The 56,684-nt window shown below is 60.5% G+C and carries 51 protein-coding genes and 7 pseudogenes (2 of these 58 only partly in view); 27 read left to right on the forward strand and 31 right to left on the reverse strand.

Features of this window, described 5'->3' with window-relative positions:
* On the reverse strand, nucleotides 1-213 hold the 5' portion of the coding sequence (locus OMP38_RS31315; RefSeq protein ID WP_277568547.1) for a hypothetical protein. 30 nt of this gene lie to the left of the window's left edge; 213 of the gene's 243 nt are visible here — the first part of the coding sequence; its start codon is at nucleotides 211-213; its stop codon lies beyond the left edge, outside the window.
* A gap of 36 nt (nucleotides 214-249) precedes the next feature.
* On the opposite strand from OMP38_RS31315, the gene OMP38_RS31320 reads away from it, so the two are divergent.
* Nucleotides 250-966, forward strand: a complete 717-nt coding sequence (locus OMP38_RS31320; protein WP_277568548.1) for a DNA polymerase subunit beta — start codon at nucleotides 250-252, stop codon at nucleotides 964-966.
* 92 nt (nucleotides 967-1,058) lie between these two features.
* Here OMP38_RS31320 and OMP38_RS31325 read toward each other — a convergent pair whose 3' ends face one another.
* Entirely contained in the window at nucleotides 1,059-3,980 is a 2,922-nt protein-coding gene (locus tag OMP38_RS31325) for a glycoside hydrolase family 3 protein (RefSeq protein WP_277568549.1), read from the reverse strand.
* A 186-nt stretch (nucleotides 3,981-4,166) separates the two neighbouring features.
* Between OMP38_RS31325 and OMP38_RS36455 the strand changes: the two are divergent.
* The 3 genes and pseudogenes from OMP38_RS36455 to OMP38_RS31335 all read left to right on the forward strand — a co-directional run.
* Nucleotides 4,167-4,511, forward strand: a pseudogene (locus OMP38_RS36455) (cupin domain-containing protein); the annotation flags it as partial.
* Nucleotides 4,512-4,704: 193 nt separating this feature from the next.
* Entirely contained in the window at nucleotides 4,705-4,986 is a 282-nt protein-coding gene (locus tag OMP38_RS36460) for a helix-turn-helix transcriptional regulator (protein ID WP_420869802.1), read from the forward strand.
* Nucleotides 4,987-5,020: 34 nt separating this feature from the next.
* Nucleotides 5,021-5,803, forward strand: a complete 783-nt coding sequence (locus tag OMP38_RS31335) for a nucleotidyltransferase domain-containing protein (RefSeq protein ID WP_338130709.1) — start codon at nucleotides 5,021-5,023, stop codon at nucleotides 5,801-5,803.
* A gap of 152 nt (nucleotides 5,804-5,955) precedes the next feature.
* Here the strand turns inward: OMP38_RS31335 and OMP38_RS31340 are convergent, their stop codons facing one another.
* From OMP38_RS31340 to OMP38_RS31365, 6 genes are all read right to left on the reverse strand, one after another.
* Entirely contained in the window at nucleotides 5,956-6,405 is a 450-nt protein-coding gene (locus tag OMP38_RS31340; protein WP_277568551.1) for a YdeI/OmpD-associated family protein, read from the reverse strand.
* A 62-nt stretch (nucleotides 6,406-6,467) separates the two neighbouring features.
* The gene (locus OMP38_RS31345; RefSeq protein ID WP_277568552.1) at nucleotides 6,468-6,608 is read right to left on the reverse strand and encodes a DUF2812 domain-containing protein; all 141 of its coding nucleotides are present in this window, start codon (nucleotides 6,606-6,608) and stop codon (nucleotides 6,468-6,470) included.
* Nucleotides 6,605-7,057 (reverse strand): helix-turn-helix transcriptional regulator, encoded by a 453-nt coding sequence (locus OMP38_RS31350; protein WP_420869786.1) that lies wholly within the window; start codon nucleotides 7,055-7,057, stop codon nucleotides 6,605-6,607. Before OMP38_RS31350 ends, OMP38_RS31345 begins: the two co-directional genes overlap by 4 nt.
* Before the next feature lie 391 nt (nucleotides 7,058-7,448).
* Entirely contained in the window at nucleotides 7,449-7,895 is a 447-nt protein-coding gene (locus OMP38_RS31355) for an SRPBCC family protein (RefSeq protein ID WP_277569012.1), read from the reverse strand.
* Nucleotides 7,896-8,317: 422 nt separating this feature from the next.
* The gene (locus tag OMP38_RS31360; protein WP_277568554.1) at nucleotides 8,318-8,995 is read right to left on the reverse strand and encodes an aspartate/glutamate racemase family protein; all 678 of its coding nucleotides are present in this window, start codon (nucleotides 8,993-8,995) and stop codon (nucleotides 8,318-8,320) included.
* Nucleotides 8,996-9,094: 99 nt separating this feature from the next.
* Nucleotides 9,095-9,790 carry an ArsR/SmtB family transcription factor gene (locus OMP38_RS31365; protein WP_277568555.1) on the reverse strand — a complete coding sequence of 232 codons (696 nt, stop codon included), beginning with the start codon at nucleotides 9,788-9,790 and terminating at the stop codon, nucleotides 9,095-9,097.
* Nucleotides 9,791-9,874: 84 nt separating this feature from the next.
* Between OMP38_RS31365 and OMP38_RS31370 the strand changes: the two genes are divergently transcribed.
* Entirely contained in the window at nucleotides 9,875-10,348 is a 474-nt protein-coding gene (locus tag OMP38_RS31370) for a DinB family protein (RefSeq protein ID WP_277568556.1), read from the forward strand.
* A gap of 18 nt (nucleotides 10,349-10,366) precedes the next feature.
* Here the strand turns inward: OMP38_RS31370 and OMP38_RS31375 are convergent, their stop codons facing one another.
* Nucleotides 10,367-10,873: a GNAT family N-acetyltransferase gene (locus tag OMP38_RS31375; protein ID WP_277568557.1), complete on the reverse strand. Its 507-nt coding sequence runs from the start codon at nucleotides 10,871-10,873 to the stop codon at nucleotides 10,367-10,369.
* Between the two features lie 162 nt (nucleotides 10,874-11,035).
* Here OMP38_RS31375 and OMP38_RS31380 point away from each other — a divergent pair, with 162 nt between their 5' ends.
* Entirely contained in the window at nucleotides 11,036-11,833 is a 798-nt protein-coding gene (locus tag OMP38_RS31380) for an SDR family oxidoreductase (RefSeq protein WP_277568558.1), read from the forward strand.
* Nucleotides 11,834-12,012: 179 nt separating this feature from the next.
* Here the strand turns inward: OMP38_RS31380 and OMP38_RS31385 are convergent, their stop codons facing one another.
* A complete protein-coding gene (locus OMP38_RS31385) occupies nucleotides 12,013-12,594 on the reverse strand; it encodes a GNAT family N-acetyltransferase (protein WP_277568559.1) in 582 nt (193 codons plus the stop codon).
* 91 nt (nucleotides 12,595-12,685) lie between these two features.
* Here OMP38_RS31385 and OMP38_RS31390 point away from each other — a divergent pair, with 91 nt between their 5' ends.
* The 7 genes from OMP38_RS31390 to OMP38_RS31420 all read left to right on the forward strand — a co-directional run bounded on the left by OMP38_RS31390 (nucleotide 12,686) and on the right by OMP38_RS31420 (nucleotide 19,305).
* Complete coding sequence (locus OMP38_RS31390; protein WP_277568560.1) at nucleotides 12,686-13,417, forward strand: suppressor of fused domain protein; 732 nt, start codon at nucleotides 12,686-12,688, stop codon at nucleotides 13,415-13,417.
* Between the two features lie 100 nt (nucleotides 13,418-13,517).
* On the forward strand, nucleotides 13,518-14,168 hold the full coding sequence (locus tag OMP38_RS31395; RefSeq protein WP_277568561.1) for a GntR family transcriptional regulator: 651 nt from the start codon (nucleotides 13,518-13,520) through the stop codon (nucleotides 14,166-14,168).
* A 195-nt stretch (nucleotides 14,169-14,363) separates the two neighbouring features.
* Nucleotides 14,364-15,185, forward strand: a complete 822-nt coding sequence (locus OMP38_RS31400) for a metallophosphoesterase family protein (RefSeq protein ID WP_277568562.1) — start codon at nucleotides 14,364-14,366, stop codon at nucleotides 15,183-15,185.
* A gap of 102 nt (nucleotides 15,186-15,287) precedes the next feature.
* Nucleotides 15,288-16,076 (forward strand): tyrosine-protein phosphatase, encoded by a 789-nt coding sequence (locus OMP38_RS31405; RefSeq protein WP_277568563.1) that lies wholly within the window; start codon nucleotides 15,288-15,290, stop codon nucleotides 16,074-16,076.
* A 51-nt stretch (nucleotides 16,077-16,127) separates the two neighbouring features.
* The gene (locus tag OMP38_RS31410) at nucleotides 16,128-17,477 is read left to right on the forward strand and encodes an ABC transporter substrate-binding protein (RefSeq protein ID WP_277568564.1); all 1,350 of its coding nucleotides are present in this window, start codon (nucleotides 16,128-16,130) and stop codon (nucleotides 17,475-17,477) included.
* 116 nt (nucleotides 17,478-17,593) lie between these two features.
* Nucleotides 17,594-18,469, forward strand: a complete 876-nt coding sequence (locus tag OMP38_RS31415) for a carbohydrate ABC transporter permease (RefSeq protein WP_277568565.1) — start codon at nucleotides 17,594-17,596, stop codon at nucleotides 18,467-18,469.
* A gap of 17 nt (nucleotides 18,470-18,486) precedes the next feature.
* The gene (locus tag OMP38_RS31420) at nucleotides 18,487-19,305 is read left to right on the forward strand and encodes a carbohydrate ABC transporter permease (protein WP_277568566.1); all 819 of its coding nucleotides are present in this window, start codon (nucleotides 18,487-18,489) and stop codon (nucleotides 19,303-19,305) included.
* A gap of 270 nt (nucleotides 19,306-19,575) precedes the next feature.
* On the opposite strand, the gene OMP38_RS31425 is transcribed toward OMP38_RS31420, so the two are convergent.
* The 8 genes from OMP38_RS31425 to OMP38_RS31455 all read right to left on the reverse strand — a co-directional run bounded on the left by OMP38_RS31425 (nucleotide 19,576) and on the right by OMP38_RS31455 (nucleotide 28,435).
* The gene (locus OMP38_RS31425) at nucleotides 19,576-20,769 is read right to left on the reverse strand and encodes an IS256 family transposase (RefSeq protein ID WP_277566063.1); all 1,194 of its coding nucleotides are present in this window, start codon (nucleotides 20,767-20,769) and stop codon (nucleotides 19,576-19,578) included.
* Nucleotides 20,770-21,056: 287 nt separating this feature from the next.
* Entirely contained in the window at nucleotides 21,057-22,370 is a 1,314-nt protein-coding gene (locus OMP38_RS31430) for an extracellular solute-binding protein (protein ID WP_277568567.1), read from the reverse strand.
* Between the two features lie 71 nt (nucleotides 22,371-22,441).
* Nucleotides 22,442-23,296: a carbohydrate ABC transporter permease gene (locus OMP38_RS31435; RefSeq protein ID WP_277568568.1), complete on the reverse strand. Its 855-nt coding sequence runs from the start codon at nucleotides 23,294-23,296 to the stop codon at nucleotides 22,442-22,444.
* Entirely contained in the window at nucleotides 23,179-24,270 is a 1,092-nt protein-coding gene (locus OMP38_RS31440) for a carbohydrate ABC transporter permease (protein ID WP_277568569.1), read from the reverse strand. The genes OMP38_RS31435 and OMP38_RS31440 overlap by 118 nt, the downstream gene beginning before the upstream one ends.
* 72 nt (nucleotides 24,271-24,342) lie before the next feature.
* Entirely contained in the window at nucleotides 24,343-25,755 is a 1,413-nt protein-coding gene (locus tag OMP38_RS31445) for an ABC transporter substrate-binding protein (protein ID WP_277568570.1), read from the reverse strand.
* 106 nt (nucleotides 25,756-25,861) lie between these two features.
* On the reverse strand, nucleotides 25,862-26,650 hold the full coding sequence (locus tag OMP38_RS31450) for a response regulator transcription factor (RefSeq protein WP_277568571.1): 789 nt from the start codon (nucleotides 26,648-26,650) through the stop codon (nucleotides 25,862-25,864).
* Nucleotides 26,647-27,198 carry a sensor histidine kinase gene (locus OMP38_RS35290; protein WP_338130710.1) on the reverse strand — a complete coding sequence of 184 codons (552 nt, stop codon included), beginning with the start codon at nucleotides 27,196-27,198 and terminating at the stop codon, nucleotides 26,647-26,649. Before OMP38_RS35290 ends, OMP38_RS31450 begins: the two co-directional genes overlap by 4 nt.
* Before the next feature lie 25 nt (nucleotides 27,199-27,223).
* A complete protein-coding gene (locus tag OMP38_RS31455) occupies nucleotides 27,224-28,435 on the reverse strand; it encodes a cache domain-containing sensor histidine kinase (protein WP_338130711.1) in 1,212 nt (403 codons plus the stop codon).
* Between the two features lie 205 nt (nucleotides 28,436-28,640).
* On the opposite strand from OMP38_RS31455, the gene OMP38_RS31460 reads away from it, so the two are divergent.
* Nucleotides 28,641-29,630 (forward strand): glycoside hydrolase family 43 protein, encoded by a 990-nt coding sequence (locus OMP38_RS31460; protein WP_277568572.1) that lies wholly within the window; start codon nucleotides 28,641-28,643, stop codon nucleotides 29,628-29,630.
* Nucleotides 29,631-29,822: 192 nt separating this feature from the next.
* Nucleotides 29,823-30,036: pseudogene (locus OMP38_RS31465) on the forward strand (DUF378 domain-containing protein).
* A gap of 75 nt (nucleotides 30,037-30,111) precedes the next feature.
* On the opposite strand, the gene OMP38_RS31470 reads toward OMP38_RS31465, so the two are convergent.
* From OMP38_RS31470 to OMP38_RS31485, 4 genes and pseudogenes are all read right to left on the reverse strand, one after another.
* A complete protein-coding gene (locus OMP38_RS31470) occupies nucleotides 30,112-30,564 on the reverse strand; it encodes an SRPBCC family protein (RefSeq protein ID WP_277568573.1) in 453 nt (150 codons plus the stop codon).
* 5 nt (nucleotides 30,565-30,569) lie between these two features.
* Nucleotides 30,570-31,113, reverse strand: a pseudogene (locus OMP38_RS36725) (MerR family transcriptional regulator).
* Between the two features lie 487 nt (nucleotides 31,114-31,600).
* On the reverse strand, nucleotides 31,601-32,383 hold the full coding sequence (locus tag OMP38_RS31480) for a sporulation protein (RefSeq protein WP_277568574.1): 783 nt from the start codon (nucleotides 32,381-32,383) through the stop codon (nucleotides 31,601-31,603).
* A gap of 163 nt (nucleotides 32,384-32,546) precedes the next feature.
* Nucleotides 32,547-33,398: an NAD-dependent epimerase/dehydratase family protein gene (locus tag OMP38_RS31485; RefSeq protein WP_277568575.1), complete on the reverse strand. Its 852-nt coding sequence runs from the start codon at nucleotides 33,396-33,398 to the stop codon at nucleotides 32,547-32,549.
* A gap of 136 nt (nucleotides 33,399-33,534) precedes the next feature.
* Between OMP38_RS31485 and OMP38_RS31490 the strand changes: the two genes are divergently transcribed.
* Nucleotides 33,535-34,098: a hypothetical protein gene (locus tag OMP38_RS31490; protein ID WP_277568576.1), complete on the forward strand. Its 564-nt coding sequence runs from the start codon at nucleotides 33,535-33,537 to the stop codon at nucleotides 34,096-34,098.
* A gap of 434 nt (nucleotides 34,099-34,532) precedes the next feature.
* On the opposite strand, the gene OMP38_RS31495 is transcribed toward OMP38_RS31490, so the two are convergent.
* The gene (locus OMP38_RS31495; protein ID WP_277568577.1) at nucleotides 34,533-35,594 is read right to left on the reverse strand and encodes a DMT family transporter; all 1,062 of its coding nucleotides are present in this window, start codon (nucleotides 35,592-35,594) and stop codon (nucleotides 34,533-34,535) included.
* Nucleotides 35,595-35,729: 135 nt separating this feature from the next.
* Between OMP38_RS31495 and OMP38_RS31500 the strand changes: the two are divergent.
* Nucleotides 35,730-37,072 (forward strand): annotated as a pseudogene (locus tag OMP38_RS31500) (aminotransferase-like domain-containing protein).
* Nucleotides 37,073-37,168: 96 nt separating this feature from the next.
* Here the strand turns inward: OMP38_RS31500 and OMP38_RS36475 are convergent.
* Nucleotides 37,169-38,834, reverse strand: a pseudogene (locus tag OMP38_RS36475) (ABC transporter substrate-binding protein).
* Between the two features lie 193 nt (nucleotides 38,835-39,027).
* On the opposite strand from OMP38_RS36475, the gene OMP38_RS31515 reads away from it, so the two are divergent.
* The 4 genes and pseudogenes from OMP38_RS31515 (at nucleotide 39,028) to trpB (ending at nucleotide 42,714) form a co-directional block, all read left to right on the forward strand.
* Entirely contained in the window at nucleotides 39,028-39,246 is a 219-nt protein-coding gene (locus OMP38_RS31515; RefSeq protein ID WP_277568579.1) for a hypothetical protein, read from the forward strand.
* Nucleotides 39,247-39,454: 208 nt separating this feature from the next.
* Nucleotides 39,455-40,261, forward strand: coding sequence for an alpha/beta fold hydrolase (locus tag OMP38_RS31520; protein WP_277568580.1), 807 nt, complete (start codon nucleotides 39,455-39,457; stop codon nucleotides 40,259-40,261).
* 26 nt (nucleotides 40,262-40,287) lie between these two features.
* Entirely contained in the window at nucleotides 40,288-41,268 is a 981-nt protein-coding gene (locus OMP38_RS31525) for a sensor domain-containing diguanylate cyclase (protein WP_277569013.1), read from the forward strand.
* Between the two features lie 281 nt (nucleotides 41,269-41,549).
* Nucleotides 41,550-42,714 (forward strand): annotated as a pseudogene (gene trpB, locus OMP38_RS31530) (tryptophan synthase subunit beta).
* Between the two features lie 165 nt (nucleotides 42,715-42,879).
* On the opposite strand, the gene OMP38_RS31535 reads toward trpB, so the two are convergent.
* Nucleotides 42,880-43,704 (reverse strand): sugar phosphate isomerase/epimerase family protein, encoded by an 825-nt coding sequence (locus OMP38_RS31535; RefSeq protein ID WP_277568581.1) that lies wholly within the window; start codon nucleotides 43,702-43,704, stop codon nucleotides 42,880-42,882.
* A 190-nt stretch (nucleotides 43,705-43,894) separates the two neighbouring features.
* Between OMP38_RS31535 and OMP38_RS31540 the strand changes: the two genes are divergently transcribed.
* Nucleotides 43,895-44,209, forward strand: coding sequence for a cupin domain-containing protein (locus tag OMP38_RS31540; protein ID WP_277568582.1), 315 nt, complete (start codon nucleotides 43,895-43,897; stop codon nucleotides 44,207-44,209).
* 46 nt (nucleotides 44,210-44,255) lie between these two features.
* On the forward strand, nucleotides 44,256-44,780 hold the full coding sequence (locus tag OMP38_RS31545; RefSeq protein ID WP_277569014.1) for a helix-turn-helix transcriptional regulator: 525 nt from the start codon (nucleotides 44,256-44,258) through the stop codon (nucleotides 44,778-44,780).
* 15 nt (nucleotides 44,781-44,795) lie between these two features.
* On the opposite strand, the gene OMP38_RS31550 is transcribed toward OMP38_RS31545, so the two are convergent.
* Both OMP38_RS31550 and OMP38_RS31555 read right to left on the reverse strand, forming a co-directional pair.
* Complete coding sequence (locus tag OMP38_RS31550) at nucleotides 44,796-46,550, reverse strand: methyl-accepting chemotaxis protein (RefSeq protein ID WP_277568583.1); 1,755 nt, start codon at nucleotides 46,548-46,550, stop codon at nucleotides 44,796-44,798.
* 88 nt (nucleotides 46,551-46,638) lie between these two features.
* A complete protein-coding gene (locus OMP38_RS31555) occupies nucleotides 46,639-46,917 on the reverse strand; it encodes a hypothetical protein (RefSeq protein WP_277568584.1) in 279 nt (92 codons plus the stop codon).
* A gap of 261 nt (nucleotides 46,918-47,178) precedes the next feature.
* On the opposite strand from OMP38_RS31555, the gene OMP38_RS31560 reads away from it, so the two are divergent.
* From OMP38_RS31560 to OMP38_RS31570, 3 genes are read left to right on the forward strand one after another with little or no spacing between them, the layout of a single operon-like run.
* Nucleotides 47,179-47,625 (forward strand): hypothetical protein, encoded by a 447-nt coding sequence (locus OMP38_RS31560; protein ID WP_277568585.1) that lies wholly within the window; start codon nucleotides 47,179-47,181, stop codon nucleotides 47,623-47,625.
* A gap of 2 nt (nucleotides 47,626-47,627) precedes the next feature.
* The gene (locus tag OMP38_RS31565; protein WP_277568586.1) at nucleotides 47,628-47,852 is read left to right on the forward strand and encodes a helix-turn-helix transcriptional regulator; all 225 of its coding nucleotides are present in this window, start codon (nucleotides 47,628-47,630) and stop codon (nucleotides 47,850-47,852) included.
* Nucleotides 47,830-48,678, forward strand: coding sequence for a DUF4386 domain-containing protein (locus tag OMP38_RS31570; RefSeq protein ID WP_277568587.1), 849 nt, complete (start codon nucleotides 47,830-47,832; stop codon nucleotides 48,676-48,678). The genes OMP38_RS31565 and OMP38_RS31570 overlap by 23 nt, the downstream gene beginning before the upstream one ends.
* Before the next feature lie 306 nt (nucleotides 48,679-48,984).
* On the opposite strand, the gene OMP38_RS31575 is transcribed toward OMP38_RS31570, so the two are convergent.
* The 4 genes from OMP38_RS31575 to OMP38_RS31590 form a co-directional block, all read right to left on the reverse strand.
* Nucleotides 48,985-50,187, reverse strand: a complete 1,203-nt coding sequence (locus OMP38_RS31575; RefSeq protein ID WP_277564084.1) for an IS256 family transposase — start codon at nucleotides 50,185-50,187, stop codon at nucleotides 48,985-48,987.
* Nucleotides 50,188-50,624: 437 nt separating this feature from the next.
* Nucleotides 50,625-52,970: a cache domain-containing protein gene (locus OMP38_RS31580; protein ID WP_277568588.1), complete on the reverse strand. Its 2,346-nt coding sequence runs from the start codon at nucleotides 52,968-52,970 to the stop codon at nucleotides 50,625-50,627.
* Nucleotides 52,971-53,110: 140 nt separating this feature from the next.
* Complete coding sequence (locus OMP38_RS31585) at nucleotides 53,111-54,658, reverse strand: type 2 periplasmic-binding domain-containing protein (RefSeq protein WP_277568589.1); 1,548 nt, start codon at nucleotides 54,656-54,658, stop codon at nucleotides 53,111-53,113.
* A gap of 222 nt (nucleotides 54,659-54,880) precedes the next feature.
* On the reverse strand, nucleotides 54,881-55,795 hold the full coding sequence (locus OMP38_RS31590; RefSeq protein ID WP_277568590.1) for a helix-turn-helix transcriptional regulator: 915 nt from the start codon (nucleotides 55,793-55,795) through the stop codon (nucleotides 54,881-54,883).
* 162 nt (nucleotides 55,796-55,957) lie between these two features.
* Between OMP38_RS31590 and OMP38_RS31595 the strand changes: the two are divergent.
* A pseudogene (locus OMP38_RS31595) lies at nucleotides 55,958-56,684 on the forward strand (ThuA domain-containing protein); it runs 12 nt beyond the window's last position.

A 56,684-nucleotide genomic window follows, 5' to 3' on the forward strand; every position in this document is an offset into this window, starting at 1 on the left:
CGCTCTGCCCGCTACCAATCGCCCTTCCATGACATAGCCCTCCTCCCGCCCCTCCAACTCGCGGACGAGCCGTTCCCGCCACAGCGCCACGCGGTCCGCCCGCGCTGGATCGTCAGCCAGGTTGACGCGCTCGGTCGGATCAACCGTCAGGTCGAATAACTGCTCTTCGCCGCTCTGCGAAAACCAGATGTACTTCTCCCGACCGTCCGTCACGAAGTGGTTGGATCGACCGCCGTACGCGTGCTCGCCATGCAGGTAGGAACGCCAGGCTCCCGCTTCCCTTCTCGCCGGGTCGCCGCGCTTCTTGACGATGACCGTAGGGAGGATCTCGTAACGGATACGGGCGGCTGGGGCCCCTGGATTAACGGCGGAGGCTGGCTGAAAATCGGCGGGACGCCGGTCGACTTTTTGTATCGCGACATCGGCCGCGTATCGAAAGTCATCGAGCAATGCCTTGCGGGAAATATCACGATCGACTATCAGCCGGGGCATCCGCACGGATTCGTCAATTCGATCTACATGGCCGAGATCGCGCTGTGCCAAGCGTTGTGGGATCCTGGCGGCGCGATCGGCAGGCTGAAAAGCAAAACGGACCCTTATCCTCCCGTTTTCCAAAGAGCGGTCATTCAAAAGTTTTTCTGGGAGGCGGGATTTTCCCTCGAAAACGGCTATAAGGGGATTTATAAGGCGGATATGGCTTACGTCGCCGGCTGCTGCTTCCGTTCCTCAGCTTGTCTCCATCAGGTGCTGTTCGCGATAAACGAAGCCTTCTTGATGAACGAAAAGGAAGCCGCGGCGATCGCCGATACATTGCCCGATGCGCCAAGCGGGTACGCATTCCGAATCAACGATATTTTCGCAAGGATCGGCGTCGATCCGGACGAGACGAAGAAGGCGCTCGAACTGCTGCGGGAGCTCCTCGACGAAACCGAGCAGCTGATCAAAGCTAAGGCCTTTCTTAAATAAAACGAACGACGAACAGCGAAAAGGGACGAAGCAGAGCGAATCTGCCGCGTCCCTCTTTTCACGCCTATCTCCTCTAGTTCGCCTGTGCGCCGTTAGAAAAACCGAAACCGGCTGATCGCCGCGCCGCCGCTGACGACCAGATAAATCCGCTGCCTGCCGGCAATCCCCGTCACGCCGCAGGAGAAGCTGCGCCATTCCTGCGCGCCGCCGGGCGGCAGCACGCATCGGCCGGCGAGCGGCCCGTCCTGGCGCTGCAGCCTCACTTCGACGGCGGCTGCCTCCACGCATGCCGCCCGCACCTCGAACGCGACGACGCCGTCGCCGAATTCGGCGTCCTCGAACGCGATCCAGCCCGCGCCGCCTGCCGCGACCGCCGCGCTGCCGCCTTCCCGGCATTCGCCGACGATGACGCCTGCATAGTCGTCGTAGTTCACGGCACGCGTCGGCCGCCTCAGATCGCGGGGCGGGATCGTCTCTCCCTCCACCGCGAGCGTGCCCGTAAGCCTCAGATCCGCTGACGACGCGCCGATCAGGATCGCGTAGTCGCCGCTTTCTACGCAGAACCGGTCCCGCGTGACGTCCCAGACGGCGAGCGCGGACAACGGCAGGACGAACCGCACCGCCTTCGTCTCGCCCGCCGCCAGCGCGATCCGCTCGAACGCCTGCAGCTGCAGGCGCGGACGCTTGACTCTCGACTTGCCGGCTTGAACGTACAGCTGAACGACTTCTTCGCCCGCCCGCGCGCCCGCGTTGGTCACGCGGCACTCGACGACGGCCTGCGCCTTCGCCTCCGCTGCGGTCGCGTCCGCAGCCGAGATCCGCAGATCGTCGTAGCGGAAGTCCGTATACGACAGTCCGTAGCCGAACGGATACAGCGGCTTGCCCTCGAAGTATTGGTACGTTCGCCCGCCCCGGATGACGTCGTAATCCATGAAGTCGGGCAGCTGATCGACGCCCGCATACCACGTCATGTTCAGCCGGCCGGCCGGATTGACGTCGCCGAACAGGACGTCCGCGACCGCGCGGCCCAGCTCTTGCCCGGCATGCGAGGTGTACAAGATCGCCGGAACGTTGGCATCCGCCCAGTTCAGCGCGAACGGATAGCTGCCCACGACGACGACGATCGTATTCGGATTGGCCGCGAACACTTCGCGGATCAAGGCTTCCTGCGACGCGGCCAGCGCGATGTCGGGCCGGTCGATCGTTTCCTTGCCGTTGATGAGCGGATGATTGCCGACGAAGACGATGGCCGCGTCGGCGCCGCGCGCGGCTTCGGCTGCCGCCTGCGCGCCGTCCGTCACGATGTCCAGACGGAACCTGTCCGACTCGGACGCCTGCAAGCCGGCAGCGTCCGCGCTGTCCGTCGCGCCGGTCACGTTAATCTCGTTGGCCGTCTCCTCGGCCTCCCCGTCGCCGACAAGCAGTTCGCCGGACGGCCCCACCGTGACGGGCGTCCCGTTCCAGGTGGCGAAGGCGCACGGTCCGCCGTCTCCGGCCGGACGGACGTTGAACGTCTCCTTCGTGAACCACTCCCAGATCTGCGTCGCCGAAGCCTGCACCGTCTTGTCGTCGGTCGTCAGATAACGGCCATTGCGCTCCGCGATGAACGTATGGCTGCCCCAGCCCCAGTCCGTCGTCTCGAAAATATCGGCGTCCGCAGCATCCTCCGCGTCGGCGGCCAAGGCCGCCCGTTCGTCCGCGCCCGCGCGGACAAAGCGGCCGGTACGTTCCGACTGCAGCTTCACCCGGTTCGAGCCGGAGACGAACGATGCCCGCCCGCCGGCCCCAGCTTCCTCCAGCTTTTCCCGGATGCCTTGCAGCGGCGTGACCGCGTAAGGCAGCGTACCGCTGTACCAGTCCCGGTAGACGGTGTCGCCGAGCGGGCCGATGACGGCGACCTTGCCAAGCTTGTTCGCTGCCAGCGGCAGCAGTTCGCCTTCGTTTTTGAGCAGCACGACGGCCTTCCCGGCGGCTTCGCGGGAGAGCTCGGCATGTTCGGGACGCAGGATGGCCGATTCGTCGATCGCCGCGTAAGGATTTCGCTCGGGCGGGTCGAATTCGCCGAGGCGAAAGCGTACGCGGAACGTATTGCGCAGCGCGACGTCCAGATCGTTTTCCGCGATCAGGCCCTCCGACAGCGCGTCGCGAAGCGCCTGCTTCGACAGCTCGGCGTCGTCCGTGATGCTGTCGATGCCGCCTTCGCGAATGGAGCGGGCGACGGCCTCCTTGTACGTTTCCACGTAATGATGCTCCCGCACCGTGCCCGTCACGTCGAAGGCGTCGCTCACGACGAAGCCGTCCATGCCCCATTCCTGCTTCACGATGCGGTCGACGTCCGGGTTGAGATTCGCCGGCACGCCGTTAACCGCATTGTACGAGGTCATCATCGACTGGGCGCCGCCTTCCTTGAAGGCAATCTCGAACGGCTTCAGGTAATATTCGCGCATATTGCGCGGGTCGATGCTGACCGAGGCGTCGCCGCGGCCGACTTCGTTGTTGTTGCCGATAAAATGCTTCAGCGAGGCGACAGCTTTCAAATAGCGGGGATCGTCGCCTTGAATGCCCTGGATCAGCGCGGACGACAATTTGCCGACCAGGACGGGGTCCTCGCCATACGCTTCCTCCGTGCGTCCCCAGCGCGGATCCCGCTCCATGTCGACGGTCGGCGCCCACAGCGTGAGGCCGTTCACGGCCGGATTCCGCTTGTAGAAGCCCCTGGCCTCGTCGCCGATCGCGCTCCCGACCCGCTTCAATAGCTCCGCGTCCCACGTACAAGCGAGGCCGATCGGCTGCGGGTAGCTCGTCGCTTCGCCGAGCCAGGCGACGCCGTGCGCCGCCTCGGTGCCGTGCTTGTACGGCGCGACCCCGAGCCTCGGGACCGCCGCCTGATATTGCATCATCAGCTCGACCTTTTCCTCCGGCGTAAAGCGGGACACGAGATCGCTCACGCGGTCTTCGAGCGGCAGATCGGGGTTTTGGTACGGATATTGGCTGTTTCGGTTATGCGGGTCCATCGTTTCCCATCCTTCCGTCCTCTTCTCAAGCGCTTTCAATTACCGTATCATGAACAGCACGGACAATCATCCGACAAATGTTATGTCAAATAGCACGAATGTAGAGTGAAAAGAGGGGGCGCCGTGCAGGAGCGTTTTCACCTGGAAAGCTTGTACACCGCCGTGCGCATCACGGACTTCCACTATGTGACGGCGGAGGCGGGCTGGTCGTATCCGGATCACAAGCATACGGTGCTGGAATTCCAATACTGCGTATCGGGCGTGCTGCCGCTCCACGTGGACGGCGAGTCCTGTATGCTGCAGCCAGGGGAAGCGGCCGTCATTTTGCCCGGATTGTATCACCGGACCGAGCCGTTGCCGGGCGACTGCGAATATTTCGTCTTTCATTTCCACCTGGAATCGGACCGCGTGAACGCCGCGTTCCTGCTGCTGGACCGGCCGCATCTGAGACCGGGCTTCGGCGTGGACCCGGACCGGCACATCCCGAATTGGATCGACCGCTTCCTGGCCGAATATGGCGATTCGCTGCCAGGCAAGCGGGCCGCGCGTTCGGTCGCCGGCGCAGAAGACGCTAGACAGGCGCTGTTCTATCTCCGTCTGCAAGCGCGGCTGCTCGAATTCATCGGCATCCTCGGGGGAGACGATCGTGCGGGAGGCCGAGCGCCGGCCGGCGCGCCATGTGCAGCCCGCCCAATCCAACCTGGCCCGCGAGGCCGCCTATCGGATGGAATCGCAGTTCCCCGCGCCGCTTCGGATCGGCGAGCTCGCCGACCGGCTGGGCGTTCACCGTTCCTATCTTTGCGACTGCTTCAAAAAGGTGTACGGCATGCCGCCGCAGGCTTATATTCGTTCGCTGCACATCCGCCAGGCGAAGGCGCTGCTGCAGGATACCGCGCTGTCAGTGGAGCAGATCGCGGAGCGGCTTCACTTCTCCTCGAGCGCTCACTTCTGCCGAGCGTTCCGGCAGGCGACGGGGACGACGCCGGCGCGGTATCGGAGATCTTGAACGGCCATTTATAAATTGACGATGTTTATCTCGCATGTTTTTTTACAATAATGCCCATTTTCCGGGTTTTCCATTTAAGGGGTGCATGAAAATGAGGTTACCTGTACACGAACGGTTCATTGAACAGGCCATTGCTTACGCAAGCGGGGATCGGCGAGTGATCGGCCTCCTTGCGGGCGGTTCCTTGAGGCACGGAACGATGGACGAATACAGTGACCTGGATTTAATAATCGTCTACGATGGCGCTTATCGAGATGAGATCATGGAACAGCGGCTTCGGATCGCGGAAGGGCTCGGCCGCTTGCTTGCGGGCTTCACCGGCGAGCATGTCGGGGAACCCCGTTTGCTCATTTGTTTATACGGCCCGTCGCCTCTTCATGTCGATCTCAAGTTTATTCAATCGGAGGAGCTTAAGACTCGAGTCGAGGATCCGCTTATTCTTTGGGAGAGGGGATCCGAGATGGCGACGATACTCAGCCAGACCAACCCCGGCCTTAATTCCCATGATCCGCAATGGATCGAAGACCGCTTCTGGGTATGGGTGCATTACGGCGCGACTAAATTAGGGAGAGGCGAATGGTTCGAACTTATCGATCACCTCACCTTTATCCGGAATGCCGTGTTGGGGCCGATGGTCCTCATTCGCAACGGCCATGCCCCGCGAGGAGTTCGCAAGCTCGAGACGTACGCTGTTAATGAACTCGAACAACTAAAGGGAACGATACCTTCGCACAGCTTCGAAAGCTGCTACAACGCGCTAAAAAAACACGATCGAAATGTACCAACGGTTACGCACAGTTTCAACGATCGCACCTAAAACCGAGGCCGAACGCGTCTCCGTGGCATATCTCGATCAAATCGGCAGAAGCCGCGGCCATGCGGCTCAATAGCTGCAGGATATCCGCCATGCAGCGCAAGCGAGGGCCGTCCCGTCAACGATGCTGCTTTGCGGGACGCCCCCTTTCCGAGTTATACGACTTTGCCTTCGCTCAACGCCTGCACCGCCTTTTCGATGCGCCGGCGGCGCGTCTCCTCGGTCTTCGCGCCTTCGACCGAGAGCGTGATCCGGCTCTTGTTGCTATTCGAGAGCCCTTCGAAAAAGGCCCGCGCCTCCGGCGCGCCGGCAAGCGCCGCGGCTAAATCCCCGGGCACCTGGACTTCGCGCGGTTCCGTGTCCAGCCGGAGCGACACTTCGACCTCGTCCCCCGCGGCGACGCCCGCCCCGGCGCGATGCTCCGCGCTGAGCGGCAGCATGTACCTGCCGCCCATCGACGCTACCGTGCTTCGATACGTGTAGCTCCCGATCGTGGCGTAAACCGCCGGTTTTTTGCCCGCGCCCAATTGTTCGACCGCCTCTGCGGGCACCTCGATCCCCGTAGCCGTCTTGCCGTTCAGCTCGACCTTCGCCTTAAACTCCATCTTCGTCCCGGCTCCTTCTCAGGTTGATGTCGCGCCATGCAACCGCGCTTTTTACCGTCATTTTAACAGCTCGGCACGTTAATTATCGTCGACGTCGGCGTCTCGCCCGGCTCCCATGGCCTGCGGAAATAATGCCAGATGCCGCTGTACGAGTTCACGTACTCCCAGCCCATGTCCCGGTACAGCTCGATGTACTCGTTCAACTTGCCGTTTTTTTCGAGAGGCCGCCTTGATAGTCGATACCGTATGCGTATCGGACCGTCTCGTCGCGCTCGAATTCGCTTCTGAACGCGCCTCCCTTCGTCAGGTGCAGTCCCCGGGCCGACATCTCGTTCAGCCAGCGCTCTTCTTTCCCGTAATCCCAGCTCATCCAGGTATGCCATCTTTTCTCCGTTCGCGCCATCGTTAATCCCCCCCCGTTCAAAGCTTGTCGTCCTGCCGCGAGCAGCTCCGCCAGCCGTTCGACCTCCGCCGCCAGCACTTCTCGCCCATCCGCCGTGATCGCGTACATCTTGCGCCGGGCGTCCGCGCCTTCCACGCCGGGATGCGGCTCGATAAGTCCCTTGCCCTGCAGCGTATTTAGCGCGGTATACAGCGTGCCGGCGCCAAGCTTGAGCCTGCCGCCGCTCATTCGCTTCACCTCCTGCATCATGCCGTATCCGTGCGACGGCTCCGCGCACAGCGTCACCAGAATGTAGTAAAAAAGCCTCCGTTAGGGGGGAGCATTTGCTTCGATTTATCCAAGTATGTTCCTCCACCTCGCAGTTATATCGGATGGCAATATATCGTATGACGATATAATATAATGCGATATACAGACTGTCAATATAGTCTTGGAGATTGCTGGTTGTTGAAGGCGTTCAGCGAGGCTGATGTGCGGTTTTTCCCTGTAACTCAGGCTTGGGAGTTCGGATTCGCCTCGGTCGTGCGCTTTTTCCGCGTAACCCGGGCTTTTCCACTAAATCATTGAGGGACAAAGGTAGCATCGGCCAAAATGAATAAACCGCCGGGACTGAATGTCCCGACGGGCTGATTCGTATTGCTTATTCGTTAGGCCGCACGTTCGCATCCGGCGCTTTGTCGGCGACGACGTTCAGCTCGATGCCGTGCTCCAGCAGCGCCTTCAGCGCGCAGAGCACCATGTTGAAGCCGCCCGTCGAATCGAGCGCCTGGGCCACGACCGCGTCGCCGTCGCCCTGGAAGCCCGAGTTGACGACGCTGACGAAGGTCTCCTTTTCCCCGCGGCTCTTGAAAGTCCACTCCACTTGGGTGAAGCCGCTCGTCTCGTCGCCCCAACGGATCTGGATCCGCTGGTTCGGCTCGATCGCTTGGACGTCGACCTGCGCCGCAGCGCCGTACATCTCCCACTCCCATAGGACGCGCGTACCCGCCGTCAACCGGCCGCTGCTCTTGGTGAACCAGAACCGCGTCGTCACCGACGGGTCGACAAACGCTTCGAATACTTCTTCTACCGGCCTGCGCACGAGCATTTGCGCTGTCGCCGCCGGCACTTGACTGAGGTTTAGGAAAGTCACCGACGATCTCTCCTCGTTTTAAAAGAGTCTGGTCTTCTTCCCTAGTTTAACATGTCTGTGCGCCGCGGGTTTCTTACCGATTGCCGGCTTCGGACATGGCTAGCCGAACGAGCAGACCGTCCTCCGCCAGCCGAACGACCGACGTTCCGCTCAGGCTTCGAATCTGGATCTCTGCTTCTTGAGGTGGCGGAAGTCGGATCGGCGCGAAGTGGCGCTGACCGGAGCTTCTTCGGGTCGTAGCGGGCAGCGCTGCGCGAAGTGGCGCTGACGAGTGCTTCTTTTGGGTGATGGCCGGCGGATCGGCGCAAAGCGACGCGCTGATTAGCGCTACATTGAATAGTCTGCGTAGTCAGACGCTGGCGCCCGGGGGGCCTCGCTTAGCGAACGCCGAGCTCACGCGCCAGCGCCTCTACTGCGCCGGCGAGCGGACGAAGCGGATGGCCGATCGTCACGCCGCGCGCGGCTTCCGCTTGTTCCGCTGCATCGACCATCGACAGCTGCGCGACGGAGACCGGCCTTGCCGGTTCGGCGTCCAGAAGCCGGTCCAGCTCCGCCTGCACGACGTCCTGATACGCCTCCTTTTCCCCGCGCATGATAAGGTCGAACGCCTCCGGCAGCACGACGGTCTCGATCTGCGGCCGATTGCGATTCCCGCGCTCGGCATAGTCGTACAGTCGGTTCATCGTCCCTTCCACCGTCGCCGGGTTCGTGAACAACAGCGCTTGGGGACCCGCGCGCCCGCAGATTTCCTCGAAAAACGGCTCGTCGATCTTGAGAATCGGCAGCTTGACTGCCAGCTGCGTTTCATCGAGCAAAGCGATATAGTTCGTGCATGTGATCAGGATCGCATCCGCTCCCGCCTTCGCCATCCATTCCAGTTGACGAACGACATGCGCTCGCGCATGCTCCTCCGTAAACGATTCATCCGCAGCCGTGCGCGCGATCAGACCCGGATCCACGTAATGGGCCCATGACAAGCCTGTGGGTACGCGAAGCCCGTTGATGTATGCAATGTTCGATTCATGCGCGTGAAGGCATGCGATTTTCAGCTTCATTCGAAATTTCCTCCGATTCTCGCGAGGCGTTGGCCGGGAAAGAGGCTGCTCCCCCCGAAGATGCGGCTTAGCCGGTCTCGCCTCCTGATACCGTCGGCACTAAGGCTGCCAATCCATGCCGTACATGTCCCGAAGGCTGTCTCGGCCTCGCTCGGTGACGCGCAAGGCTCTCGTCCCATCTATGCGTTCGACCCAGCCGTTCGCGAGCGCCGCCGATGCGATCCTGGCCCCCAGATAACCCCCGACGTGATGGTACCTCTCGCTCCAATCCAGGCAGCGCTTGGCGAATACGCGCCGTCCCGGGGAAGAGCTCCGGAGGTCGATCCCCCATCTCAAGAAGTGTTCGGCGCCTTCGTCCGTCACGCCGAATTCCCTGTCGGAGAGGATCGATAGATAGGACCGTTCGAGCCACGCATTCGTAAGCGCGACGCCCAATTGGCCCGCCAGATGGTCGTAGCAGGTACGGGCGCGGCGCACTTTGACGAGTTCCTCGGACTGCCTAAGCGATCTAACGGGGCGCGAGGGCGACAGCGCCTCCAGCATTTCCACGAACTGCGCCACCTCCGCGTTCGCCAGGCGATAGTAGCGGTGCCGGCCTTGGGACTCGACCTTTAGCAGATTCCCTTTGACGAGCTTCGACAGATGCGCGCTGGCCGTCTGAGGCGATACGCCCGCGATATAGGCCAGCTCTCCGGCAGGCAGCGCCTGCCCTCCCATTAACGCGTCCAGCATCTTGGCGCGGCTCGGATCGCCGATCAGCGAAGCCACGGATACAATATTGTGATATGCATTCATACTTCGATGCTAACCGAAATGTCGTTGTACTACAATACAATCCGAACGCCGGCTAGCGCCGATCCCATTATCGGAGGAACATACATGGACGCCAAAGCTCTCATCTTGCTCGATCTGAAAGAAACCCGCAGAAGATTTATCAAGGCCGCCTCCAGCATCCCGGATCGGTATATTCACTGGCAACCCGATGCCACCGCCCTGTCCGTAGGCCAGATGATCAGGCATGTGCTCGAGCACGACTACTACTGGCATATGATCCTGACCGAACAGAGGCTGCCGACCGAGGAGGAAACGACATCGATGCAGGATCGGCCCTACGCAAGCATTCAAGACGAGATCGAGCGTAACGAAGCTCATCACGTCCGGTTCCTGTCCTACGTGGAATCGCTGGACGTCCGCGCGTTCGAGACGCTCCTGATTCGCTGGCCGCATCGTCCGATCCAACGCTACCTCGGGGACGCGCTTGAACGCAAATCCTATCACGACGCGGTCCATACCGGTCAATTGCTGCAATACATGCGCATGCTTCAGATCAGCCGGCCGGATATATGGGACTGAACCGTTAGGCGGGAATCTTCAGAGCGCCAGCCGCCAATCGTTGCACCGCATCCAGCTGCCCGGCGGATATTCGAATTCGATCTCGCCGATCAGCGCGAAGCCGAGCTTGCGGCAGACCGCGTTCGACGCGGGATTGCCGGCGCCCGGATACGCATGGATCTCGCGGCGGGCGCCCTCCGCGCGGACGGCCTCGATCGCTTGCGCAACGGCTGCGGTGGCGATGCCTTTGCCTTGATAGGCCGGCAGGATGCCCCATCCCATTTCGCAGACTTGCTCGCCCTGCCACGTCCGGTCCCAATAACCGACGGTTCCGACCAACTCCTGCCCCGGGAGCAGAACAACGGCGAACATACGCCCCGCTCCTTTTTCGGCAATCCGCATATAACGTTCGTGGCGCTCCGCGACCTGCGCCTCCGTTTCCGGTCCGCCCAGATGCTCGGTCATCTCCGGCGCGTTCATTCGGTGCAGCAGCTCGAGATGGCCCGCGGACCACGGTACGATCTCCACTAGCGTTCGTTCGTTCATTCGTGTCGCCTCCCTTTAGGTTGCTGTCCTGTTATCCCATTCTATCAGCCTTCTCCGTCATCAACCAAAGGCATGTCCGGCCATCCGAATAGAAGCGCAACATCGCAAAGCCGGCCACGTGCTATAACTGGTCTTGTAAAAAAAGAGAAGGAGCTGATCCATATGGCGAGACTGAACGGAAAGGTCGCATTGGTAACGGGAGCGAGCAGAGGGATCGGACGCGGGATCGCGCTTCGCCTTGCCGCGGATGGCGCGACCGTAGCGGTGCATTACGGGAGTCGGCAGGAGCTCGCGGAGGAGGTCGTCCGCGAGATTAGGTCCGGCGGCGGCTCGGCCTTCGCGATCGGCGCGGACCTCGTCCGCGCCGGGGGCATCGAGGCTTTGTTCGAGGCGTTGGACGGCCGATTGGACGGGCCGGCATCCGGCACGCAGCTTGATATTTTGGTTAATAATGCGGGCATCGGCCAGCAGCTCGGCATCGAGGAAACGACGGCGGCTTCGCTGGACGAGGTGCTGGAGATCAACGTCAAGGCGCCGATCCTCGTCATCCGGGAAGCGCTGAAGCGCATGAACGACGGCGGCAGCATCATTAATCTGTCTTCCGCCGTGACGCGGATTCCGCTGCCGAATCTGCTCGGCTACAGCGTGTCCAAAGGCGCGATCAATACGCTCACGCTGAATTTGGCGCAGGAGCTTGGAAGCCGCGGCATCCGGGTCAACGCGATTCAACCCGGCATCATCGACACCGACATGAACGCCGGTACGCTGCAGGACCCGCAAGGCCAAGCGTTCGCGGCCGGGCTCTCGGTGTTCGGCCGGTGGGGACAGCCCGAGGACGTCGCCGACATCGCCGCGTTCCTCGCATCTTCGGACAGCCGCTGGGTAACGGGCCAGTTGATCGATGCAAGCGGGGGGATCGAGGCTTTGATCGCAAGGGTTCGCCCGAGCTGTCTTGTCTGACACTCTCGTCAGGAAGATACCAAGGCTACTAAGAGCTGTCGTACGAATGCACACCACGCGCTGCGCCGCCCTCGCCAGACAAAGTGCTTTCGTACGACAGCACATCAAGCGATGCGGCGCCCTTCACCGGCCAAGTGCTTTCATACGGAAGCACATCAGGCGGCGACGCAGCCCGCTTGTTACTCCCCTTCTTGCTTCAGCAGCGCATCCAAGATCGGCATCGCCCGGTCGTAATCGTTGGCGTACGAACCGAACGTCTCGTCGCGCATGATCTCGAATCCGAACCGGTTGTAGAGCCGCACGGCTTTATAGCTCCAAGTTTGAGTATGCAGGTACATATCCCGATCGCCCTCCAACCTGATCATTTCCCGCAAGCAAGCCGCCACCAGCGCCTTCCCCAGACCTTTTCCCTGATGCTCGCGCTTGACCGCGAACCAATGAATAGAAGGATCGCGCCTTCCTGCCGTGCAGTCCCACCAGCACATGATCGTACCGACCGCTTCGCCCCGCTCGTTTTCCACGAACAATAATCGCTTCCCAAGTTCGTCGGGCATTGGCATATAAGTTTGCCGAAAGTATCGAATCGCCTCTTCCGCGCGCTCGAATTCTCCTACGGAAGCCTCGATCTCCGCCCAACGCGACTCACTGCCTGGACTAAACCGGGTTAACGCATACCCCGCAGGCAGCGGGCATTCCGGAATCGGTCTGCCCGGCCGCCTTTTCATAATGACGTTAAAGTAGGGAACGGATCGGTCGAGCATCGTTCAGGCCGCCTTCTTTTTGTCTATTATGCTTGCGATTCAAAAATCCGATATATTTACATGATTTATCCATTATACGTTGGAGGTTCCTATGCGCAAAGAAGAGATGTCCGCCGGCGGCAGCATCGTCTATCGGCACGAAGCCCCGGATAGCCCGCCTACATACGCCGAAGAAGACAGCGCCTATCTTGAACGCGTCACCCGGCATGTCGAGACCCATATCGGCCCGGTGCGCAACGTTTTCCACGAGATCGTCTCAACGCATGTTCATCTCGACATCCTTGTCGTCGATCCGACGCCGCAACGCAACTTTTACACGCTCGTCACCTGCGGCATGGGCATGCGCCCGATGAACGTGCCCGAAGGAGCCGAATCCTGGCGCCATGCCGAGCTCATGCTGTGCCTGCCCGCCAATTGGCCTTTGTCCGAAGCCGCCTTCAGGGACGAAGACCATTACTGGCCTGTCCGCATGTTGAAGACCATCGCCCGCATTCCGCATGAATATAACACCTGGCTCTATCTGGCGCACACGATCCCGAACGGCGATCCCGCCGAGCCTTATGCCGACAACACGAAGCTTGCCGGCGCGATCTTGTCGATACCGTCGACGGCTCCGGCTGCCAAGGACTTATTTACGTTGACTGCAGCTCCCGGCCAGGACGTTCATTTTTTCAGCCTGCTGCCGCTGTACAAGGAAGAGATGGACTTCAAGCTGAAACAAGGTCCGGAGGCGTTATTCGAAAAGCTGGAAGCAGCCGGCGTCAACGAAGTGCTGCGCGCGGACCGAAAAAACGTGTGCAAGAAACGATTCGGCCTATTCTGAACGCAACCGTGTTAACAAGGAGCTGCATTGCCCGCCTCTGATCGACAAGATATACTAAATGGATATCACGATCGGTAACGATTCGAAGGAGATTGCCTCAATGTCCGACCTGCCTCTCGCGGAAGTCGCTTACCAGGAACTCCGGCAGCGGCTGCTCAGCGGTCAGTACCTGCCCGGCCAACTGCTCTCGGAGAGCGAGCTCGCGAACGGGCTCGGCATGAGCAGGACGCCCGTCCGGGCCGCCGTCATGCAGCTGGAAAAGGAAGGATTCCTGGAAACGCTGGTCAAGCGCGGGATCCTCGTCAAAGGCATCGACGTCAAGGAACTGTACGATATGTTCGACCTGTTGAACGCGCTTTATCTGTTCGTGCTGGAACGCATGGAGCAGGATCAGTACGAGCCCGACTTCGAGCGTTTGCGTTACTATCTCGACCAGTTGATCGAGGCCAGCGAACGCAAGATGCACCGCGAGTATTACGAATCCGGCCTGATGTTCATGCGGACGCTGCTCTCCACGATCGGCAACCGCAGCATCATGGAGACGTTCGACCGCTACAAGGACAAGGTCCTTTATGTCGTCGTCGCCTACCGGTCGACCGAAGGCTCGAACCGTCCATACACGGGCAAGAAGCTGTACGCCGAAATTTACCGTCATTTAATCGAAGGCAACTACGTAGAGGCCAAAGCCGCTATTCAGGCGTCCAAGCGAAACTCGCGCGAAGAGCTGCTCCGAAACGGCTACAAAGTATAAAAACGTATAGCGCCGCCGTTTTCCGGCGCCGCCGCATCGCCGAACCAGCCGCGAAACCTCTCGTTTCGGGGGCTTTTTTTTGCATGTCCGCACTTTTACACAACTCCGATCGCTCGTTTATACCCTCCTTACATACAAGATTAATAATTCTTGTATACAAGATGACCTTTCAAAAACCAAGGAGGCTGACCAACGATGAAAAGCATGAAATTCGTCCACCTGACCGACACGCACATGAACGCCCCGAGCTCCGAGGGCCCCTTCGCCAAGTTCCAGCTTGCCGAGAAGGTCAAGCAGACGTTCCGCCACCTCCGCGACGCGAACGTCGCGCCGGACTTCGTGCTCATCACCGGCGACCTGTCCCATGAAGGCGACGCAGCAGACTACGCCTACATCCGAACGGTCCTGGACGAATGCTCCGCGCTTATCGGCGCGCCCGTGCACGTCGTGCTCGGCAACCACGATCACCGCTCCGCGTTCCGCCAAGGCTACCTGGGCGAAGCGCCGTCGGAAGAAGCCTACTACTACTCGCTCGACTTTAACGGCCTGCGCCTGATCGGCCTGAACTCCCAAGTGCCCGGCCGCCACGACGGCGAACTCGACGCCGCGCAGCTCGCTTGGCTCAAGAACGAGCTCGCCACTCCCGCGCCGCGCGGCACGATCATCGGGATCCACCATCCGATGATGAGCGTTCGAGGCATGCCCGGCGACCACCTGCTGGCGAACCGCGCGCAGCTCGGCGACGCGATCGAAGGTACCGACGTCATCGGCGTCATGGCCGGACACGTCCACTCCAACAACGTCGGCACCTACCGCGGCATCGTCAACGTCGCAGCCGCAGGTACGGCATTCACCGGCGAGCTCGCGGATGCGGAGAACTACAAGATGGTCGACTTCTGCGGCTTCAACATCGTCGACGTGACCGAAGAAGGCCTCTCGATCCAGACGACCGTGCTGCCGACTTCAGGCGAAGAGTACTTCCGCTTCCCGATCTCCTTGCTCGTCGCCCAGCACTGAACTTCCTTCCGACGCCAGGCTGCCGGCGCAAGCGCGATCGCACCGAACGACGAACGCCGGCAGCCGGCTCTACCGACATCGATAACCGAGGAGAGACGCATCATGACGACGATTCAAATGCCGGCCTGCCTGCTGCCGCTGGAAGGCGCCTTTAACTTCCGCGATATGGGCGGACTGCGCACCGAGGACGGCCGGACGGTCAAAAAGGGACTGCTGTTCCGCGCCGCCGAGCTGACCGGCCTGACGGAAGCCGACCACGAGGCGCTTCGCGCCATCGGCCTGAAGCATGTATTCGACTATCGCAACCGCGCCGAAGCCGCAGAGAAGCCGGACCCGGTCATCGGCGAAGCGCGCTACATCCGCGTGCCCGCCAACGAAGCCGCCGAGAGCGCGCCGCATGTGACGATGGAGCAGTTGTTCAAGAGCGGCATGCACAAGGCGTTCTCCGACAACATGCTGGACAGGCTGTACGCCAGCCTGCCGGTCAACAACGCCTCCTACAAGCAGCTCATGTCGCTGCTGCGCACGCCGGAAACGAGCCTGCCGCTCGTCCATCACTGCGCGGGCGGACGGGATCGCACGGGCGTCGGCGCCCTGCTCATCCTACTCACGCTGGGCGTGCCGTACGAGACGATCATGGAAGACTACCTGCTATCCAACGTGACGCTCGAGAAGTTCCATGCGCAAATGTTCGACATGGCCGCCCAATACCTCGACGAAGCGTCGCTCGAGACGATGCGCCGCACGATGGCGCTGCAGGAGCGGTATCTCGACGCCTCGATGAACGCCATTCTGTCCGCGCATGGCACGTTCGAACAGTATTTACTCGCCGAATTCGGCATCGACGCCCAGGATCGGGCGCGTATACAAGCTTACTGCCTGGAAGCTTAGTCGCTTAGACGGAACAGGCATCCATTATTGAAAAGGGGGACTCCTGATTTTATGAAACCGTTCATGAAAGGCACCGCCCTGGTACTCGCCATCGCATCCGCAGCCAGCTTGTCCGCTTGCGGCTCCGCCGCGGAAAGCGAAGCCGACGCGGCTGCCGCTACCGCGGCGCCAAGCCAGACGGAGCTCGCCAAGCTCGATCCCGCGAATCCGACCAAGGTCACGTTCTACTCGTACAGCCTCGCCTACCCGACGATGAAGCCGGGCATGGAGCAGCTGATCAAGGAATTCAACGACACGGTCGGCAAGGAAAAGGGCGTCGTCGTCGAAGGCGTCGCGGACACGACGATGCAGCAGTACAAGGCGGACATCTCCGCGGGCAAAGAAGTCGACATCGTGCAGCATCCGTTCGGCACGCTCGACGCCTCCCGCCTGAGCCTTGGCTTCAAAGCCTACGAGGACGTCTTCCCGAAGGCGGAGCTGGACGCGCATCTGCAGGGCATCTCGCCCAACGCGCTTGAGCTCGGCAAGATCGACGGCAAGATGTACGGCCTCGCCTTTACGTTCAGCACGCCGATCGTCTTCATCAACGGCAAGCTGTTCGAAGCGGCCGGACTCGATCCGGCGAAGCCGCCGAAGACATGGGCCGAGATCAAGGAAGCCTCCCTCAAGATCAAGGCCGCCACAGGCAAGGACGGCTTCGGCCTGACGCCGACCAACGGCTGGATCACCGAAGGTCTCATCCTGAGCAACGGCGGCACCGTGCTGTCGAAGGACCGCAAGTCGGCGGAATTCGCGAGCCCCGAGAGCGTCGAAGCGATCGAGACGTGGAAGGACCTTTACCAGAACGGCGCGTCCGCTCCCGGCACGGAGACGGAGCTGGTGGAGCAATTCATGGCCGGCAATCTCGGCATGTACGCCTCCTCGACTTCGCTCTACAGCGGCATCAAGAAGGCGTCCGAAGCCGGCGGCTGGAAGGTGTACGGCGCAGGCATGCCGCAGTTCGGCGACAAGCCGGCCGTCCCGGTCAACTCAGGCAGCGTGCTCGCGATCCGCTCGGACACCCCTGAGAAGAGCGCGGCGATCTGGGAGTTCATCCGCTTCGTGACCGGCGACCGCGGCTATACGATCATCACCTCGCAGATCGGCTACCTTCCGCTGCGCACCGCGCTTGCGGACGATCCCAACGGCCTGAAGGACTTCGTCGAGCAGAACCCGCTCTACCGGATCAACCTCGAGCAGCTGTCCCATATCCAGCCGGTCGCCATCTGGCCGGGCGAATACGCCACCGAAGCGGCCACCGCGTTCACGGACGCCATCGTCAAGTCCGTCATGACCAAGGACGGCGACGTCAAGGCGACGCTGCAGAAGGCCCAGGACGACATCAACCAGATGATCCAGTAACGAAAGGAAAGGAGCCGTCATGAGCCAAGCGATCGAAAACGCCTACGCGCCCCCCCCTTGCGGGGAAGCCGCCCGTAGCCTTGGACCGGCCTCGGACCCGGTCCAGGGCGCTTCGCATGCTGAAGCCCTGGCTGTACCTGCTGCCTGCGCTGGTCCTGCTCGGCATTTTTATGTACAGGCCGCTGCTGTACACGTTTTATCTGGCTTTTCACAAATGGAGCATGGTCCCCGGCACCGAGCCGCTGTACGTCGGCTTCGACAACTTCTCGCGGCTGCTGGCGAACAAGAGCTTCGCCGACTCGATCGGCAATACCGTGTTCTATACGGCGCTGCTGCTGCCGTTCTCCATCGTCATCCCGCTCGCGCTGGCCGCGGTCACCCATCACATGGAAGGCCGCATGAAAAACGTATACCGCGCGCTCTTCTTCATCCCGATGATCCTGGCGCCGGTGTCCGTGAGCGCGATCTGGCGCTGGCTGTTCCACCCGTCCGGCGGTCTCGTGAACACCGCGCTGATGAAGCTCGGCCTGATCGAGACGCCGATCGCGTACTTCTCGGATCCGTCCTTCGCCAAGTGGATCATCCTGCTCATCACGGGTTGGAAGATGATCGGCTTCAGCACGATCATGTTCTCCGCGGCGCTGACCGGGATCAACAGCGAGTACTACGAAGCCGCTTCGCAGGACGGCGCCGGCAGCATGCGCCAGTTCTGGAACATCACCGTGCCGCTCATGTCGCCGATGATTATTTTCATGCTGACGATGAGCATCCTGTTCTCCAGCCAATGGACGTTCGCGTACATCGACATCCTGACGACCGGCGGTCCGTACGGCACGTCGACCAACGTCTACTACGAGATGTACAAGTTCGCTTTCTCCAATCTCAACGCGGGCTTCAGCTCGGCGGCGTCGCTCCTGTTCTTCGTCGTCTTCGGCGTCATCTCGCTGCTGCTTAATTCGCTGTCGCGCCGATTTTCCTTTTACGATAACTAAGACGGGAGGAGCCGACCATGAAAAGAAAACCGCCGGCGGTCTCGATCCTGCAGCATGGCCTGCTGTCGCTCATGTGCGCGATCGCGATGTTCCCGCTGTACTGGATGCTGAATTCGTCGTTCAAAAACGAATCGGACATCTTCAAGTCCGACTTCCTGCCGCCCAGTCCGATCCTGAGCAACTACAGCTACGCGTTCGAGCAGATGCCGATTTTCCGCATGATGTTCAACTCGTTCGGCGTCTCGATCCTGATGACCGCGCTGCAGCTGTCCACCGGCCTGCTCGCGGCGTACGCGCTCGTCCGCTGGCGCTTCCGCGGACAGACGCTCATCTTTACGCTGCTGAGCCTGACGTGGCTCATCCCTTTCCAGTCGATCATGATCCCCAACTACGTGCTCGTCAACGACATGGGCATGAACGAAACGCTCATGGGCATCGTACTGCCGTTCGCCGTGTCCACCTTCGCCATCCTGTCGCTGTACCAGAGCTTCCAGTCGTTTCCCCAAGTGCTCATCGAGGCGGCATGCATCGACGGACAGAGCGACTTCGGCATCCTGACGCGGCTCATCCTGCCGAACATCAAGTCCTCGGTCGCCTCGCTCGGCATCATCCTGTTCATCAACGGGTGGAACGAATACCTCTGGCCGATGCTCATCACCAAGAAGATGGAGAACGCGCCGCTGCAGATCGGACTCAAGCTGTTCGTCAACTCCGACTCCAACATGTGGGGCTCGCTGATGGCGGCCACGACCGTTTCCTGCCTGCCGATCCTCCTCATCTACCTGCTGCTGCGCCGCCAGATCGTGGATTCGTTCGTGCGGTTCGGGATCAAGTAAGAAGTGTGCGTGAAATAGGAATCGCCCTCCTGCGGCCGTGGCCGGGAGGGCGATTTTGTCGTTAAAGTGGGCGGACGCCGCGAATTGGCTGCCACAAGGCAACTATTTTCGCCGATTTCCTGAAATTGAGGAGCGATAAGTGTTAAAAAGCAGTTATTTCGGCGGGTGAAGGTAGCGTCAAGAAGTTTGTGTAAGTAAGGTATCTCATCGTTATGGGCAACCAGATGTTGTGAAGATGGGGAGCGTAGCCCAAGCGAAGGCGCGGGAGTTCTATTCCGCCATTGCCTTTGCATCAGCAGGGTACCGTTCCTCAAACATCTCAGCGAGTTTTTTCTTTACAACAGAATCGCCAAAGCCACGGATGACGCGGTTCTCGAAGCGTTCGTTGTAGTCTGCGGCTTCGAGATAAACAATCTTTTCGGCAGCGTCCATGTTGGTCAAACTGTTCATCGGTTTAAGACGTTTTCGGATTTCTTTGTTCATCCGCTCGATTGGATTGGAGGTGTAGATGGCGTCCTTGATTAAGGACGGATATTTGTAGAACGTAAGCAGCGTCGGCAACTGCTCCTTCCACGCTTTCATTTCTTTGGGGTACAGCTTTCCCCATTTGGCGGTTACGGTGTCGAAGGCAGCGAGCGCCACATCGTAGTCCGCAGCCGTGTAGATGGTCTTGAGATCAGCAATCACATCCGCTCGGTGCTGGACGCGGATCTTGGGGAAAGTGGCTCGAACCTTGTGCACGACGCAGTGCTGCACGTCGGCCTTCGGATAGGTCTCGCGGAAGGCTTCCTCGAGCCCCGACAAGCCGTCAAAAACGCCGAGCAGCACCTCGGTGGCGCCGCGGTTGTACAGATCCTTAAGTACCTCGCGCCAGCCGTTTGAGCTCTCCTGGCCACCGACGTAAAAGCCGAGGATCTGACGGCGTCCGTCCTCGTCGACGCCCATGGCAAAGTAAATGACTTCGCCGCTCACGGTGCTGCGTTTGAGCTTCACATAGAGGCCGTCCAAGTAGATGACGGCGTAACGCTTTTGCAGCGGACGCTGCTGCCAGGCCTGAATGTCTTCAAGCACGGTTGCCGTAATGTTGCTGACGGTTGTAGGCGAATAGTGGCTGCCGAACATGCCCTCGATAAAGCGCGCCACGTCTCGGGTCCCCATACCGCCTTTGTACATCTGGATCACGGCTTCTTCCAGCCATCCGTCGCGGCGCTGGTATGGCTCGAACACATGCGTCTGAAACTGGCCATTGCGATCCCGTGGCACTTCAAGATCTTCAATGTGTCCGTACTTCGTGTGAAGGCTGCGTTTGTAGTAGCCGTTGCGGCTATTGCGCTGGCCTTCCTGCTCGTCCTCCATGAAGTGCTTAATCTCCGCCTTCATGATGGATTCCAGATTGGCTTTTACAAACTGAGTGACAACATTTTCAAATAGATCAGACAGCAGGTTTTCGGGTATAGTAGTCATCGAGTAGGGTTCCTCCTTGGTGATGTCGCAGTCCCGAGGATACCCTACTTTTTTGTTGCCTGGCTAGGCTCCAAAACCTGGTACACAAACTACTTTACGTCATCCGGGTGAAGTCGATATGCGGTCATATGCGAGAAATTAACTGCCTTTTGACAGCTATCCGGGCAAGTGGCCTGATAGGCGTAAAATTAGATGCTTTTTGACAACTATCTGGCACATCAAGAGACGCCTCCCGCCCAAGCTTGCTTCACCTCACCTCAAACCGCCACACCTCGCCTCAGACCATCTCACTGCCCCGTCTTAATCATCTTGTCGTGCGCGGCCGCGAACGCTTCCGGCGTCACGGCTTTGCCGAACAGCGCCTGAATCTGGTTCAGATGCGTCTCGGCGGCGCCCGGCTTCATCTGAACGTCGGCGAACAGCGTGACGCTCGTCGCTTTGTTCATCTCGTTGAGCAGGTCGATATACAGCTGCGGCAGCTTGACGGCTGCCGTATCGACCTTGGTCGCCGGTATGACGCCAGCGTCGGTGACGGACCGCTCGCCCCAGCGCTTGACGAAGTACTCGACGAACGACTTGGCCTCCGCCTTTACCTCCGAGTCCTCGGCGACGAAGAGGCCGACGCCGGGGCCGCCGACCCAGCCGTCGATATCGCCTTTGCCTCCCTCGACCGTCGGAAACTTGAAGAAGCCGACGTCGTCGCGGAAGCGCTGGGGAATGTCCTGGTTCGTCGTAAAGTTCGGCAGCTCCCAAGCGCCCACCATGTACATGGCGGCTTTGCCGTTCAGGAACATCGCCTTGGCCTCGTCGTTGGACAAGCCGTTAAAATCCGGAGGGAACGCACCTTCGTCCACCAGGCCCTGCACGTTCCGGGCTGCTTGGACGAGTCCGGGATCGGCGAAGGAGCGCTTGCCGGCGATGGCGTCCGTCAGCTTCTGTGCGCCCGCGATGCGGTCGGCCATGTACATGTACCACATCGACCCGGTCCAGCGGTCCTGGTTGCCCAGCGCGATCGGCGCGACGCCGCCCGCGGCGAGCGTCCCGATGACGCCGCGGAGCTCGTCGTACGTCTTGGGGACGTCCAGATGGAATTCGCGGAACAGCGCCTTATTATAGTAGATCGGCGCGATATTGAATTCGAGCGGCAGCGCGTACGTCTTGCCGTCCACGGCGTAAGCCTCCGTCGTGCCCGCCACGAACGAGTCCTTCAGCTCGCCTTGCAGCAGATCGTCGAGCGGCGTGAACAGCCCGCCCTCCACGAAAGGCTGCAGCGCGCCCGCCGCCCACGTCAAGCCGACGTCCGGCAACTCGTTGACGGCGGAGAGCACCCGAAGCTTCGCTTTGTACTGCTCGTTGTCGAGCACTTCCTGCTTGATGACCACGTTCGGGTGCTCCGCCTGATATTCCTCGATGATCTTGTTCACGATCCGGTGCTGGCCGAGCGCGCCGGCTTCCGGCCACAGATGCATCATCTTGATCGTCACCGGCTCGGCGGAGCCCGGGTCCGCGGCGAGACGATCGCCCGCTCCCTGCCCGCATCCGGTCGTCACTAGGGCCAAGCAGGCCGCCAACGCCGATACCGCCCGAATTTTTATGCGCACGTTCTATGCCTCCCATGCAGCATGACGATCCGCCAGGCGCGTGCCGGACGGATCGAGGTTGTTGTCCTTTTTTACTCTTTAACGCCGCCAAGCGCGACGCCAGCGATGATATACCTGGACAGCAGGAAGTATATCACGAAGAGCGGCAGAGCCGTAAGGGCGAGCCCCATGTAGATGGAACCGAACTCCGTCTTATAAATATCCCCTTTAAGCAGGCTGACCATAATCGGCAGCGTGTATTTGTCCTTCTGCGTGAGCAGGATGAGCGGCATGAATAGGTTGTTCCAGCTGGCGACGAAGGCGAAGATCGCCTGGGTGGCGATGGCCGGCACCATGATCGGCAGCACGATTCGGTTAAAGGTGAAGAGTTCCCCCGCTCCGTCGATGCGCGCCGCTTCCACCATTTCGATCGAGAGCATGGACAGCAGGTACTGCCGCATGAAAAACACGATGGCAGGCGCCGCGATGGCAGGCAGAATCAGCGGCAGAAGGCTGTTCGTCCAATGCAGCTGGTACATGAACTTATAGAAGCCGATGGCGCTCGCCTGCGCCGGGATCATCATGACGAGCAGGATAAACGTAAAGAACGCCTGGCGAAGCTTCCAGTTGTAAGCGACCAGCGCGTACGCGGTCAGAGACGAGAAGTACACCGCGCAAATGGTCGAGAAGCTCGAAATGATGATCGAGTTGAGGAAGCCCTTGAGCGGATCGAAGCTTTTGCTCAGCAGCACGTCCAGATTCGTCTTCATATGCGAGGATGGCAGCAGCGAGAGCCCGCTCTGAATCTCGGCCGTCGAGCGCGTGGCGTTCACGAACATGATCCAGAACGGCAGGATGCTAAGCAGCGCCAGGACGATGCATACGATGTAGACGATCGTCCGGTTAACGTGAAGGGAGGCTCTGGATTCCATCCGGATGTTTGCCATGAATCACAGCCCCCCTTGCCGCCGCTTGCGCAGCCTTTTTCATTCTTTTTTTGCGCTTTCTTGATCCGCGAAGCGTCGCGGTCGCGCATGAGGTAGAACAAGAGACCCGACAGAATGGCCGCGATCGCGAACATGATCATGCTGGCCGCCGCCGCTTTGTTGAACATGTAGCTGCCCTTGAACGCTTGCCCGTAGATAAATACGGACGTCGTGAGCGTCGCGTCGTCGGGACCGCCGAACAGGAACAACTGCGGGATGTCGAACAGCTGCAGGCCCCCGATCATCGACGTGATCAGCGTGTAGAGCATGATCGTCTTGAGACTCGGGAGCGTGATCCGCATGAACGTCTGCCAGCCGTTCGCGCCGTCGATGGAAGCCGCTTCGAACAGCGCGGGATTGATGCCCATGACGCCCGCGATCAGGATGATCATCGTGTTGCCGTACCACATCCAAAATTGGATAAAGGCGACGATGCCCCGCGCGGTCGTCTTGTCCTGCAGGAAGTTGACCGGCGCGTCGATCCAGCCCAAGCTCTCGAACAGACTGTTGATCGGCCCCATCGGGTAGGAAAACAAAGAGTTAAAAAGCACGGCGATCGTGCTCGCCGTGATAATATTCGGCATATAGAGCAGCACTTTGAACGCGCCTTGACCCCGCACCTTGAGGCGCTGGTTGGTGAACCAGGCCGTAAGCAGCAGCGCGAGTCCGATCTGCGGAATGAAGTTGAGCGCCCAGATCAGCGCGGTATTGGCGAGCGAGATGCGAAACGACGTGTTGTGCATAATGAGATCCGTAAAGTTGCCGAAGGGATTATCCAAGATATGGACCGGCTTCGGGATGACGCCCTTCATATCGGTGAAGCCGATGACCGCCGTATATAATACCGGGTAGAACGAAAAGACAAGGAACGCGAGTATAAAAGGCAAACTGAACATGTAGCCGAATCTCGAATAGCTGACGCTCTTGCGGCGCATGGCTACCACCTCGTTTATTCATATAGAGGGGCGGGCCGTCGACCCGCCCCTTCGGCGCTAAAGTGCCGTACGTTATTCGCTTTCGATGCCGAGCTGGTCCTTAACCTTTTGCTTGAAGTCCGCGATCGTCTTGTCCCGGCTCTTCGTGCCGTTCGCGTATTCGCGAACCTGATCGCGCCAGATGAGGTTGATCGACTCGTCGTATTGGGTCAGGTTCTTGCCCGTCGCGTTGGCGTTGGCCGGTACGAACACGTCGAACATGTTCTGCCCGCCGAGGAGCGCGACTTCGCCGTTAGACTTGGACATCACGACGCTCGACGCGACGCTGTCCTTCGTGCCTTGCTCGCCCGTCTTCATCGTGCCGTTCGCCCAATAGGATTGGAGTCCGGTATCGGATGTATCCAGCGTCACCCACTTGACGAAGTCGGCGACCGCCGCTTTTTTGGCGTCGTCCTTGACGACGTCCTTGTTCGCGAGCAACCAGGTGCCGCCCCAGAAGAAGCCGGTCGGCGGTTCGGTCACGGCCCAGTCGCCGTTCGTGTCCTTGACCTGGCCGTTCATGACGTAGTTGATGAGCCAGGCGGGGCCGAAGAAACCGAAGATCGGCTGCTTGCCGGTGCCGGACATGTCGGCGTACCAGGCTTCCGTCCAGTCCTTCGTATCGTTCGAATAGCCGTTGTCCTTGAGCTTCTTGGAGAAATCGAGGAACTGCTCGCGCTTCGGATCGATATGCAGCTTGCCATCCACGATCCAGCCTTTGTCGGAGCTGTTCTCGATCGGATGCCAGATGTCGCCGTCGCCGGATACGATGCCGTAGCCTTTGGCCTTCAGCTTGGCGGCCGCGTCGAAGAACTTGTCCCAGCCCGGGCCGACCGCGGTCTTGATCGTCGCCGGATCGTCCGTGCCGAACACGTCTTTGGCGATCGAGCGACGGTAAATGAAGGCGCCGCCGGTCGCTTGATAGGCGAGGCCCTTCAGCGCGCCGTCCTTGCTGCCGATGTCGACCGAATATTGGGCGATGCCGGCATCCTTCACCATGTCGTCGCCAAGCCCCAGGTCCGCGTAGTTCACGGCGTAGTCGGAGGCGTCGCCTTGCGTATACTTGAGGACGAAGGCCGATTCGGCCGCGTAAAGGTCAGGGGCGTCCTTGCCGCCGCCGGCGAGCGCCTGGTCGAGCGCCGGTTGGTAAGCGCCGTCCGTCGTCGCGATGACGGTCGTCTTGAACTCGACGTTCGCGTCGGGGTGGGTTTCCATGTACTTTTTCGTCATGTTCGGAATCTCGTCGGTGAAGCTCCAGAGGTTGATCGTCACCTTTTCCTTCGGCGTGGCGCTGTCCGAAGGCGCGGCGCTGCTCGAAGCGCTAGCGCCTGCGCTCGGACTGGCCGATTGGCTGGCGCCTGCATTGTTGGAGGCGTCCGAGCCGCATGCGGCCAAGACGGAAGACAAGAGGACAATGGCGGTGCTTGCGGATAATGCGCGTTTCATTTTTTAGCCTCCCTTTTTACGACACAGTCACTTTGTAATCGCATACACAGTATAAAACCGGAAATGTAAGCGCAACAGTTAACTGCGATTGGGAGAAGTTCCACTTTTATTGGATCGACGGATTTTCGTCCGCGGCTTGCTGCCTGTACTGCCTGGGACTCATCCCTTCGTTGTCTTTGAACACCTTGATGAAATACTTGACCGTCTGGTAGCCGACCTTCTCCGCGATCTCCCAGACCGGCAGCCGGGTCGCGACGAGTAGCTCCTTCGCCTTCTGCAGCCGGATCCGAGTCAGGTAATCGCTGAACGTCACGCCCGTCTGCTCCTTGAACAGTACACTGAAGTAGCTCGCGTTCAGGTGAAGCTGCTCCGCGACCTGCTTCATCGTGATGGCTTCATGGAGATGGCCGTAAATAAAGGCGATCGCGTCCTTAATGGCGGTGCCGTACCGCGCTTCGTCGCGGCCCACCTCGAGCAGCTTCGGATCGACGAGCTTCTCCATCGCGTCGAGGCGGTCTTTGCCGCTGTCGCGTTCGAAGGCGCGCTGCACCGTGTCGATTAGCGCCGCCTTGTCAAGCGGCTTGAGGATATAGTCGAATGCGCCGAGCTGCAGCGACTTTTTCGCATACTCGAATTCCGCATAGCCGGAGATGACGATCACGACGGGGAGCGGCCCGCGCTTCGCGAGCGCCTCCAGCATCTGCAGGCCGTCGACTTCCGGCATCCGCACGTCCGTGATGAGGATTTGGACCGGATTCGTCTTCAGCCACTCGAGCGCTTCGACGCCGCTCGCGGCGCATTCGATCCGGTATTTGCCCGCCGCCCAGGCAACGAGCGTCTTCTGGATGCCGAGCCGCGTTCGCGGCTCGTCGTCGACGATCAATAACGTTTTCACAACGGTTCGACTCCCCCCGGAGGAATGGTGATATCAAAGCGGACGATCGTGCCCGCGCCGACCTTGCTCTCGATGCGCAAGCCGCTGCGGTCTCCCGCCGCGTCCGCATAATACAGCTTGAGGCGCCGCTGCACGTTGGACATGGCCACCCCCGCTCCCTTTTTGGAGGAGAGCTGCCCGCTCCCGCCTTCGATTTTGTGCAGGAGCTTGGCCAGCGTCTCCTCGTCCATCCCGAGACCGTCGTCGATGACGGAGATCGTCGCGATGCCCGGCTTGTCCGATGACACTTGGATCGTGACCGATCCGGGGCCGATGCGGCTCTCCACGCCGTGCAGGATCGCGTTTTCCACGAGCGGCTGGATGATGAGCTTCGGGATCGGCACGTGCATGAGCCCCTCGTCCGCGGCGATCCGCCAGTTCAGCCGGTCGATCAGGCGCATCTTCATGATCTGCAAATACCGCTGCGCGTGATCCAGCTCGTCGCGGACGGTCACCCACTCGTCGTCTCCGCCGGCGCCGCCGATGACGTAGCGGAACAAGCCGGACATGGCGACGACGATGCCGGCCAGCTCCTCATCCCCCCTTGTCCTCGAGCGACCAGTAGAATGCTTCCAGCGTGTTGAACAGGAAGTGCGGATTGATCTGCGCCTGCAGCGCTTTGAGCTCGGTGCGGCTCTGGGTGATCTCCTTCTCGTACACGACCTGGATCAGCTCGTTCATGTGCGTCACCATCTGGTTGTAGGTGTTGTTCAGCTCCCGGATCTCCAGGGACGCGATCGGCGGCGACGGCGACAGGTTCTGCTTGAGCCCGCCGAGCCGCGCGCCCCGCATCGTGCGCATCAGCTTCAGGATGGGTCGCGTGATGAGCGTGGACAACAGCAGGGTCAGCAGCAAAAACGCCGCCGCGCCGATGCCGATCGATACGAGAATCGCGGTGCGGAGCACCGAGATCCCTTCGGTCGAAGCGCGGACCGGCGTGAGCAGCACGAGCGTCCAGCCGGTCGTGCGGGACCGCTGCCGCACGGACAGCAGCTCCTCGCCGCCGACGGAGACGGTGGACCCGGTCTGCGCGAGCACTATCTTGGCCTCCTCGGCCGCAAGGTCCGAAGTGATCGGGGCGCCTTGCGCATCCGCGAGCAGCATGTACTCGTCGTCGCCGCGGGCCTCCCCATCGCCCGCCGCCTGCTCGTTCATCTCGAAGTAGTCGCGGCTGAGCCGAACCGCCAGATAACCGCCCGCCGCGTAGCCCCGGTCGATCAGGCTGATGCGGCGCATGGCCAGCACGGTGTCCGGCTGCGACGGGTCGAGTCCGAACCAGACGAGCCGTCCCTTTACCCGGTCGGTCTGCCGGATCATCTCCTGCGAGACCCGCGCGTTCAGGCTGGTCTGGTCGAGCGGGAACAAGCGCCGGTAGTCCCCGGTGTAGAGCTCCATCGAGCGAATGCCCGCCGAATAGGCCGTATAGGTGCTCGCGATCTGCAGCAGCGACTGGCGCTGGGCGAATGCGGAGCGGACGCCGTCCGCTTCCTGGAGCAGCAGCTTTTGCACATAATCGTTGGTCGCCACCTGGGTCGTCAGCGAGTCGATCTGCTCGAGCAGCGCGTCGAGCCGCCCGTTCGCCTGCACCGCCGTCTGCTGGATATGCTTCTCCGCGCTGTTGCGCAGCAGGTTGGATACCTGGCCGTAAATATAAATGCCCGCAAAAGTGAGCACGACGATCATCGTTAACGTAAAAGCGGCGAAAATCTGGTTTCGCAGCGTGTTCATCTCGCTCCATTTGACCAATCGAATCGCCCGCCTGTTTTCGCATGAATCCAATCCCGTCTACTGTATCACAAAGACCGATTTATCAGCCAACCGTTCTGCGCGCGCGCCCAAAACCTAAAGATTATAGGTATAAAACCTAATCATCGTGAGGTATCGGCGAGAATCGTTATTTGCTAAGATGAGGGGAAATCGACTGGATAGCGCTTACAAAGGAGGGGTCGGAATGACGACAAATTCGCGGGGCGGCGCGCCGCTCGTGACCCATATTTACACGGCGGATCCTTCCGCTCACGTATTCGATGGCAAGCTCTACCTGTATCCCTCGCACGATCTTGACCACGAGATGACGTCGAACGACAACGGCGATCAGTACGACATGGAGGACTATCACGTCCTCTCGCTGAACGAGGATCTGACGCAGGCGCTCGACCACGGAGAGGCGCTGCACCTGAACGATATTCCCTGGGCGAAAAAACAGCTTTGGGCGCCGGACGCGGCCTATAAGGACGGCACGTACTATCTGTTCTTCCCGGCGCGGGACCACGACGACGTCTTCCGCATCGGCGTCGCGACGGGCATATCGCCGCAAGGGCCGTTCCGCGCGGAGCCGAGCTATATCCCCGGCAGCTACAGCATCGATCCGGCGGTCTTCGTCGACGACGACGGCAAGGCTTATGTCTACTTCGGCGGGCTGTGGGGCGGGCAGCTGGAGAAATGGCAGACCGGCGCATTCGATCCGGATGCCGAGGGTCCTTCGGGCGGCGAGCCCGCGCTAGGGCCGCGGATCGCGGAGCTGGAAGGCGACATGCTCGGATTCAAGGAGACCCCGCGCGAGATCCGCATCGTCGACGAGGACGGAGAGCCGATCCGCGCCGGGGACGAGGACCGCAGGTATTTCGAGGGACCTTGGGTTCACAAGCACGAAGGCCGGTACTACCTTTCCTACTCGACCGGGACGACGCACAAGATCGTTTACGCGGTCGGGGAGGACCCGTACGGCCCGTTCACGTTCAAAGGCACGATCCTGACGCCCGTCATCGGCTGGACTACGCACCATTCGATCGTCCGCTACCGGGACAAATGGTATTTATTCTACCACGACAGCTCGCTGTCCGGCGGCGCGGACAACAAGCGCTGCGTGAAGATGGCCGAGCTGCACTACGAAGCGGACGGCTCCATTCGCACGATCGACCCTGATCCGGCAGCGCGTTGAACGAGTTCCCTTGACGGCGTTATTTGGGCGGATTCACCCATGGCGCAGCGTTATTCTCGAACGCACGCCTCAAATTCTTGTGGGAAAATAACATAAGAATCGGCAGGGTTGCGTAACTTATGAATAGAATTCGCCGCACAGGGGTATTTTCTCGATGAACCGCCAAAATTCGGCTGAAGGAGTGGATTCGGGATGAAAACGCTAAACGCTATCGCGCTCGCCATTCTGATCATCGGAGGCATTAACTGGCTGTTGGTCGGTCTGTTCAAGTACGATCTCGTCGCCGAATTGTTCGGGGGGTCAGGAAGAAGTCGCTTCCCGCATCGTGTATACGATCGTCGGCATCTGCGCGCTGTATGCGATCAAATTTTTCAACGACGTCAGCAGCGATTCGCGTGCTCGTTAATATCTTGGCAAGGCGAAGAGCCGGACGGCCGCCTGATGAGGCGACTGTCCGGCTCTCGTCGTTCAGGATAAGGCCTCAAGACGCCTCGGATTCGCTCCGCAGGGCGTCGCCGAGCATGTTCAGCAGCACGTTCGTGCCATGCTCGCGCTGCTCTGGCGTATCGAGGCCGTCGAGAAAAACGCCCTGCTCGGTAAAGACTAACCTCGTGCCGCCCTCTGCCTGATGCAGCTCGACCGTCGTCACCGAAGCCGAGATCCGCTTGTCGTCCATGTCCAAGACGTACGAATAGACGATACGCGCGTTCGGCACGATATCCTGGTAACAGGCGTCGAACGTGAATACGGGACCGTCAGGCGGTCCGCCGCGGCTGTACTCCCGGCCGCCGACGCGGAAGTCGAAGGTCTCCGCGGGGGTAAACCAGCGCGCCTTCGCCTCGGCGTCGGACCAGGCTTTGTAGACGCGCTCCGGCGTCGCGGGGTACGTTCTTTCCACCGTAAAAGTGGCGTGATGCGCCGATCGTTGTTCCATTTCGTTCATCCTCCCTGATCTTGGTCTTCCGGCTCGTCCGCCAGCCAATCGCCCAATCGGTCGAGCGCTCGCTCGGCGTGCGTCCGCCGCTCCCAAAAATACTTCTCATGGCTCTGCTTCATCATGCCGAGCAGCTTCGTGAACGCCTCCACCCCAAGCGGCGCTTGCATCCGCACCGCGGCCGACGCCTGCTCCAGCTCGCTCAGCAGCTTCTGCTGGACGCGGATCTTCTCCCGCAAGCGGCCGATCTGCGCGGCGATGATCTCGGACAGGTCGGGCGCGTCCCGCTCCAGGACGGACTGGATCTCCGTGAGCGGCAGGCCCAGCTCCTTGAGCGCCAGAATCTGATGCAGGCGGGACAGGTCGGATTCATCGTACAGCCTGTGCCCCGAGTCGGTCTGGCCGGAGGGGGGGAAACAAGCCGATCTGGTCGTAGTAGCGCAGCGTCCGAATCGTGAGTCCCGTCAGCGCGGCGATGTCTCCCACTTTCCAACGGACGCCCGCCGCGCCCGCTTCGTCGTCCTCCGAGCCTCCGCGATGCTTGGCCATTTTTCCGCCTCCCCGTCCTGCCGTCTCTATGCCCGTAACTTTACTATAAGACGTGACGCAACGTAAGGTGCAAGAGGGGAATTTTATAAGGAACGAACTGGCGCAACGGCGACGTGGGCGCTTATGCCGGCGGCGGTCTGGAGGACCCGGCTTGTGCGGGAGACCCGCGTGGAATGCAGTTATGGCGTATGACATGGAGTAGATTTGGGCGATTGGCGCGGCAGGTCAGCGTGGTGGCGGTTCGACGGCGGGCGGGGCGGTTGGCGGTGTGCGATTCGCTAGCTTAGGCGCGAAGAGAGGCGACGGATTTCCAATCGGCGACCGATAGTTGTTAAATGGCCGTTATTTCTTGCGAAACTGCGAGCTGCCTTCGGATCGTTGTGCGTCGCCAGAACATAATGAGCTGCTTTCCGACAACTAACCATACGAGCCTATGCAAAAAAAGGGCGGTTCGCCCGCCCGGCTCTTGCTGCATAAATCGCTCGCGTCAATGCGCGTATTGGTCGATGATGCCTTGAAGCACGTCCGCAATATGGGAGACGCCGCCGTCCAGATCGCGCTGCGTAAGCGTCACCCGCACGAAGCTCTCGTCGGTATCCGTCGCTTCGGCGAAAAAGCCCGCCAAGCCGCTTGATCTCCGGTCGATCTGCAGGAGCAAGCGAACCTCGCCGATCGGCGATCCGACGAAGGTCAGCTCCAGCTCGTCAAGAAGGCCCCGGTACCGTCCGCTCGACGGGATCCACTCGAACTCCTGAACGAAGGCGACCGCGCCTCCAAGACGCGGCGCATAGACGGTCTCGGCCTTGCGGAGGCGGAACCCGATCCGCTCGACGGCTTCGAGCACGGCCTTGCGGCCCGCGCCCGGGATGACGTGAATGCTGTCCTCGTCGGTCGGATCGACCGCGGACCGGATGTCCGCGACGGTCTTGATCCATACTTGGCCGCTCCCGATCGAGATCGGCACGCCCGCAGGGAGGATAAAGGAGAAGGGAAGCTCCCTTCTCTCCTGCGGCTGCACCGTCAGCGCGTCGGCGACGCGATATCGGGCGACGACCGCCGTCTGTTGAATCGGCTTGTCGTTGATCTCGCGCGTATACGTCGTCATGACGGACACCTCGATCCCGTCGATTCGCTGCTCCAGGTTGCCGCCCTGCAAGCGTACGGCGCCGCGAACTCCCTCCCCTTGCGCGTATGCGGACTTTTCCAGCACCGTATCCAGCTTCGCCGCTCCGACCCCCACGCTCGCCAATACCCGTCCGAAGAAAGACATGATCCGCATCCCGTCCTTTATTTATGTGATTGCTTCGCGCCTTGCATCTTAAGGATATACGCGCGGGGCAACGGGGGGGATTCAATATATGGGGAATTCAATATATGGGGGATTCAATATATGGGGAATTCAGCCATACGGGGAATTCAGCCATATGGGGAATTCAGCCAAGCGTCGCGGCAAATCCGTCGCGCCAATCGGCGAACCGCGGCTGCCAGCCGAGCCGCTTCGCCTTGGCGTTGGCCGCGCCCCGCTCGCCGCGGGCGGCGCCGGGCTGCCGCTCCGGAGCCGGAGCGCCCAGCAGCGCGGCATAATGCGGCAGCCACTCGCCGCCGGGCGCCGGACGGTCGTCGACGACGTTCACCGCCCCGGACGGCCAGCCCAACGCGAGCAGCGCGGCGCTAGCCGCGTCTTCGACGTGGACGAACGAAGCTACGCCATCCGTCGCAGGCAGCGCGCCGCGGCGAACTTCGTCAGCCATGTAGCCATCCTTGGCGTACCATGTTCCCGGGCCATAGAAAAGCCCGTAACGCAGGATGACGGCTTCCGGCATCTCCGAGGCCGCCGTCTCCAAGGCGCGCACGCCTTGGATCGTGCCGCTGCGCGGCGCCGGCGCGTCCAGGTCGAGCGGCTCCTCCTCGGTGGCCGTGCCTTCCCCAGGCGCGTATGCCCAAGAAATGCTCTGCGCGATCATCCGGCGTACGCCCGCGGCCAGCGCGGCGTCGACCAGATGCCGGGTGCCGGTCGTCCGGATTCGCGTATTCGACGCGAAGTCGCGCTCGCCGAGCGAGGTGAGCTGGTGGATGACCGTCTCCGGCTCCGCTTCCCGAATCGCCGCGAACACGGCCTCGCGATCGAAGATGTCGAGCACGGCCGCCTTCGCGTCCTGTGCCTCCAGCCGCGCCGCGCTCGCCGCGTGCCGGGTGAAGCCCGTCACCTCGTGTCCGGCTGCGACGAGCAAGGGGATCAGCGATTTTCCGATAGCGCCCGTGGCGCCTGCAACTGCGATTTTCATGAGCGATCGACCTCCGAAAATAAGGTTATCTCGAATCGTTAGAGTGGCCGGGACTGTATGCCGCGATAAAACTGCCATAAAACTAGCCGCGGCGTGCAAGATCAAGCCGTTCGCGAGCCGGCCGCGGAAGGCGGGTTTGTTCCTATCCAGGACTTCCAGCGACGATTCGGAGCTGGCGAGGACGTCGTTGTTTCTATCCGAGACTTCCGGCGGCGATTATGCGCCCGAGACGACGCGTTTGTTTCTATCCAGGACTTCCAGCGACGATTCGGAGCTGGCGAGGACGGCGTTGTTTCTATCCGAGACTTCCGGCGGCGATTACGCGCCCGAGAGGACGCGTTTGTTCCCGCTCGAGACTTCCAGCGACGATTCGGAGCTGGCGAGGGCGGCGTTGTTTCTATCCGAGACTTCCAGCGACGTTTACGCGCCCGAGAGGACGCGTTTGTTCCCGCTCGAGACTTCCAGCGACGATTCGGAGCTGGCGAGGGCGGCGTTGTTTCTATCCGAGACTTCCGGCGGCGATTACGCGCCCGAGAGGACGTTTTTGTTCCTATCCAGGACTTCCAGCGACGATTCGGAGCTGGCGAGGACGGAATTGTTTCTATCTGAGGCTTCCGGCGGCGATTACGCGCCCGAGAGGACGCGTTTGTTCCCGCTCGAGACCTCCGGCGACGATTCGATGCTGGCGAGGACGGCGTAGTTTCTATCCGAGACTTCCGGCGGCGTTTACGCGTCCGAGAGGACGCGTTTGTTTCTATCCAGGACTTCCAGCGACGATTCGGAGCTGGCGAGGGCGGCGTTGTTTCTATCCGAGACTTCCGGCGGCGATTACGCGCCCGAGAGGACGCGTTTGTTCCTATCCAGGACTTCCAGCGACGATTCGGAGCTGGCGAGGACGGCGTTGTTTCTATCCGAGACTTCCAGCGGCGATTACGCGCCCGAGACGACGCGTTTGTTCCTATCCAGGACTTCGAGCGACGATTCGGAGCTGGCGAGGACGGCGTTGTTTCTATCCGACACTTCCGGCGGCGATTACGCGCCCGAGAGGACGCGTTTGTTCCCGCTCGAGACTTCCGGCGACGATTCGGAGCTGGCGAGGGCGGCGTTGTTTCTATCCGAGACTTCCAGCGGCGATTACGTCCCCGAGACGACGCGTTTGTTCCCGCTCGAGACCTCCGGCGACGGTTCCACGCTCGAATCGGCGCTCTTATTTCCACCCAAGATCTCCTCCCCCACATCTGCGCTCGGCTCGGCGTTTTCGGCCGTCTTGCGTTTTCCCCCGCAATAGTTCGCGCCGATCACGCCCGCCAGCATGCAGATCGTGCCGATCGTCTGTGCGCCGCTCCAGTCGTCGCCCATAATGAGGACGCCGGACGAGATGGAGACGAGGTTGCCCAGGTTGACGAACAGGCTGACCTTGAAGGCTTCGATGCGGGAGAGCGCGAAGTTGGACAGCCACGACGAGACGAGCGAGGACATGATCGCGATGTAGAGCAGCGGCAGCCAGAAACCCGGCTCGGACGCCGGCGCGAGCAGCGCGGACATCGTGCCTTGCGTCAAGTGGCGCACGAGCGCGAGCCCGACGAAAAACAAGCAGCCCGTTCGCATCATGGCGTAGCTCAGCTCGACGGCGGAGTACGAGGTGCGCAGGCCGCGCGCCAGCACGCCGTACAGCGCGAGCGCGACCGCCGACAGCAGGATCAAGCCTCCCCCGACGGCGCTCGTCCCCCGCAGCGCGTCCGCCGAGATGCCCGTCATGAAGACGAGGCCGAAGGCGGACACGAGGACGGACAGCAGCTGCAGCTTGCTCGCCCGCTCCTTCAGCAGCAGCGCGCCGAGCAGCAGCGCGAAGATCGGCGAGGTGGCCGAGAAGATGCCGGCGCCAGAGGTCGTCGCCGCGTCAAGTCCGACCGACTGGAAGCCGAAGAAGGCGGTCGGATACACCAAGCTGACGAGCAGCAGCGGCAAGCGAGGCCGGCCCTCCTGCCTGCGCGGCATACGAATCCAGCCGGCCCGGACCGGGATCGCGAGCGCCGCGAACGACAGGGCGAAGCGGTAGGCGAGCATGTCGAACGGATCGGCGTGACGCAAGGCAAGCTTCGTGAACATAAAGGAAAATCCGATGACGATCGCGTATACTATAGCCAACGCGTAGATGGCGGCGGTGCTTTTGACGGTTGCGGGCAAGTCGGTCATGCCACTTCCTCCTATTGCTCGATTGCGGAGCCGGCCGGCTTCATGCTTTCAGCATAAAGCACCGGCCGCGATGCCGCTATCGATACATTTTCGATCTGTACCGGTACAGATCGCAGCCGAAGGAGTGACCCAAGCATGATGCGGTATGAAGAGCTGATCCACGATATCGAGCGTAAAATCGAAGACGGAACCCTCCGCGGCGGACAAAAGCTGCCGTCCGTCCGCGAAGCGTCCGACGCCTACGCCTGCAGCAAAAGCACCGTTCTTCGCGCCTATGCCGAGCTGGAAAAACGGCACAGACTGTATTCCGTCCCCAAAGCGGCTACTACGCGGTCGCGCAAAAGCAGGAGGAGACTTCCGCTTCGGCGAACGCGGGATGGAACTTCGCGTCCGTCGCGCCGGATCCCGAGGTGTTCCCCTACCTGGACTTCCAGCATTGCATCAACAAGGCGATCGACCGGTACCGCAATCATCTGTTCACCTACGGCACGCCGCAGGGCCTTCCTTCCCTGCTCCAGGTGCTGAGCAAGCATCTGGCCGCCTACCAGGTTTTCGCCCAGCCGGAGCGGATCACCGTAACTTCCGGCGTGCAGCAGGCGCTGTCGATTCTCACGCATATGCCGTTTCCTTCGGGCAGGCGGACGGTGCTGGCGGAGCAGCCGACGTACACGATTTTGCTGGATATGCTCGCGCTCTTCGGCGTCCCCGTCCAAGGGATCGCGAGAACGGAGCGGGGCATCGACCTGGACGAGCTGGAGACGCTGTTCCGCGACGGCGACATCAAGTTTTTCTATACGATCCCGCGGTTTCAAAATCCGCTCGGCGCTTCCTACGGGACCGAGACGAAAAAAGCGATCGCCGCTCTGGCCAAGCGATACGACGTCATCGTCGTGGAGGACGACTTCCTCGCCGACCTCGAGACCGATCCGAAGGCGGATCCGATTCACGCTTACGGCGCGTCGCATGTGGTCTATTTGAAGAGTTATTCGAAAATTTTGTTCCCCGGTCTTCGGGTCGGCGTCGCGGTACTGCCTCCGGGCCTGCAAGACGTCTTCAGCCGGTACAAACGCTTCACCGATATCGACAGCTCCATGCTGTCGCAAGCGGCGCTCGAGATCTATATCCAGAGCGGCATGTTCGCGCGGCGCAAACGGAAAATCTCGGATACGTACCGCCTTCGCATGCTTCGGCTGGTCCGGGCGCTCGACGCGTGCAACGGCACGCAGGACGTACGGCACCTTCGGCTGGAGGCCGGCATGCATACGCACATCGAGCTTCCGCCTACGCTAAGGACCAAGACGCTGATCGACCGCCTCGCCAAAAAGAAAATCGAGCTGCGGGACGCCGACGCCTGCTTTCTGCCTTCGTTTCCCAAGCGCCCGCTGCTGCAGCTCAGCATCTCGCAGATCGCGGACGATCGAATCGACGAAGGCGTCGCCGCCCTCTTCGCGGAGATCGCGCGGATGCGGAGGAGCTAAGCGAAGCTGCTGAGGAGGAGCACGAGAAGGAGCGCGCATCCGCGCTGCGTCCGATCGAGCATGCGCGATTCCTGACTGCCTCCGGCCCCCAGGAATTCAAGCTTCGCGCCGGCGCACGGTCCAATCCTGCACGTTGATGAACATGCCGAAGTCCTTCGGCGTCGCGCCGACGACGCGTCCGTTCACGGCGCCGAGCGCCTTGGCCGCATAGAGCGCCGGCATCGGCACGTCTTCCGCGAGGATGTGCTGGAGCTCGCCGTACAGCGACTTGATCTTCTCTTCGTCGACTTCGGCGCCAACCGCCGCGAGCAGATCGATCACCTTTTCGTTCCTGTAGCCGTTGGGATTGCCGGCGCCGAGGAAGTACGCGAGGTCCGGCAGCGGATTGACCGGCGTCATCGTCACGGGCAGGAGGCCTAGATCGAAGTCCTCCTTGACGACCTTGTCCGTCAGCTCGTCGAACGAGATGTTTTCCACGTTGACTTTGATGCCGACCTTGCCGAGATTGTCCGCTATGATATACGCCGCTTGCCGGATCGCGTCGTCGCCCGACGGCACGGACAGCGTCAACGTCTTCCGTCCGTCCCAGCCCGCTTCCTTGAGCAGCCGCTTCGCCCGCGCCCGATCGTAGGCCGCAGGCTTCACGGCATTGTTGCGATAAGGACTCACGCTGCTGAAATAACCGTCCACGACCTCGCCCGCTCCGCCGAGCAGCTTAGACACCAGCTTCCGGCGGTCGATCGCGTACGAGATCGCCTTTCGTTGCCTGGCGTCCGGAACGGATTTTTCGTTCACGTACATGAATACGGTCGTCAGCGGCTGGCCGCCTACCGTCGTGACGCCCCGCATCCCTTCGATCCGTTCGTAGTCTTCGGCCGGAATGACGCCGGCGGACGGGATATTCATGTCGATCTCGCCGCTCTCCAGGGCGTCCGCAAGCGCAGAACCCGGCAGCACCTTGAAGTTGAGCCGCTCCAGCCGGGGCGCTCCCCCTGAAATAATCTTTATTCGCGACCAATCCCGCGAATCGGTCGGGCTCGTACCGTTCGAGCTTGAACGGGCCCGACGTCACGCTCGACTCGCGCATGAAGCCGCTCTCGTTCAAGTCCTCCGGCGCGACGCCCTCGAGTACGCTGCGCGGGAGCGTCCTCAGATTGCGGCCGATCGTATCCTCGAATACCGTAAGCGTCGTCGGCATCTTCGTCTTCATCTCTACCGTGTGATCGTCGATCTTGCGAACGCCCGAGATATCCGACTCCCCGTCCGGCAGGAAACCCGAAGGTCCGAGCCCTTCGAGAATCGAAAACATGTACGCGTAATTGGAGGCGACCATCGCGTTCGCCATCAGCTTCAGCGTGAAAATAACGTCGTCTGCCGTGACGGACGTCCCGTCGGTCCATTTCGCCGCTTCGTTTAGAGTGACCTTGAACGTCCGGTTGTCGGCCGTCTCGATCGAATCGGCGAGCATCGGCTTGTACCGCAGGTCGGCGTCGATCTCCACCAAAGGCGGAAAGAGCAGTCCCGCGACATAGGCGGATACGAGACCGGCGGGCGAGAGCGGATTGATGTCGCTCGGCGCGTACGTCACGCCGACGTTCACCGTCTTCTCGGCGGCCGGATCCTGAAAGGCTCCGACGGCAGGCGAAGCCGGCGCCGTGCCTCCTCCCCCCTTGCCCGGCTGTCCGTCGCAAGCCGACAGGACGGCAGGCGCGAAGACCAAAGACAGCGCGACGGCAAGCTTCAGGGCGAGCTTGAATTTCATGATGGCAACTCCTTATCGCCACTGCGATCCGAATCGAGGTTTCTCTATTCATACTATCGGATTTTGTCGAAAACTTCGCCACCCAAATAGGCAAATTTGACTACGAATTTGTTTCGAATGCTTCGTCTGCCGGTATTTCGTTTAGATAAAGAAGAGCGACAGAACCGAACATGCACGAGGAGGAGGATACGTCGTGGATATCAAGCGCATAGCCGGGGACATCGTCTCCAGGATCAAGAACGACAAGGACTTTTCGGAGAAGTTCAAGCGCGATCCTGCCGCGGCGATCGAGACGGTCATCGGCGTCAACCTGCCGAACGATCAGGTGAACGCGATGATCGCGGGCGTCCAGGCCAAACTGACCTCGGACAAGGCGGGAGACTTGCTCGGCTCGTTCAAAAAGCTGTTCTAGCGCCGGCGCCGAACGCCGCGTATTCGCCCAGGCTGGCAGGGTTGCCGAACAGGTAGCCCTTGCGGCCCTATTTGCGTGCACGCAGCTCAAAAACGCGAACGATCGTCGCGCTCGCGCCTTGGATCGGCTATAATAGGCATAAATCAGAATGTATCGAATCCAATCGAATTTTGTCTTTTAATAGAATCGCCGTGGAGAGGGATTGCCGATGACGATCGATATTCTCGCAAGGAACAACGTGAAGGTGCTGGGCCGCGGCGAACAGCCGATCCTGTTCGCGCACGGCTTCGGCTGCGACCAGGATATGTGGCGCTATATCGTGCCCGGCTTCGAGGCGGATTACCGCGTCGTCCTGTTCGATCATGTCGGATCCGGCCGGTCGCAGATTCAATACTACGATACGGACAAATACAGCGACCTGCGCGGGTACGCCCAGGACGTGAACGAGATTCTGGACGCGCTCCAGCTGGAGGACGCGATATTCGTCGGCCACTCCGTCAGCAGCATGATCGGCCTGCTCGCGTCGATCCGCGACGGGAGCCGGTTCAAGCGGATCGTGATGATCGGCGCCTCTCCGCGATACATGAACGATTCGCCCGACTACTTCGGCGGCTTCGACGCGAGCGAGATTCAGGATTTGCTTAACATGATGGAGATGAACTTCATCGGATGGGCCAGCTACATGGCGCCCATCGCGATGCAGAACCCGGACCGCGGCGAGCTGGCCGAAGAGCTCGAGCGCAGCTTCTGCTCCAAGGATCCGCATATCGCCAGGCAATTCGCGGAGGTCACGTTCCTGTCGGACTGCCGCGGCGAGCTCGCGCGCACGCCCGTCCCGTCTTTGATCCTGCAATGCGCCGAGGACAGCATCGCGCCGATCGAGGTCGGGAATTATCTGCATGAACATCTCAAGAACAGCACTTTTAGGCTAATGAACGCCAAAGGACACTACCCCCACCTCAGTCATCCGGAAGAAACGACGTCCCTCATCCGACAATACTTGGCCGACGCGTAGGCCCTGGAGAAAGGCAGTTTATGGAACTGGACACGCAACTTAATCACGCCCCTTGCGGCTACTTTTCGATTACCGCCGAAGGCTTGCTGCTTCGGTCGGCCAATCAGACGCTGCTCCAAATGCTCGGATATGAAAGCCCGGAGTTGGCGGATCGGCACGTCGAGTCGATCCTGTCGCTCGCCAACAGGCTTTTTTTCCATACTTACTTTTATCCTTACATACAGCTGTACGGTCAAGTCAAAGAGATGTATCTCGCCTTGCGGACGAAGGACGGGCGGGACCTCCCCGTGCTGATGAACGGCGTCCGGCTGGAGCGCGGAGGCGAACTCTTCATCGATTGCGTCGCCTTGGAGATGAATAAGCGCATCGAACACGAAAAAGACATTTTGCGGACGAAAACGCAGCTTGAAGCGCTCTATCAGGCCACGCAGGAAGCGAATGTCCGACTGGAGCAACTGCATGCCGAATACGAAGCCAAGCAGCAGGAGCTGCTCCGTCTGAACGCGCAGCTGGAAGCCCTGGCATCGACGGACCCGCTCACCGGCTTGCGCAACCGCCGGTTCTTTAAGGACAGCCTAGCTGAGCTGCTGGCAGCATACGCGAAGAACGGGCAGCCTTTTTCGATGCTGATCCTGGATATCGACCACTTCAAAAAGATCAACGACACCTACGGGCACCCGGTCGGCGATCTGGTGCTCTCGAGCCTCGCGGCGCTCCTCCGATCGGCGTCGGGTTCGGCCGACATCGCGGCCCGATACGGCGGGGAGGAATTCGCCGTGCTCATGCCCGGCGCGGATCGCGCGAGCGTCATCGGAGCCGCCGAGCGATATCGGGCCGGCGTAGAAGCCGCCTCCTGGGAGGGGCTTCGCATCACGATCAGCGTCGGCGCGGCGACGGTCTCCCCCGGCGATACAGACGAGACCTTGGTGAATCGCGCGGACCAGGCGCTCTACGCCTCCAAGAGCGGCGGACGCAATCGCGTTACGTACGGGGAGACGGAACGTTGATGCCGATGCCGGGACCGGCGCGAGAAGGCGGACGAGCTGGACGGCTCACCGCCTCCGGTAGCTATCCACACATACGCGCCTCCTGGTCTTGCCTATACGGCGAAGAACCCTGGCGTCCAGACTTTATCGCAAAAACGCTTTGGAAAGCCGGCCGCCATCCAGCGCCCGCACGCCCGAAAAAGCTAAAAATTCCCATGTTGACACTATTGCCTGCGGTGGTAATGTGATACGCTGGAAGACGAAAAGCGAGAAATCGCAATCTTACCTTTGGAGGCGCTTGCATGAGCCAAGAGACGCTGCAGGAAGGATACTTCGGGGAGTTCGGAGGCAGCTTCGTACCGCCGGAATTGCAGGAAGTGCTGAGCTATCTCAGCGAGCAATTTTACAAGTTTCGCGACGATCCGGCATTCAACGAGGAGCTGCAGTATTACCTGCGGGAGTATGTCGGCCGCGAGAGCCCGCTGACCTATGCGGAGCGTCTGACCGATGCCTGGGGCGGCGCCAAGGTCTATCTCAAGCGCGAGGACCTGAACCATACGGGCGCGCATAAGATCAACAACGCCATCGGCCAGATTCTGCTCGCCAAGCGAATGGGCGCGAAGCGCATCATCGCGGAGACGGGCGCCGGACAGCACGGCGTCGCGACGGCGACGGCCTGCGCCATGTTCAATATGGACTGCGTCATCTACATGGGCGCCGAGGATACGCGGCGTCAGGCGCTGAACGTGTTCCGCATGGAGCTGCTCGGCGCGAAGGTCGTACCGGTCGACAAGGGCCAGGGCCGGCTCAAGGACGCGGTCGACGAAGCGCTGGGCGATCTGGTGCAGAACTATCAGAATACCTTCTACCTGCTCGGCTCGGCCGTCGGTCCCCATCCGTTCCCGACGATGGTCAAGCACTTCCAGGCGATCATCAGCGAGGAGTCCAAGCGGCAGATCATGGAGAAGGAAGGCCGGCTGCCGGATGCCGTCATCGCCTGCGCGGGCGGCGGCAGCAACGCGATCGGCGCGTTCGCGCACTACATAGAAGAGCCGGACGTGCGCCTGATCGGCGTCGAGCCCGACCAGGCGCCGACGCTGACCGAAGGCGTGCCGGGCATCATTCACGGCTTCAAATGCCTCGTGCTGCTGGACGAAGCGGGGGGAACCGCGCAAAACCTACTCGATCGCCGCGGGGCTCGACTATCCGGGCATCGGGCCCGAACATAGCCACCTGAAGGTGTCCGGCCGGGCGGAGTACGTGACGGTCACCAACGACGAAGTGCTGGCGGCGTTCCAGGAGCTGTCGCGGACGGAGGGCATCGTGCCGGCGCTGGAGAGCGCGCACGCGGTCGCCCACGCCAAGAAGCTCGCGCCGACGCTGACGCGGGACCACATCCTCATCGTCAACCTGTCCGGCCGCGGCGACAAGGACGTCGAGCAAGTGTTCCATATGCTGAAAAAGTAAGCTGACGGCGCTCACAAGCGCCGAAAAGCCGCCCCTGCGTCAGTTCGTCTGACTCGGGGGCGGCTTCTTTAAATTTGCGATGCATCGCATGGGCCAAGTGTTGACCTACGTCAACACATCATGCCCCGCGGCACCGTGCACGGATCCCGCTTGCTGGCCACTTTCTCAAGCGTCCCGCAGCCACTGCTTCAGATCGCCCGCCGTGCGCAGGATGTCCTGCCGCTGCGCTTCGCCCGATATCTCGCGCTCGATGATGTACTCGCCGGCGTAGCCGATCTCCTTCAGCTTGCGCACGAACGCGGGGAAGTTCACCTTGCCCGTGCCCGCGCGCACTTCCTCGCCAAGGTTGTCGCCGTCCGTCGGATACAGCCCGTCCTTGACGTGGACGTTGCGCACGTAGGCGCCGATCGTGTCCAGCGCGTCGATCGGATTGCCTTTGCCGTACAGGATGAGATTGGCCGGGTCGAGGTTGATGCCGAGATTGGACGTGCCGACGCGCTGGATCGTGCGCAGCAGCACGACCGGCGTCTCCTGTCCCGTCTCGAACCAAAAGCCGATCCCCTTGCTATCGCAGTAGGCGGCGACCTCGCGGACGGCTTCGACGACCGCCGGATAAGCGGGATCCGTCATATTTTCCGGGATAAATCCGACGTGCGTGATGATCGCCGGAGCGCCGATCCAAGACGCGAAGTCCGCCCAGCCCTTCAGCGCCTTCACCCGTTCTTCGCGGTACGCTTCGGGCACGAGGCCCAGCGTCAGCGGTCCCTGCGTGAAGTTCCACGCCGCCGGTCCCGGCACGCCCGCCCATACCGCGCAGACGCGCACGTTCGCCTCGCGCGCTTCCTTGACGACCCGCTCGGCCACTTCCGGCGTGCAATGATCCATGTTCCACGAATTCAACTGGCACACGCCGAACCCGTAATCGCTGACGACCTTGAACATATTGTCCTGCGCGCTCGTATCGATAGTATGAATAACGCCGATTTCCAAGATTAAGCCCTCCCCGTATCCGCCAAAATGCAAGATGCAGCCCGCGTCCGCGCTTGGCGTTGTAAGCATGCTAGCCCCATCATAGCCCCTTTCCACGCAGCTTGATTTAGAAAATTTGTCGGGAATTTTGCATTCTCTTTTTGCATAATCGGACGGAAAGTTTATACTTTAGTTCGGAGGGGAAGGACGGATGGATTTTATCAAGCATAGGCTGCGCGAGCAGCTCGTCGTGAACGACATTTACACCTGCTACTACTTCGAGCAGTCCAATCGGGAGCAGTACATCGCGGAAAGCCACGATTTCTGGGAGATCGTCTACGTCGACAAAGGCGAAGTGAACGCGAATACGGGGTCGGGTTATTATCGGCTGAATCAAGGCAACATTCTCGTGCATAGTCCAAACGAATTCCATCAGCTCGAGAGTACCGGCAGCAAGGCGCCCAATTTGTTCATCGTCACCTTTCGCTGCGACGACGAGGCCATGGCCTTTTTTCGACGAAAATAAGCTGTTCCGAATCGGACAAGCCGAGCATGCGGCGCTCGCGCGGTTGATGAAGGAGGGTCTGGACGCCTTCGGCCTGAACCAGTACCCGATCGTCCCCCGGCCCGAGGCCGCATTCGCGGCGGAACAGCTCTTTAAACTTTATCTGGAGCAGCTGCTGATCCTCATCATCCGCCATGCGCGACCTGCCAGGCAGCAGGCCGAGCAGCAGCTCATGTCCACCACCGCCGAAAATCAGAGCGCGCACCTGGGCAAGCGGATCATCGCGTATCTCGAGCAAAACCTGTCCGCCAAAATCACGCTGGACGGCCTGTCCGCGCAGTTCAACATGGGCCGCACGCAACTGAATATTTTGTTCAAGCGAACGGTCGGCACCGGCATCATCGCCTACCTCAACCGCCTGAAGATCGAGCGGGCCAAAGCCTATATCCGCGAGGATATCTATAATTTGACCGAAATTTCGAACCTGCTTGGATACAGCAGCGTCCATTACTTTTCGCGTCACTTCAAGCAATCCGTCGGCATGACGCCGTCCGAATACGCAAGGACGATCAAGGCGCGGAACGAGCTTTGAGCCGGGCTTGCCGCCTTAGAGCTTGAACTTGGCGACCGCCTCTTCCAGCACGGCGCCTCGCTTCTTGAGCTGCGCCGTCGTATCGGCGATCCGCCTCGCGGCTTCAAGCTGGTCGGCCGACATCCGCTGGATAGAGATCGTGCTGTCCGCGCTGACCGCCGAGATTTGCGACATCTGCTCGACCGAAGCCGCGACTTCCTCGGAGCCGGCAAGCACCTGCTCCGCGGCCGCCGAGATCTCCTGGATATGGCCGTTCACGAAGACGAACCGGTCGACCGTATCGTCGAACAGCGACGCCACCTCGCCCGACAGCTCCGCGCCCTTCGCCATCTCCTGCGCTTCCTCCGCCATCCGCTCCCCGATCTGCGCCGACTCGCCGCGGATCTGCTCCAGGAGCGAAGTGACCTGCGTCGCGGATACGGCTGCCGCCTCCGCGAGCTTGCGAATCTCGCCGGCGACGACGCCGAATCCCGCGCCGTGCTCTCCTGCCCGCACCGCCTCGATCGATGCGTTCAATGCGAGAATCTTGGTCCGATCCGCATTGCTCACGATGGACTGAAGGACCGGCTTGATCTCCTGCATGTAGGCGTTCAGCACCTGCACCGAGCTCGTCGTCTGCTCCGCCACGGTAGACATCGACCCGACCTGCTCCTTGAGCCAGCGGATCGAGCTTCGGCCGTGCTCCGCCGTCGCGAGCGCGTTCGCGGAAGCCGCGGCGACGCTTGACGACGCTTCGGCGACCCGCTGGATCGCCAGCGAGATCTCTTCCATCGACTTCGCGCTCTCTTCCGCCCCCGTGCGTTGATGCGCCGCCCCGTCGGCCAGCTGCCCGATCGATTGCTCCATATCCACGTTTAGCGCGACCATCCGCTGCGCCTCGGCGCCGAATTGGTCGGTCGAACGCACGAGATCCGCCGTCGTCGCCGTCACGTCCTGCACGACGCCGCCAAGCGTGACGCCAAGCCGTTCGGTCATCCTCTTCATGGCTCCGTACGCTTGCCCGATCTCGTCCTTGGACCGTACGCGCCTTGCACCCAGTTGACGTTGCGCCTCCGCGAGATCGCCGCCGGCCATCGCCTCCGCCCCCTTGACGATCGTGCCGAGCGGCCGCAGCGCGCGGGCCATGAACCAGGCGATCAGCAAAAAGACGAGGAGCGTAAGCGCACCCATAAGAATAAACGCCGTCATGCTTTTTCCCAAGACGTCCCGATAAATCGTATTCGACACGGCCACGTCCGTATCGATGCCGAGCGCGCCGATTACCTTCCCGCTTGCGTCGCGAAGCGGCGCGAACGAGGAGAGGTAGTCTCCGTATTCGGGGTTGTGAATAATGCTCGTCTTGGCCGTCTTGCCCGCCAATACGTCCGCGATCGCCGCCTTCGGCATGTCGGTGACCTCGCCGATCGGAGACGCCGTCTCTTCGTTCTTCGGCTGGCCGTCGATCAGAATGATCGGCTGACCGAGATCGTCGATCCTCACCGTATACACGTACAGCGCGCCGATCTCCAGCCGATAGCGGTTAAGCACCTCGCGCAGACGCCAATAGAGTTCGTTTTCCTGCGCGTCCTTCGTGAAGTTCTCGTAGGAAGCGATGTCGAACTGCCCCGCGTAAGCCTCCGCGATATGCATGCCGATGCTGCCGATCGCCTCTTCGCTGGCCTGCTTCGTATTGCGAATCTGCAAATAGATTAATGCGGAGGACAGGATGACGAGGATGGTCAAAATCATGACCGACAGCTTGAATACGAGGCGGCTCCTAAATCTAAACATGCGGGTCCATGCTCCCTTATATGGTTTGCGACAAGATTCCCCATTTTTCCTGAAGTCTCGACATAATATAGTTCGCTCAGGTTTCGTCTTATCCTTCTTTCAGGAAGGCATTTACCGCCAAATATAAACTGAATGCGGCTAGCGCGAAGAAGATGATCGCGAGCCGACGGTTGCGCCGGAACTGCAAACCCCACAAGCCGAAAAAAACCGCCGCCGCCAGCTTGGCTCCGCCTTCGTAACCTGCGTCCTCCCCGAATAGCGAGCTGCTGAACAAGATCGATAGGATGAGAGCCGCGGGAGCTAAAATTTTAAACCATATCGGCTGCATAAGAAAAAAACGGTACATAAACTTCAGTCGCTGCATCATGTCGTGGCCCCTTTCAGATAAGCCTTACTAATAGCATATCGGCGCATTGCCTTCGCTAATGAATCGGTTTTATCCGCGGAAGGTAAGCGAACGAAAAATAAGCGCATTAGGCAAGCGGCCCTTAGACACTTCGATTTTTGATGCCGTCGAACAGGCAAGTGAAGTCCGCAATGTAAAGTATACTTTACATTATGATTGAAATACATTACATTATGAATATCAAACTTGACTTCACATAAATGATACGGGGAGAGCAGCCGCATGACCTATCAAGAAAAGAAGAGCATCGTATCGCTAATCAGCGCAGTCCTCATTTTCGTGGCGTATTCGTCGATCGTGTACCCGCGTCACCCCGGCGATGGCGCCGAGGCCGACGAAATCTTTCGCTACTGGGGCTCCTTCGTCCTCATTTTGATGCTGGTCTCGATATTCGCGCATATCGTCATCGGCATCGTCTTCAACATCGTCCACCGGATGACCACCGGGGAGAAGGAGCCGTCGTTCGCCGACGAGCTCGACAAGCTGATCGACTTGAAGGCATTTCGCAACTCGTTCCTGGTGTTCGTCCTCGGCTTCCTGGCGTCCATGGGCGCGCTGGTCGCCGGCCAGCCTTCGCAGTCGATGTTCGTCATCCTGATCGCCGCCGGCTTCCTCTCGGACGTGACCGGCTCCGCGACGAGGCTGTATCACTACCGGAGAGGCGTGTAACGATGGGCAAGAACCTGGTCGGCAATCACATCCGGAGGCTGCGGTTTAACCACGATGAAATGACGCAGCAGCAGTTGGCGGAATTAACGGGCGTGACGAGACAGACGATCGTGGCACTGGAAAAGGGCAACTACTCCCCTTCGCTGGAACTGGCCTTCCGAATCGCGCGCGCTTTTAAACTCCCTTTGGAAGAGGTGTTCTTCTATGGAGAAGACGCAGCAGAGTAAGTATTCGAGCACGCTTGCCTCTAAGATGGCCGGCATCCTGTTTATCCTCGCGGCCGTCTCTTCGATCGCCGGTCTTCTGCTGTACGATCCGATCCTGAACGGCGCCGATTATCTCGTTCAAGGCGCCGAGCATGGCGATCAGGTGGTTCTTGGCGCGGTGATGGAGCTGATCCTCGTCGTGTCCGCCGTAGGCACATCGATTGCGATGTTTCCGTATTTGCGCAAATACAATCAGACGCTGGCGCTCGGCCACGTGTGCTTCCGATTCATGGAAGCCGTCGTCATCGTCATCGGCATCGTCGGCGTGCTGTCGCTGCTGACCCTGAGCGGGTCCTTCGAAGCTTCGGCCGCGCCGGATGCAGCCGCTTACGAGGCCGCCGGCACCTTATTGAAGGCGGTCCACGACTGGACGTTTCTGCTCGGTCCGAACTTCATGCTGGGCATCAATACGATGCTGTACAGCTATATTTTTTACAAATCCGGGCTCGTGCCGAAGTTCATCCCGATCCTGGGCATGACCGGCGCCGTCCTCGTCTTCTCGGCCGCCCTGTTCGAGATGTTCGGCGTATTCGAGCAATTGTCCGTCTGGGGCGCGCTGCTGTCGCTGCCGGTCGCGGCGAACGAGATGATTCTTGCGGTCTGGCTGATGGCCAGGGGGATTTTCCCGATCGCCGCGCGTTGCGACACTGAAGGCGGCCTGAGAACGGGGATTATTTGTCAAAATCAACGGGATGAGGCAGCGGTTTCGCTGCTTCGTCCCGTTTGCGTTTCGTCGATCGGCCGACGCCTCCCCAAGGCCGGCTCCTCATGTGACACTCCAAAATAGCGCAAAATCACGTTATTCTCGCACTCGCTCCCCCGCTCGCAACCCCGCCGCTCACCTGACACTCCAAAATAGCGCAAAATCACGCTATTCTCGCACTCGCTCCCCCCGCTCGCAACCCCGCCGCTCACCTAACACTCCAAAATAGCGCAAAATCACGCTATTCTCCCACTCGCTCCCCCGCTCGCAACCCCGCCGCTCACCTAACACTCCAAAATAGCGCAAAATCACGCTATTCTCGCACTCACTCCTCCCGCTCGGGTCAAGTCCATATTTATGTGTAAAATCCTCGTCGACGAATTTTGTTGCTTACTTTTGATTCTTCGCACGCTCTTTCTGCCACGCATGGTACCTTGTCATGTCCATGAAGCGCTTGTTGCTCCATAATTCTTCGAGCTCCATGAGCACGGCACCGATTAATCGGATAACCGATTCACGGTTCGGAAAAATCTGTATAACCGATTCTCGCCGACGGATCTCCCGGTTGACTCGCTCCATGCCGTTCGAGGTCCGGATTCTTACCCGGTACTCTTCCGGGTATGCCAGTACCGCTGTGGCGTCGTCAAATCCTCGCTCCAGCGTCTCCATGGCCTTTGGCGCTTTCTCCTGGTACATCTCTTGCGTTTCTTCCAGCAGCCTTCTCGCGCTCTCCAGGTTCTGCGCTTCGAATATCGAGCGCAGAGCCGCCTTTATTTCGGATTGTAGTGCCTTCGGCGTGACATCTAGAATATTTCGCGTAAAATGCGTCTGACACCTTTGCCATGTCGCCCCTTGAAAGTGATGCTTAATCGCTTGGACAAGGCCGCCATGCGTGTCGCTGATGACCAGGTCTACGCCATGGAGTCCACGCTGCTTCAAGCCCTCAAAGAATGCACTCCAGCTCGCTTCGGACTCGGTATCGTCGATGGAAATTCCAAGCACCTCACGGTTACCGTGCTCGTTGATGCCGTAGCCGGTTAACACGCCACGGGAGCGCACCCGACCGTTCTCTCTAACTTTGACATACATGGCGTCCACAATGACAAACGGGTAGCTCTTTTCCTCCAAGGAACGCGTGCGCCAAGACTCCACCAGCGGATCCAACTGCTTACACAGCTCGCTCACTGTGGATTTCGAAAACGTTGTACCGCAAAGTTCCTCTGTAATCCGCTGAACCTTCCGCGTCGAGACGCCGTTCACGACCATCTCCATAAGGGATGTCACCAGCGCCTGCTCACTACGTTGATACCGGGCGAATAGCTCTGTGGAGAACTGGCCGTCTCGAAACCTCGGAACCTCCAGCTGCAGCTTGCCTACCCGTGTCGTTAATCCTCGCGCATAACTGCCGTTTCGCTGGCCTTGACGGGTTTGCGTACGCTCGTAAGGTTCGGCCTCCAGTTGATCTGTTGCTTGCGCCTTCAACACCTGGTTGAGCACCGTCTCCAGCAGCTTGGCCACTCCCTCGTCACGTGCCTGTCCAATAAACAATTGATGCAATAGTGCCTCGTCTAGTGTAATCTGATACTGAGCCATGAATAGCCCTCTCCCTTGAATGTTGTCTCGACAACTCCATTCTAGACGAGGTTCTATTTCATGGCTCTCCTTATTTTCAAGAGGCCATCCATTTTACACAATTATATGGACTCAACTCACTCGAGCGAGGTTTGCCACGAAGTTACACGGTTTTTCCGGGTAACTCGCTCTCGCGTGCTGGCTCGCATCGGAGTTGCACGGTTTTTCCGGCTAACTCCGCACTCGAGCGAGGTTTGCCACGAAGTTACACGGTTTTTGCGGGTAACTCGCTCTCGCGCGCTGGCTCGCATTGGAGTTGCACGGTTTTTCCGGCTAACTCCGCACTCGAGCGAGGTTTGCCACGAAGTTACACGGTTTTTCCGGGCAACTCCGGTATCCGCGCCCTGCAGCCCCTACCCGTCGCAGACGTCAAAGAAGCCTGCCCCGCGGGTAGGCTTCTACGCTTCCGCGCTCAGCGCAGCGACATGCGGTACTGCTTCGGCGACATGGACAGATGCCGCTGGAACGCCCGGTTCAGGTTGCGCTCGGAGTAACCGATCAGCTCGGCGATCTCGGCCACGCTGTGATTCGTCTCCTCCAGCAGCTTTTTTGGCGCGATCGACCTTGTACTTCATCAGGTACTCGATAAACGTCATCCCCGCCTCCTGCTTGAACAGCCGGCTCAGGTACGACGGGCTCATGCTCACGTATTCGGCGCATTCGATCAGCGAAGGCATGCCTTGATGCGCTTCGATATAGGCGCATACCCGCTGCACGGCGATCCGCGTCGCGTTCGCCCGGCTCTCCTCCGTGATCTGCCGGTGCATCGGGAACAAAAACTCCACGAACCACTCCTGCACCTCGCGATATGTCTGCCTCGCTTTGAGCTGCTCGAACAAATTGTCCCCGAGGTTGTCCAGCACGCCGTAGCCCATCTCCTCGAGCGATTGAATGATGGAAGACAGCAAGATATGGTAGCAATGCATCGCCGTATTGTACGATTCGGATTGCCGGATGCGCTCGTAAAAACGTCCCAGAGACGCCTCCGCCAGACCGAGCTCTCCTTGAAGCAGATGCTCCGTAATTTCCAGCTCCAGCTCCTTGGGATAGTTGAACGTCGCCAGCTTGCCCGAAGGCGCCGGCAGCGCGTCGTAGCGGAAGACCCGGCGATGCTCGTCGAAAAGGCGCTGCTGCAGCGCGGCCTCCGCCTCCCGATACGACTCGGACAGCAGATGAAGACCCTCGCGAACGCCCCCTATGCCGACCGATACGGTGAACGACAGATGCGTCTTCAGCGCTTCGCATACGCGGCCGGCATAAGCGTCCAGCATGCAGGCGGCCTCTTCCTCGCGCACGGGACCGTCCCAACGAAGCACGGCGACGGCCTCTTTGTCCTCCTTCCCCAGCACATAGCCGCTCGAAAAAGGACCGCCCTCCAACAGCTCTTGCATGACGTTTTTGACCGCGAAAACGATGATCGGCCCTTCGCTGGGCAAAAACCGCTTCTCCTTGAACAGATTCTCGGGTCGCACGACCAGCACGGCAAAACCTCCCGTCGCCGGCATGCCGTATGCCTGCGCCTCCGCCTCGACCGCCTGCGGCTTGACCGGCGCGGACGCCGTCAGCAGCTTCAGCACGAACCGGTCGCGCAAGTCCGGCTGAATCCGCTCGATATACGCGCGCAGCGATTCGGCCTGGTCGTTCAGATAGGCGAGGCTCGACCGAATATAACCGATCTCGTTGCCCCTGCCCGCGGCGCCGGGGCCGTGCCGCAGCTGTCTGCCGTACAGGATGAGCTTGTCGATCGGACTGTAAGCGAACTTGGACGAAGCGACGGTCAGCACGATGCCGAACACCAAAATGACGAGCACCGAGCCGAGGACGAACAGCCGCATCCAGTTCAGCTGGCCGGCGATCGCGCTCTCCGGCAGCATCGAAATATAAGTACGCCCCAGCGCCGTCTTGTAAGTCGCGGTCAGCACCTTGCCGCCGGCCGCTTCTCCCATGACGAACTGTCCCTCGCCGCCGCTGCCGGACAGCACGCTCCGGAACAGCTCGACCGAATCGGCCTGCTGGCCCAGGAGGGCCGCGTCGGAGGAGTGCAGCAGGATCGTGCCGCCCGCGTCCACGACCGCATACGATTCTTCGCCCGCAGGCACGCCCGACTGGAACAACTGTCTGCCGAGATCCGCCGCCTTAAGCTCGTAGATCAGCGCGCCCATCGGCCGGCCGGTCCGCATGACCGGAAGCTGGCGAACGTACGAGATATAGCCGTTGCTCGCGTACGCCGGCAGGTAGGTCCAGCCCTCGCTGCGCGTCCCCTTCAGGACCGCCGCTATATTCTCGCGCTCGGGCGAGTCCGCAAGCGTCGTTTTCCCGTAAGCGTTGGACAGCACCGTGTCCGACGCGCTGGCGTAATAGACGATATCCTGCACGAGGCTGCTCGCGTTTTTTTGCACGGTCATGAGATCGAGGAGATTCATTTGGATCACGTATTGCTCGGCGAAGCCCGGCCTGCCCAGCCAGGAGCGAATCGTGGCGTTGGCTGCAAGCTGCATCGACTGGTACTCGATGTCCGTCATCAGGTTCTCCGTGCGCTCCTGAAGCAGCGTCAGGGAGGTGCGGCTGTCCGCTTGGAACTGCTCCTCGATCTTGTTTACGGAGTACCGGTAATACGCGAGGCCCAGGATCAGGATCGGGACCGTCACGGAGACGCATCCCAGCCAGACGAGCCTTCTAAAATAATTCGATCGCGGAAACGCCCGGTTGGCGGCTTGTCGGACTTTACTCAGCAGCGGCTTCATGATGACCTCCCTCGGAACGGCGGTTGGGGCGCGATAGACAAGGAAGGCAACCGGCTCCCGGCCGGTCGCCTTCCGCTTTTCTGCGAGACTTGTTTTGCCGCGTTTACGGGTTCATCGCTTTGTAGTTCTCGGCGAATTCCTTATACGCTTTTTTTGGCTTCCGGGAGATTGTTGATTTTGTCGACGAACTGCTTGTATTGCTCCATCGTGATCTGGCCGACGATCGCCTGCGTCACCGTGGACTTCCATTCGTTCTGATACTTCGCCCAGACGTCGTTCCAGGTGTCGGAGATCAGGTAGGCGAACGGGTCGACGCTCCCGATCTCGCCGAAGTTCTGCACCTCCGCGATCTTGGCGTCGTTGTAAGCTTTGTCGCCCGACGCGCTGATGACCTTGCCCCACTTCTGGGTGGCCAGGACGCCCGCGTTTTTGCTGGTCGTGTTGACTTCCTTCACGCCCTGTTCGGTCAGCACCTTTTGTCCGCCCTGGACCGTATGGTGCACGCCCTCAATGCCGTAGTAGGCAAGATCGCTCATTTCCGTCGAAGCCGTCTTCTCGAAGTAGTCGAGCAGCTTCCATACCTTCTCCTCCGGTACCTTCTTGGAAATGAGGAAGCTGCCGGTACCGCCGAGCGTCAGGTTGACGGCGTACGCCTTCGGCCCTTTGAGCGTCAGATTGAGGATTTTCGCGTCGGGCTGGCCGTTTTTCTTGATCAGGTCCTCCCATTCCTTGTCCCACCAGATGCTGCGCGTATAGGAGGCGGCGCGGCCGGTCGTGAACAGGTCCTGGGCCTGCGTGCGCTTCATGACGGAAAACTCCTTGGACAACGCGCCCATCTCGTACATCTTGCGGAAGTAGGCGATGGCGTCCGTGTAGCCCGGGTTCAGATTCGTGTAAATAAGCCCGCCTTCATCGTTGTACGTCGGCTCCATCGCGCCGAACGCCGACGCGAAGGACGCGTCCCCGTCGCTGATGATGACGCCGCCGCCGATCAGGCCGAGCGTGTCCGCGCGACCGTTGCCGTCCGGATCGCCCTTCGTGATCTTGACGAGCGCGTCCGCGTACTCGTCCAGCGTCGTCGGCACCGGAATATTCAGCTTATCCAGCCAGTCCTTGCGGATCTTGATGCCCGGGTCGATCTGCGAACGGGAACCGGGCAGCGAATAAATTTTGCCGTCGATCGTCCGGTATTTATAGGCATTCTCCGGCACGTTGTTCTTCAGGTTCGGATACTTGCTGAAATCGCCGAGGAACGGCGTTAGATCCCAGAACGCGCCGCCCTTGATCGCGTTGATCAGCGTCGGCCGCTTGAAGTCGGGCGCCGCCAGCACCTCCGGCAGCTGCGCCGACGCCAGCAGCAGGTCAAGCTTCGTGTCGAGGTCGCCCGATGGCACCCACTCGACGTTCAGCTTCGTGTTGGTCCGCTTCTGCCATTCGGTCCAAAAGGCGTCGTTCATGTCGGGCACTTCATTGTAGAGTCCCGCGAACATCTGGATGGAAAGCGGCTCTCCGCCCTCCGTCTTTCCGGCTCCCTGGGAGCTCGCCTGCGTTGCGCCGCTACTCCCGGTACTGCCGCTGCTGCCGGTCGGAGCCGCGTTGTTGTTCCCGTTTCCGCCGCACGCCGCCGTCCCTGCAATCGCTGTCATTAATACGGTTGCCAACCAAGCCTTCTTTATCATCGGCTTCATCCTACCAAGTCCTCCCCGGATTAAAATGATCGGCGCTGTCCTTGCTGTCGCCTGAATCTGTCGCTGCAATCCCATCGTAAGTCCGATCTCCGAGGCGCGGTAGGGACATTACTTGATTCGGGACAACTGAAAGAAATGTCCGCCGAAAACCCAGGCAGGGCAAGGCTTGCAGGCTGTGGCCGCGGCGTTCGGGTAAGAAAAGTCCGGTCGAAAAACGGCGCGCTAGCCGTCCTCGCGACCGCTCATGCGGGCGACGAATTCCTTCGGCGAGCACCGGTTGAACCGCTTGAACAGCTTGTAAAACTGGGCGATGCTCGGCACGCCGGCTTGAAGCGCGGCCTCCGCGATGCTGATATCCCGCGTCAGCAGCAGGCGCTCCGCGGCCTTGATCCGCTTGCGATTGACATAATCGACGAACGAGCAGCCCATCGCCGAGCGGAAGTAGCGAATGAAGTAATGATAGCTGAAATTCAGCAGCCGGCTGACCTCTTCGACGGTGATCCGTTCGTGCAGATGCCGGTCGACATGGTCCAGCGCCGGCCGCAGCCGCAACAGGTCCCGCTCCGCAGAAGCGGGCAGCAGCCCTTCGTCGCCGTGCCGGACGAACAGCCAGAGCAGCCGCTGGATGGCGGAGCCGAGCGCCAGCTCGTAGCCGCGCGCGCGGCCCCGGTACTCCTCGTACATATGCGCGATCAAATCGTATGTCTCGCGCCGAACCTCGGGCTTTTCCCGGAACAGGCCGTTCAGGCGCTCGAGCGGCGCTGCGCCGTCTCCGAAGCCGTACAAGTAAGGCAGCGCGGCGCTCTCCATATGACGGCCGAGATCGACCTGCAGGACGATGAATCGGACGGGATCAGCGCCCGCGCGATGCGTGCGATGCAGCTGCGAGGCGCCCAGCAGCGCGACGTCGCCGGGTTCGAGGCGCAGGTAGCCGTCTTGTGTCTGCATACCCATCTTGCCTTCGATCAACGCCAGCAGCTCGACTTCCTTGTGATGATGCCAGGGGCCGTACGCCTCTTGTGACGGCGCCGGAGGGCTCATGCCGATCTCCCATATCTTCATGTGCAGAAGCGGATGGCCGTAGACCACGACCTCCTCGCGGACCGGCTCCTGGAGATCGCCTGCCAACGTCGTCATCGCGGACACCTCGCTTGGGGCGCAGAGAGTTTTTGGAGCCCCAAGTATAGCACACATGTCATTTTTGGAGAACAATCGGTCAGCTTTGAAGCTATTATTGCCTGAACGGCGAGGCCTATAATGTGGGGGTCAAGGCTGAACGCAAACGAGGAGGATGGCGGCATGAAGGACAAACTGCGCGTGCTGATCTGGAACGAATTCCGTCACGAGAAAAATAACGAGAAGGTGAAGGCCGTCTACCCGGACGGCATCCACCGCGCAATCGGAGAAGGCCTCGGGGATGATCTGGCGATCGGATACGCGACGCTCGACGAAGAAGAGCACGGCCTCTCCGAGCAGCGGCTGGAGGATACGGACGTCCTCGTCTGGTGGGGGGCACAAAGCCCATCGCGAGGTGTCCGACGAGATCGTCGAGCGCGTGCACAAGCGCGTCCTCGCGGGCATGGGGCTCATCGTGCTGCACTCAGGACATTTCTCCAAGATTTTCAAGAAGCTGATGGGCACGACCTGCAACCTGAAGTGGCGGGAAGCCGACGAGAAGGAGCGGCTGTGGGTCGTATCGCCGGGCCACCCGATCGCGGAGGGCATCGGCGAATATATCGAACTGGAGCAGGAGGAAATGTACGGCGAGAGCTTCGAGATCCCCGCTCCCGACGAGCTCGTGTTCGTCAGCTGGTTCGAGGGCGGCGAGGTGTTCCGCAGCGGCTGCACGTACACGCGGGGACAAGGCAAGATTTTCTACTTCCGCCCCGGGCACGAAACGTATCCGACCTATTACAATGAAGAGATCCGCAAGGTCATCCGCAACGCCGTGCATTGGGCGGCGCCGACGGGCCGTCCGGCCCCGCTGTTCGGCAACCGCAAGCCGCTGGAGCCGCTGAAGTCGCGG

The sequence above is a fragment of the Cohnella ginsengisoli genome (assembly GCF_029525555.1).
GTDB lineage: Bacteria > Bacillota > Bacilli > Paenibacillales > Paenibacillaceae > Cohnella > Cohnella ginsengisoli.

Bases quoted from the DNA above. Each gene is read 5' to 3' on its own strand.
- OMP38_RS31480 (WP_277568574.1), bottom strand. From the start codon at position 32,383: ATGTCTTTCTTCGGACGGGTATTGGCGAGCGTGGGGGTCGGAGCGGCG.
- OMP38_RS35290 (WP_338130710.1), bottom strand. From the start codon at position 27,198: ATGTCCGGCTTGTTCCGCTACGTCATCGGCGGCGCCGGCGGAGACGAC.
- OMP38_RS31420 (WP_277568566.1), top strand. From the start codon at position 18,487: ATGAAAAGAAAACCGCCGGCGGTCTCGATCCTGCAGCATGGCCTGCTG.
- OMP38_RS31405 (WP_277568563.1), top strand. From the start codon at position 15,288: ATGACGACGATTCAAATGCCGGCCTGCCTGCTGCCGCTGGAAGGCGCC.
- OMP38_RS31355 (WP_277569012.1), bottom strand. From the start codon at position 7,895: ATGCTCGTGCGCAGGCCGGTAGAAGAAGTATTCGAAGCGTTTGTCGAC.
- OMP38_RS31440 (WP_277568569.1), bottom strand. From the start codon at position 24,270: ATGCGCCGCAAGAGCGTCAGCTATTCGAGATTCGGCTACATGTTCAGT.
- OMP38_RS31385 (WP_277568559.1), bottom strand. From the start codon at position 12,594: ATGCTCGACCGATCCGTTCCCTACTTTAACGTCATTATGAAAAGGCGG.
- OMP38_RS31340 (WP_277568551.1), bottom strand. From the start codon at position 6,405: ATGGAGTTTAAGGCGAAGGTCGAGCTGAACGGCAAGACGGCTACGGGG.
- OMP38_RS31435 (WP_277568568.1), bottom strand. From the start codon at position 23,296: ATGGCAAACATCCGGATGGAATCCAGAGCCTCCCTTCACGTTAACCGG.
- OMP38_RS31325 (WP_277568549.1), bottom strand. From the start codon at position 3,980: ATGGACCCGCATAACCGAAACAGCCAATATCCGTACCAAAACCCCGAT.
- OMP38_RS31555 (WP_277568584.1), bottom strand. From the start codon at position 46,917: ATGATGCAGCGACTGAAGTTTATGTACCGTTTTTTTCTTATGCAGCCG.
- OMP38_RS31565 (WP_277568586.1), top strand. From the start codon at position 47,628: ATGGGCAAGAACCTGGTCGGCAATCACATCCGGAGGCTGCGGTTTAAC.
- OMP38_RS31570 (WP_277568587.1), top strand. From the start codon at position 47,830: ATGGAGAAGACGCAGCAGAGTAAGTATTCGAGCACGCTTGCCTCTAAG.
- OMP38_RS31545 (WP_277569014.1), top strand. From the start codon at position 44,256: ATGAAGGAGGGTCTGGACGCCTTCGGCCTGAACCAGTACCCGATCGTC.
- OMP38_RS31400 (WP_277568562.1), top strand. From the start codon at position 14,364: ATGAAAAGCATGAAATTCGTCCACCTGACCGACACGCACATGAACGCC.
- OMP38_RS31470 (WP_277568573.1), bottom strand. From the start codon at position 30,564: ATGGAACAACGATCGGCGCATCACGCCACTTTTACGGTGGAAAGAACG.
- OMP38_RS31390 (WP_277568560.1), top strand. From the start codon at position 12,686: ATGCGCAAAGAAGAGATGTCCGCCGGCGGCAGCATCGTCTATCGGCAC.
- OMP38_RS31560 (WP_277568585.1), top strand. From the start codon at position 47,179: ATGACCTATCAAGAAAAGAAGAGCATCGTATCGCTAATCAGCGCAGTC.
- OMP38_RS31365 (WP_277568555.1), bottom strand. From the start codon at position 9,790: ATGAATGCATATCACAATATTGTATCCGTGGCTTCGCTGATCGGCGAT.
- OMP38_RS31585 (WP_277568589.1), bottom strand. From the start codon at position 54,658: ATGAAGCCGATGATAAAGAAGGCTTGGTTGGCAACCGTATTAATGACA.
- OMP38_RS31445 (WP_277568570.1), bottom strand. From the start codon at position 25,755: ATGAAACGCGCATTATCCGCAAGCACCGCCATTGTCCTCTTGTCTTCC.
- OMP38_RS31460 (WP_277568572.1), top strand. From the start codon at position 28,641: ATGACGACAAATTCGCGGGGCGGCGCGCCGCTCGTGACCCATATTTAC.
- OMP38_RS31540 (WP_277568582.1), top strand. From the start codon at position 43,895: ATGGATTTTATCAAGCATAGGCTGCGCGAGCAGCTCGTCGTGAACGAC.
- OMP38_RS31415 (WP_277568565.1), top strand. From the start codon at position 17,594: ATGCTGAAGCCCTGGCTGTACCTGCTGCCTGCGCTGGTCCTGCTCGGC.
- OMP38_RS31550 (WP_277568583.1), bottom strand. From the start codon at position 46,550: ATGTTTAGATTTAGGAGCCGCCTCGTATTCAAGCTGTCGGTCATGATT.
- OMP38_RS31425 (WP_277566063.1), bottom strand. From the start codon at position 20,769: ATGACTACTATACCCGAAAACCTGCTGTCTGATCTATTTGAAAATGTT.
- OMP38_RS31395 (WP_277568561.1), top strand. From the start codon at position 13,518: ATGTCCGACCTGCCTCTCGCGGAAGTCGCTTACCAGGAACTCCGGCAG.
- OMP38_RS31410 (WP_277568564.1), top strand. From the start codon at position 16,128: ATGAAACCGTTCATGAAAGGCACCGCCCTGGTACTCGCCATCGCATCC.
- OMP38_RS31370 (WP_277568556.1), top strand. From the start codon at position 9,875: ATGGACGCCAAAGCTCTCATCTTGCTCGATCTGAAAGAAACCCGCAGA.
- OMP38_RS36460 (WP_420869802.1), top strand. From the start codon at position 4,705: ATGGAATCGCAGTTCCCCGCGCCGCTTCGGATCGGCGAGCTCGCCGAC.
- OMP38_RS31350 (WP_420869786.1), bottom strand. From the start codon at position 7,057: ATGATGCAGGAGGTGAAGCGAATGAGCGGCGGCAGGCTCAAGCTTGGC.
- OMP38_RS31380 (WP_277568558.1), top strand. From the start codon at position 11,036: ATGGCGAGACTGAACGGAAAGGTCGCATTGGTAACGGGAGCGAGCAGA.
- OMP38_RS31580 (WP_277568588.1), bottom strand. From the start codon at position 52,970: ATGAAGCCGCTGCTGAGTAAAGTCCGACAAGCCGCCAACCGGGCGTTT.
- OMP38_RS31495 (WP_277568577.1), bottom strand. From the start codon at position 35,594: ATGACCGACTTGCCCGCAACCGTCAAAAGCACCGCCGCCATCTACGCG.
- OMP38_RS31520 (WP_277568580.1), top strand. From the start codon at position 39,455: ATGACGATCGATATTCTCGCAAGGAACAACGTGAAGGTGCTGGGCCGC.
- OMP38_RS31360 (WP_277568554.1), bottom strand. From the start codon at position 8,995: ATGAAGCTGAAAATCGCATGCCTTCACGCGCATGAATCGAACATTGCA.
- OMP38_RS31590 (WP_277568590.1), bottom strand. From the start codon at position 55,795: ATGACGACGTTGGCAGGCGATCTCCAGGAGCCGGTCCGCGAGGAGGTC.
- OMP38_RS31485 (WP_277568575.1), bottom strand. From the start codon at position 33,398: ATGAAAATCGCAGTTGCAGGCGCCACGGGCGCTATCGGAAAATCGCTG.
- OMP38_RS31575 (WP_277564084.1), bottom strand. From the start codon at position 50,187: ATGGCTCAGTATCAGATTACACTAGACGAGGCACTATTGCATCAATTG.
- OMP38_RS31320 (WP_277568548.1), top strand. From the start codon at position 250: ATGCAGGTAGGAACGCCAGGCTCCCGCTTCCCTTCTCGCCGGGTCGCC.
- OMP38_RS31375 (WP_277568557.1), bottom strand. From the start codon at position 10,873: ATGAACGAACGAACGCTAGTGGAGATCGTACCGTGGTCCGCGGGCCAT.
- OMP38_RS31335 (WP_338130709.1), top strand. From the start codon at position 5,021: ATGTTTTTTTACAATAATGCCCATTTTCCGGGTTTTCCATTTAAGGGG.